This window comes from Streptomyces sp. AC555_RSS877, assembly GCF_019049245.1.
GTDB lineage: Bacteria > Actinomycetota > Actinomycetes > Streptomycetales > Streptomycetaceae > Streptomyces.
Window position 1 is genome coordinate 34,037 of record NZ_JAGMUK010000080.1, and the last position, 47,378, is coordinate 81,414.

38 protein-coding genes and 4 pseudogenes are annotated in these 47,378 nt (G+C 69.2%); 24 read left to right on the plus strand and 18 right to left on the minus strand.

Features of this window, described 5'->3' with window-relative positions; translation table 11 throughout:
* Positions 1–182: 182 nt before the first annotated feature.
* The 3 genes from KUM49_RS48865 to KUM49_RS33455 all read right to left on the minus strand — a co-directional run bounded on the left by KUM49_RS48865 (position 183) and on the right by KUM49_RS33455 (position 2,135).
* A complete protein-coding gene (locus KUM49_RS48865; protein ID WP_308406861.1) occupies positions 183–833 on the minus strand; it encodes a hypothetical protein in 651 nt (216 codons plus the stop codon).
* A 170-nt stretch (positions 834–1,003) separates the two neighbouring features.
* Positions 1,004–1,375: a DoxX family protein gene (locus KUM49_RS33450; protein WP_217240718.1), complete on the minus strand. Its 372-nt coding sequence runs from the start codon at positions 1,373–1,375 to the stop codon at positions 1,004–1,006.
* Positions 1,376–1,460: 85 nt separating this feature from the next.
* Positions 1,461–2,135, minus strand: coding sequence for an SDR family oxidoreductase (locus tag KUM49_RS33455; protein WP_217240719.1), 675 nt, complete (start codon positions 2,133–2,135; stop codon positions 1,461–1,463).
* A 101-nt stretch (positions 2,136–2,236) separates the two neighbouring features.
* Between KUM49_RS33455 and KUM49_RS33460 the strand changes: the two genes are divergently transcribed.
* The gene (locus tag KUM49_RS33460) at positions 2,237–2,929 is read left to right on the plus strand and encodes a TetR/AcrR family transcriptional regulator (protein ID WP_217240720.1); all 693 of its coding nucleotides are present in this window, start codon (positions 2,237–2,239) and stop codon (positions 2,927–2,929) included.
* A gap of 52 nt (positions 2,930–2,981) precedes the next feature.
* Positions 2,982–4,215: pseudogene (locus tag KUM49_RS33465) on the plus strand (IS701 family transposase).
* 204 nt (positions 4,216–4,419) lie between these two features.
* On the opposite strand, the gene KUM49_RS33470 reads toward KUM49_RS33465, so the two are convergent.
* Positions 4,420–5,067, minus strand: a complete 648-nt coding sequence (locus tag KUM49_RS33470; RefSeq protein WP_217240721.1) for a response regulator transcription factor — start codon at positions 5,065–5,067, stop codon at positions 4,420–4,422.
* The gene (locus tag KUM49_RS33475) at positions 5,064–6,287 is read right to left on the minus strand and encodes a sensor histidine kinase (RefSeq protein WP_217240722.1); all 1,224 of its coding nucleotides are present in this window, start codon (positions 6,285–6,287) and stop codon (positions 5,064–5,066) included. The genes KUM49_RS33470 and KUM49_RS33475 overlap by 4 nt, the downstream gene beginning before the upstream one ends.
* A 179-nt stretch (positions 6,288–6,466) precedes the next feature.
* On the opposite strand from KUM49_RS33475, the gene lgt reads away from it, so the two are divergent.
* Both lgt and KUM49_RS33485 read left to right on the plus strand, forming a co-directional pair.
* A complete protein-coding gene (gene lgt, locus KUM49_RS33480) occupies positions 6,467–7,333 on the plus strand; it encodes a prolipoprotein diacylglyceryl transferase (RefSeq protein WP_217240723.1) in 867 nt (288 codons plus the stop codon).
* A gap of 30 nt (positions 7,334–7,363) precedes the next feature.
* The gene (locus KUM49_RS33485; protein WP_217240724.1) at positions 7,364–7,786 is read left to right on the plus strand and encodes a DUF6069 family protein; all 423 of its coding nucleotides are present in this window, start codon (positions 7,364–7,366) and stop codon (positions 7,784–7,786) included.
* 95 nt (positions 7,787–7,881) lie between these two features.
* On the opposite strand, the pseudogene KUM49_RS33490 reads toward KUM49_RS33485, so the two are convergent.
* A pseudogene (locus tag KUM49_RS33490) lies at positions 7,882–8,085 on the minus strand (hypothetical protein).
* Here KUM49_RS33490 and KUM49_RS48870 point away from each other — a divergent pair.
* Together KUM49_RS48870 and KUM49_RS33495 are read left to right on the plus strand one after the other, a co-directional pair.
* Complete coding sequence (locus tag KUM49_RS48870; RefSeq protein ID WP_254402180.1) at positions 8,084–8,371, plus strand: DUF6207 family protein; 288 nt, start codon at positions 8,084–8,086, stop codon at positions 8,369–8,371. The pseudogene KUM49_RS33490 and the gene KUM49_RS48870 sit on opposite strands and share 2 nt — an antisense overlap.
* Before the next feature lie 376 nt (positions 8,372–8,747).
* Complete coding sequence (locus tag KUM49_RS33495) at positions 8,748–9,173, plus strand: hypothetical protein (protein WP_217240725.1); 426 nt, start codon at positions 8,748–8,750, stop codon at positions 9,171–9,173.
* Between the two features lie 15 nt (positions 9,174–9,188).
* On the opposite strand, the gene KUM49_RS33500 is transcribed toward KUM49_RS33495, so the two are convergent.
* From KUM49_RS33500 to nhaA, 3 genes and pseudogenes are all read right to left on the minus strand, one after another.
* Entirely contained in the window at positions 9,189–9,563 is a 375-nt protein-coding gene (locus KUM49_RS33500) for a hypothetical protein (RefSeq protein WP_254402181.1), read from the minus strand.
* Between the two features lie 663 nt (positions 9,564–10,226).
* The gene (locus KUM49_RS33505; RefSeq protein WP_217240726.1) at positions 10,227–10,403 is read right to left on the minus strand and encodes a hypothetical protein; all 177 of its coding nucleotides are present in this window, start codon (positions 10,401–10,403) and stop codon (positions 10,227–10,229) included.
* Positions 10,400–11,697, minus strand: a pseudogene (nhaA, locus tag KUM49_RS33510) (Na+/H+ antiporter NhaA). The gene KUM49_RS33505 and the pseudogene nhaA overlap by 4 nt, the downstream one beginning before the upstream one ends.
* Positions 11,698–12,183: 486 nt before the next feature.
* Between nhaA and KUM49_RS33515 the strand changes: the two are divergent.
* From KUM49_RS33515 to KUM49_RS48880, 3 genes are all read left to right on the plus strand, one after another.
* Positions 12,184–12,483: a hypothetical protein gene (locus KUM49_RS33515; RefSeq protein WP_254402182.1), complete on the plus strand. Its 300-nt coding sequence runs from the start codon at positions 12,184–12,186 to the stop codon at positions 12,481–12,483.
* A gap of 375 nt (positions 12,484–12,858) precedes the next feature.
* On the plus strand, positions 12,859–12,951 hold the full coding sequence (locus KUM49_RS48875; RefSeq protein ID WP_254402183.1) for a hypothetical protein: 93 nt from the start codon (positions 12,859–12,861) through the stop codon (positions 12,949–12,951).
* Positions 12,952–12,981: 30 nt separating this feature from the next.
* The gene (locus KUM49_RS48880; RefSeq protein WP_308406864.1) at positions 12,982–13,230 is read left to right on the plus strand and encodes an alpha-L-rhamnosidase C-terminal domain-containing protein; all 249 of its coding nucleotides are present in this window, start codon (positions 12,982–12,984) and stop codon (positions 13,228–13,230) included.
* A 117-nt stretch (positions 13,231–13,347) separates the two neighbouring features.
* Here KUM49_RS48880 and KUM49_RS33525 read toward each other — a convergent pair whose 3' ends face one another.
* From KUM49_RS33525 to KUM49_RS33550, 6 genes are all read right to left on the minus strand, one after another.
* Positions 13,348–15,453, minus strand: coding sequence for a beta-galactosidase (locus KUM49_RS33525; RefSeq protein WP_217240727.1), 2,106 nt, complete (start codon positions 15,451–15,453; stop codon positions 13,348–13,350).
* Entirely contained in the window at positions 15,450–18,383 is a 2,934-nt protein-coding gene (locus KUM49_RS33530) for an MFS transporter (protein ID WP_217240728.1), read from the minus strand. The genes KUM49_RS33525 and KUM49_RS33530 overlap by 4 nt, the downstream gene beginning before the upstream one ends.
* Before the next feature lie 58 nt (positions 18,384–18,441).
* Positions 18,442–19,521 carry a family 43 glycosylhydrolase gene (locus KUM49_RS33535; RefSeq protein ID WP_254402184.1) on the minus strand — a complete coding sequence of 360 codons (1,080 nt, stop codon included), beginning with the start codon at positions 19,519–19,521 and terminating at the stop codon, positions 18,442–18,444.
* Positions 19,518–21,038 carry a glycoside hydrolase family 43 protein gene (locus KUM49_RS33540; protein WP_217240729.1) on the minus strand — a complete coding sequence of 507 codons (1,521 nt, stop codon included), beginning with the start codon at positions 21,036–21,038 and terminating at the stop codon, positions 19,518–19,520. Before KUM49_RS33540 ends, KUM49_RS33535 begins: the two co-directional genes overlap by 4 nt.
* Positions 21,031–23,436 carry a glycoside hydrolase family 3 N-terminal domain-containing protein gene (locus KUM49_RS33545; RefSeq protein ID WP_254402185.1) on the minus strand — a complete coding sequence of 802 codons (2,406 nt, stop codon included), beginning with the start codon at positions 23,434–23,436 and terminating at the stop codon, positions 21,031–21,033. The genes KUM49_RS33540 and KUM49_RS33545 overlap by 8 nt, the downstream gene beginning before the upstream one ends.
* A 172-nt stretch (positions 23,437–23,608) precedes the next feature.
* Complete coding sequence (locus KUM49_RS33550) at positions 23,609–26,440, minus strand: glycoside hydrolase family 78 protein (protein WP_254402186.1); 2,832 nt, start codon at positions 26,438–26,440, stop codon at positions 23,609–23,611.
* Between the two features lie 211 nt (positions 26,441–26,651).
* Between KUM49_RS33550 and KUM49_RS33555 the strand changes: the two genes are divergently transcribed.
* The 14 genes from KUM49_RS33555 to KUM49_RS50380 all read left to right on the plus strand — a co-directional run bounded on the left by KUM49_RS33555 (position 26,652) and on the right by KUM49_RS50380 (position 42,971).
* Positions 26,652–27,800, plus strand: coding sequence for a LacI family DNA-binding transcriptional regulator (locus KUM49_RS33555; RefSeq protein WP_254402187.1), 1,149 nt, complete (start codon positions 26,652–26,654; stop codon positions 27,798–27,800).
* Between the two features lie 392 nt (positions 27,801–28,192).
* A complete protein-coding gene (locus KUM49_RS33560) occupies positions 28,193–29,719 on the plus strand; it encodes an ABC transporter substrate-binding protein (protein WP_254402188.1) in 1,527 nt (508 codons plus the stop codon).
* A 43-nt stretch (positions 29,720–29,762) separates the two neighbouring features.
* A complete protein-coding gene (locus KUM49_RS33565) occupies positions 29,763–30,689 on the plus strand; it encodes an ABC transporter permease (protein ID WP_308406866.1) in 927 nt (308 codons plus the stop codon).
* The gene (locus tag KUM49_RS33570; protein WP_217240730.1) at positions 30,686–32,458 is read left to right on the plus strand and encodes a dipeptide/oligopeptide/nickel ABC transporter permease/ATP-binding protein; all 1,773 of its coding nucleotides are present in this window, start codon (positions 30,686–30,688) and stop codon (positions 32,456–32,458) included. Before KUM49_RS33565 ends, KUM49_RS33570 begins: the two co-directional genes overlap by 4 nt.
* Position 32,459: 1 nt before the next feature.
* A complete protein-coding gene (locus KUM49_RS33575; RefSeq protein WP_217240731.1) occupies positions 32,460–33,302 on the plus strand; it encodes an ABC transporter ATP-binding protein in 843 nt (280 codons plus the stop codon).
* Positions 33,299–35,392: a PKD domain-containing protein gene (locus tag KUM49_RS33580; RefSeq protein WP_217240732.1), complete on the plus strand. Its 2,094-nt coding sequence runs from the start codon at positions 33,299–33,301 to the stop codon at positions 35,390–35,392. The genes KUM49_RS33575 and KUM49_RS33580 overlap by 4 nt, the downstream gene beginning before the upstream one ends.
* Before the next feature lie 297 nt (positions 35,393–35,689).
* Complete coding sequence (locus KUM49_RS33585) at positions 35,690–36,079, plus strand: N-acetyltransferase family protein (protein WP_308406867.1); 390 nt, start codon at positions 35,690–35,692, stop codon at positions 36,077–36,079.
* 273 nt (positions 36,080–36,352) lie between these two features.
* Positions 36,353–37,384: a sugar phosphate isomerase/epimerase family protein gene (locus KUM49_RS33590; RefSeq protein WP_217240733.1), complete on the plus strand. Its 1,032-nt coding sequence runs from the start codon at positions 36,353–36,355 to the stop codon at positions 37,382–37,384.
* A complete protein-coding gene (locus KUM49_RS33595) occupies positions 37,381–38,289 on the plus strand; it encodes a transketolase (RefSeq protein ID WP_308406868.1) in 909 nt (302 codons plus the stop codon). The genes KUM49_RS33590 and KUM49_RS33595 overlap by 4 nt, the downstream gene beginning before the upstream one ends.
* A complete protein-coding gene (locus KUM49_RS33600) occupies positions 38,286–39,239 on the plus strand; it encodes a transketolase family protein (protein ID WP_217240734.1) in 954 nt (317 codons plus the stop codon). Before KUM49_RS33595 ends, KUM49_RS33600 begins: the two co-directional genes overlap by 4 nt.
* Entirely contained in the window at positions 39,239–40,708 is a 1,470-nt protein-coding gene (locus KUM49_RS33605; protein WP_217240735.1) for an FGGY family carbohydrate kinase, read from the plus strand. Before KUM49_RS33600 ends, KUM49_RS33605 begins: the two co-directional genes overlap by 1 nt.
* A 172-nt stretch (positions 40,709–40,880) precedes the next feature.
* The gene (locus KUM49_RS33610) at positions 40,881–41,813 is read left to right on the plus strand and encodes a sugar-binding transcriptional regulator (RefSeq protein WP_254402189.1); all 933 of its coding nucleotides are present in this window, start codon (positions 40,881–40,883) and stop codon (positions 41,811–41,813) included.
* A gap of 244 nt (positions 41,814–42,057) precedes the next feature.
* Entirely contained in the window at positions 42,058–42,204 is a 147-nt protein-coding gene (locus KUM49_RS33615) for a hypothetical protein (protein ID WP_217240737.1), read from the plus strand.
* Between the two features lie 464 nt (positions 42,205–42,668).
* Positions 42,669–42,971, plus strand: coding sequence for a hypothetical protein (locus tag KUM49_RS50380; RefSeq protein WP_308406869.1), 303 nt, complete (start codon positions 42,669–42,671; stop codon positions 42,969–42,971).
* Positions 42,972–43,059: 88 nt separating this feature from the next.
* Here KUM49_RS50380 and KUM49_RS33625 read toward each other — a convergent pair whose 3' ends face one another.
* The gene (locus KUM49_RS33625) at positions 43,060–43,509 is read right to left on the minus strand and encodes a hypothetical protein (RefSeq protein ID WP_217240738.1); all 450 of its coding nucleotides are present in this window, start codon (positions 43,507–43,509) and stop codon (positions 43,060–43,062) included.
* A gap of 119 nt (positions 43,510–43,628) precedes the next feature.
* Positions 43,629–46,265 (minus strand): aminotransferase class I/II-fold pyridoxal phosphate-dependent enzyme, encoded by a 2,637-nt coding sequence (locus tag KUM49_RS33630; RefSeq protein WP_217240739.1) that lies wholly within the window; start codon positions 46,263–46,265, stop codon positions 43,629–43,631.
* A gap of 73 nt (positions 46,266–46,338) precedes the next feature.
* Between KUM49_RS33630 and KUM49_RS49955 the strand changes: the two are divergent.
* A pseudogene (locus KUM49_RS49955) lies at positions 46,339–46,545 on the plus strand (IS5/IS1182 family transposase); the annotation flags it as partial.
* A 136-nt stretch (positions 46,546–46,681) separates the two neighbouring features.
* Here KUM49_RS49955 and KUM49_RS33640 read toward each other — a convergent pair.
* Positions 46,682–47,378 (minus strand): SDR family NAD(P)-dependent oxidoreductase (locus KUM49_RS33640; RefSeq protein ID WP_217240740.1); only part of this gene is annotated, 697 nt, incomplete at its 5' end.

Genomic DNA, 47,378 nt, shown 5'->3' on the forward strand with positions numbered 1-47,378 from the left:
GGAGACTTCGAGAAGGCTCTCGCTGCCTGGCCAGCCGGTGGGCCGCTGGCCTACGTGGAAGCTGAGTACTTCGGCGGCGTGGGCGAGCAGCGGGCTGCCGTGTGGGGTGGCGGCACTGTCGTGCTGGGACCGCTTCACGTGGAGGAGGGCCAGCCCTTTCCGCCTGCTGGCAGTCCGATCTCTCAAGCGCTGCGGCGGTTGGGCGTAGTGGCAGGCGCCGGCGAGGACGAGTTCTCAGCTGTGGGGTTGGACCGGCATCGACACGGTGAGGCGTGGATTGCCTGACGCGCGACTTCCGAATTCCCGCACTCACGGGCAAGTTCCCGAACCCTCTCGCGGAATCTGCCTGTGAGTGCGAGAACCTCGTGCGCTCGCTGATTCGTCCGGCGCAGGGTGCTCACCTGCGTACTTGCGCCGATGCGACCGCCGTACGTCTCAGGGAACCCCCGTGAACTCCAGTGAAGTGGGCCGGCCACTCCTCCGCCGCCCGGCCGCCCGGCACCACGCCGGGCAGGCCGGTTCTGCAGCCGCTCGAACGCGAGGCGGCCCGCGGCACCCCATACGACCAGCTCGCCATCCAGTGCGGTCGCGTTCGGCAGCTGCACGGCCTCGGCCACGACCTCCGGAAACGACGGCCCCATCTCGGTGCCGCGCCTGGAGCGCACCACCACCCGCCCTGCGTCGACGGAGACGAGAGCCCGAAATCCGTCCCACTTCGGATATGCGCTGTTGAGCTGTCCACGGCTATCGGCCAGCGTCATGTCGATCACAGAGTGGCGGGTGCACTTCACCCGGCGAGACCTCGCGTGGCCGAGGGAAGTGAGCCCATTCATACGGGAGTTCAATGCGCTGTTCGACGGTCTGGATCAGCGGCTGGATGACCTGGGCGTGCCCGAAGGTCAGCCGTTCCTGATCAGTCCGGCGGCCGAGTACGACCTCACCTTACGGCCCGGCCGGCGTGGTCGCGGGCCGGGCCGCTGTGAAGGGGCGGGGGACTGGGGGTTCAGAAGGAGTAGGGCCCGAACCGGCCCCACATGATGATCGCGGCGACGATGAGCAGGATCGCGTTGAACCCGATGGCCTGCGGCTCCTTGCGGCGGGCGTGGAGGCCCATGGCCAGGACCATGATCACAGCCAGGCCGGTGGCGGCCAGCGGGGTGAGCACGGTGGCGATGTCGAAAGTGCCCGGCAGGATCAGCCCGAGGCCGCCGGCGAGTTCGGCGACGCCGATCAGACGCACCACGGGTGTCGAGACGTCACTGACCCACGGCAGCTGGGATATGAGCTTTTCGCGGGGCTGGGTGGACTTGGTGACGCCGGCGGCCACGAACAGCGCGGCGAGGACGCCCTGCAGGATCCACAGGAACACGTTCATCGGAGCGGAGACCTTCTTCTTCGGATCCGCCGCGGCGGATGAGGGCTGAGCGGATCAGGATTCAACGGGGGAGAGCTGGGAGGCGTCAGACGGTGAAGACGCGCTCGGCTTCGTCGCGCTGAGTGTGCAGGTCCCAGTAGAGAGGGGCGATGTCCTCGGCCTCGGCGGTCGGGATTTCGGGAGGGCCGCCCGCGCCGACCCACACACCGATGGCGACATGCGCGGCCTGGATACCGGTGCCGGCCAGCTCCTTGTGCAGGTTGAGCACCCAGTTGCGCAGCGCCGCCTGAGCGGGGTTGACGTTGCCGAGCATCGGGATGGGATCGACCGAGCCGGCGCCGTTGGTGAAGAGCAGGGTGCCCGCGCCGGCCTCACGCATCGCGGGCAGGACGGCCTGGGTGGCGGTGATGGCGCTGTAGAGCAGGAAGTCGATCCATCCCTGCACATCGGAGGGGCTGGTCTGGGACGGAGAGGTGAGGTTCACGGAGGCGATGCTGGGAGCGGGGGAGTGCTCCAGGACGTCGATGGCGCCGAAGCGGGTCGCGGCGTCCTTGAGGGCCTGGGTCAGCGCGTCGTCGTCGCGCACGTCCGCCGGGAACGCGGCGGCGGTGATGCCCTCGGCGGTGAGCCGGCCGACGAGGTCGTCGAGCTTGGCGCGGTTGCGGGCGATGAGAGCGACGTCGTAGCCGCGCGAGCCGAAGGTGCGGGCGATGGCGAGGCCCATGCCGGGGCCGGCTCCGACGATGGCGATGCTGGGCATGGTGAAGTCCTTTCAGGTAAGTGGGCCAGGCGTCCCACTTTCACTGTCGCACACCGTACAGCAGAAGCGGGCCGACCGTTCCACTTGGGTAGAGTGGGGGTATGACCTCGCCACCTTCGGACCAGACGCCAGGCCAGCAGCCCGGCCCGGGACTGCGCGCCGACGCCGAACGCAACCGCTGCCGCATCCTGGCCGCCGCCCGCCGCCTCTACGCCACCGAAGGACTCGGCGTCTCCATGGCCTCGGTCGCCCGCGAGGCAGGCGTCGGCAAAGCCACGCTCGGCCGGCGCTTCGCCACCCGGGAGGAACTCGTCAACGCGGTCTTCGCCGATCGCATGGATGCCTACGCCGACGCCGTCGCCGAGGCACTGGCCGACCCCGATCCCTGGCACGGCTTCATCAGCTACCTCCACGCCGTCTGCGCCATGCAGGCCGCCGACCGCGGCTTCGCCGACGTCCTGACCATGACCTTTCCCGCCGCCAAGGCGCTGGAGGCACGCCGCGCCGAGGCGTACGAGCGGCTGCTCGAGCTCATCACCCGTGCCAAGGACACCGGGCACCTGCGCGAGGACTTCACTCACCAGGACGTCGTCATCCTGCTCATCGCCAACGCCGGAGTCGTCACCGCCACCGGCGACGCCGCCCCCGACACCTGGCGCCGCCTCGTCGGCCACATGCTCCGCTCCTACGCCGCGCCCGGCGCGCCGATCCCCCCGCTGCCCGACGCCCCGAGGCCCACCGCCCTCTACCGCGCCATGGTCCGCCTCTCACAAACCGGCCCGGGCACCGCCTAGTAGTGCTTCGTTACGTCGGGTGATCTCGCCTGGTGTTGGGCATCTTCTTGGCATGAGGCTGGGGGAAGTGGAACGACTCCGGGGTGAGTTATCGGAGTTCGTTGCCGATGTGTTTGCCTCGGTGCCGCGGCGGGATCAGCGGCGGTGGGGTGAGTGTTATCTGCGGGGGCTGATACTGGATGGCCGGCGCAAGTCGGTCCAGCCGATGGCCGCGCGTCTGCCGGACGGGAACATGCAGTTCCCTGCAGTAGTTCGTGAACCAGTCGCCGTGGGATCCGCTGCCGGTCAGACGACGGATCGCCGAGCGGCTGTCCGAGGTGATCACTCCTGAGGTGTGGGTGATCGACGACGTGTCGTTTCCCAAGTGCGGCAAGGCGTCGGTGGGGGTGGCCCGCCAGTACTGCGGAGCGGTCGGGAAACGGGCGAACTGCCAGGTCGCGGTCAGTGTCCATGCCGCCACCGACACCGCCTGCCCCTTGGAGTGGCAGTTGTATCTGCCACGCGAGTGGATGGACGAGCCGGACCGATGCCGCAGGGCAGGGGTCCCCGACGACGTGGTGCACCAGGAGAAGTAGCGTCTGGCGCTCGGCCTGCTGGACACACTCGTCCAGTGGCAGTTGAAGGCGCCGGTTGTGGTTGCCGACGCCGGCTACGGCGTCAGCACCTCCTTCCGGCTCGGTCTCCAGGAACGAGGCCTGTCTTATGTCCTGGCCCTGAACGGGAAGGAAGTCGCCCACCCCGAGGACGTCGAGCCGCACCAGCCGGCTTACGGCGGGCTCGGACCGCCCACCCTTCCCCGCTACCGCACCCCGCCGCGAGCCGTCGGCGTCCTCGCAGCGCAGGCGGGTGCGGAGCGGTTCACCGAGGTGACCTGGAGGCAGGGCAGCAAAGGCGCGATGACCTCACGGTTCGCGGTGCTGACAGTGCGGCCCGCGGGCAAGCAGTCCCTGGCCGCAGCACAGGAGGCGGGCGGCGGCCGCAACGGTTGGGACGGCGTCCTGCCCGTCCAGACACTCCTCGTCGAATGGCCGGACGGCCAGGACACTCCGACGGACTACTGGATATCGAATCTGCCCGCCACCACCCCGGTCGCTGACCTGGTGCGGTGCGCGAAGATGCGCTGGCGGATCGAGCACGACTACCGCGAGCTCAAGGATGGCCTGGGGCTGGACCACTTCGAGGGCCGCAGCTGGCGCGGCTGGCACCACCACGTCACGCTCGTCACCGCCGCCCAGGTATTCCTCACTCTCCGGCGGCTCGACCCAAAAGTCCGCACACGGGCCTGACTCTCTACCAGGTCCTCGACGTTCTTCAGGACCTCCTGAGGTGCTGGACCGGTACCTGCACCACCTGCGGACGCCCCCGGCCCCGCCCTCGGAGCAGCCGCAGACAGCCCACAACCTAACGACGCACTACTACTCGGTGGAGGACCGACTGACGGAACTCCTCGGCCTCTCGCCGTACCGCCGAGCAACTCTCCCGCAAGGCCTTCAGTCCATGCGGATGATTCCTCGGCCAAGTGCGGCGGTGACAGCGGCGGTCCGGTCGCCGACGTCGAGCTTGGTGTAGATGTGCAGCAGATGGGTCTTGACCGTGGCCTCGGACAGGCGCAGGGCGCGGGCGATCTGTTTGTTGCTCTGCCCCCGGGCCACGGCGGACAGGACTTCGAGTTCCCGGCCGGACAAGCCGGTGCCCCGGTCGCCGCGCATATGGGCGAGGACCTTGGCGGCCACCGTGGGCGACAGTGCCGCGCCTCCCCGAGCCGCGGTCCGAACGGCCTCGCAGAGCTCGTGTCGTCCGGTGTCCTTGAGCAGGTAGCCGACTGCGCCGGCGTCGACGGCGGCAGTGATGTCGGCGTCCGTGTCGTAGGTGGTCAGGACGAGTACCCGCACCTCGGGGTGGGCGGCACGGATGGCGGCGGTCGCTTTCGTGCCGTCCATGCCGGGCATCTGCAGGTCCATCAGAACGACGTCGGGTGCGAGTGAGGCGGTCTGGCGCAGTGCCTCGGCGCCGGTGGCGGCTTCGCCGACGACCGTGAGGTCGGGCTGGGTGGAGAGCATGGCGGCAAGCCCCTCACGGACCACGGGGTGGTCGTCGGCGAGGAGGACCCGGATCGTGGGACCGGTCGAAGTCCTCATGACGCCGGGGCCATCCGCTCGGTGCCCGACACGGCTGAGGGGCCGGAGGCGGAAGGCTCGACCGGGAGTGGCACCGTGACGGCGACGGTCGTACCCTCGCCGGGGGAGCTTTCGACCGCGAACGTGCCGCGCAAAGCGGCAATGCGCTCCCGCATGGTGATCAGGCCAACGCCCGTATGCCGGGCAAAGGGTGCGAACCCGGTGCCGTCGTCCTGGATGTCGATCGCCAGGACGTCGCCGAGGTACGACAGCGTGACCGAGACACTGATCGCGCGGGCGTGCCGCCGGGCGTTGGTCAGTGCCTCCTGCACGACCCGCAGCAACTCGCCCTCGGTACTGGGAGGCAGGGCGGCCGGGCGGCCGGTCACAACCGTGTAGACCTCGGTGCCGGTCTCCTCCGCGAGCCGGGCGGTGAGTTCACGGACCGCCTCTGCCAGGTGCGTGCGGTCCAGCGGCGCCGGGCGAAGAGCGTGCACGAGGCGGCGGCTCTCTGCGAGGTTGTCCCGGGCCGTGCGCATGGCCTGCTCGACGCGGCGGGCCGCAGGGGAGTCGGGTGGCAGGTCGTCGCGTGCGGCGTCCAGCAGCATGGCGATGGACGCGAACCCCTGGGTGAGCGTGTCGTGGACCTCGCGGGCCAGGCGCTGACGTTCGGCCAGGGTACCCGCCTGACGTTCCGCTGCCGCTCGTTCCGCCTGGGTGGCGGTGAGCTCGTCGAGGAGCCGCTGCCGCTTGTGACTCTCATGGTCGAGGGTGGCGACGTAGCAGGTGATGGTGACTGCCACCGCGGTAGCGAGCACGCATCCCGTGAGCGCCCGTACGTCGACGGAGCCGTCCGTGGTGAGGCTCTGCCATGACCAGCCGGCGCCCAGCACCAGCACCCCGCCGGCCGACCACCAGGCCCGCCTCAGCCAGTAAGGGCTCAGCACCGCCACGGCGACCGGGAGGAACGCGGGGTCCACCACGGCCATGAACGCCCATCCGGCCAAGGCGCCAACAAGGTAGGGCAGCGGCGGGCGGTCGGCGCCACCGCGCAGCGCGATCCAGTACGCGTACCAAAGGGCGAGCCCCACCGCCAGGCCGATCCGCGACAGCGCCGCGCCGGTCGTCATACCCGCCCCGGCCAGCGCACCTGGCATGGACAAGGCGAGCACGGTGGCGAAGAAGGCGTGCTGACCCATGGCCTTCCACCGCTCCCACTCCCACGCCTGTCGCAGTGCCATGGCCCTCAGAGTAGGCGCAGCCGCTTAGCGGCAGAATCAGCCGGCCAGTGGGGGCGGGTCCACCGATCGGTGGATGCAGGGCGCGTCGATCGGTCGATGTGCGTGAGGGGCGCGGGCGGCGACGATCGGCCCCGCAGCCGACGGCCTGCTCCACCACCGCCCCTTGTGAGGAACCACCAGTGCTCCTGGCCTTCATTCCCAGCCCGTCCATCGGCGAGGTCCACCTGGGCCCGCTCCCACTGCGCGGCTACTCACTGATGCTGATCCTCGGAATCGCCGCCGCGGTGTGGCTGGGCGGCCGCCGCTGGGCCGCTCGCGGCGGAGAGAAGACCGTCGTGGCGGACATCGCCCTGTGGGCGGTTCCCTTCGGTGTCGTCGGTGCCCGCCTCTACCACGTGATCACGTCCGGCGAGCTGTACTTCGGCAAGGGCGGCGATCCGGTCAAGGCCCTTTTCATCTGGGACGGAGGCATCGGTATCTGGGGCGCCATCGCCGGTGGGGCCGTCGGAGCCTGGATCGGCTGCCGCCGCAAGGGCGTTGCCCTGTCCGCGTTCGCCGACGCAGTCGCTCCCGGCATCGCGCTGGGCCAGGCCATCGGCCGCTGGGGCAACTGGTTCAACCAGGAGCTCTACGGGCGGGCCACCACTCTCCCCTGGGCCCTGGAGATCGACCCCGCACACCGGCCTGAGGACACCCCGAACCTGGCCACGTATCACCCGGCGTTCCTGTACGAGTCGTTGTGGTGTCTCGGCGTGGTCGCCCTGGTCCGTTGGGCGGATCGCCGTTTCCGTCTCGACCGGGGGCGGGCGTTCGCGCTGTACGCCGCCGCGTACACCGTCGGCCGCTTCTGGATCGAGTACCTGCGGGTGGACGAGGCCCACCACATCCTGGGCCTGCGCCTGAACGACTGGACCGCGCTGCTGGTCTTCGCGGCTGCCGTCGCCTACCTCGTGGCTGCGACACGGCGCGCGGCCGACAGGCGTGACGGCGTCGACGTCGGCCGTCTCCTTCAGCAAGTGGATGCCACCAGTAGCCCCAAGAACTAACCAATGTCCCTCTATCCGTTTGGAGTTGCCATGTCCCGTGTCTCTGAGACGCTCCCCACCCGTCGGGGTCCGATCATGGTGGCGGGAGGTGTGTTCGTCGCCTTCCTGCTGTCCTCGCTGGTGAACGCGTTGATCGCCGTACTGGCGCACGCGCTCGGTGCACCGGACGACTTCAGCCAGTTGGAGCCATCGAGGTACGTCTCTCTGACCGCGCTGGGAGTGCTGGGAGGATCCGTCGGGTGGTCCCTCGTCCGCAGGTTCTCCTCCGATCCCGAACGGCTGCTCCGCCGACTCGTCCCGTCGGTCGTCGTGTTGTCCTTCGTGCCGGACTTTTTCCTGTTCGGCGAGGGTGAAGTGACCGGTGTGGTGGCGCTGCTCGTGATGCACGTCGCGGTCGCGGCGATCGCAGTGCCGACGTACCGCAGAGTCATGCCACTGAGCTCGGCGCGCTGACCCACGCGCCGGCCGGGCCATAGAGCGTTGAGGAGGCACGATCCGCCCGGCACCCCCCAAAGAACCCCCCGAAGACCGACCGGGACGGATAGTGATCAGCCCGCCCACCCGATGTCACGGACCTCGATCGCTCCGGCGTGCGGCATGTACTGGATCCAGCACCGCCGCCCGAAGGCCTACCGGATCTCCTCAACCGAGCCCGGATCACGCACATCGGGCCAGGCCCGCGGATCCATCCGCGCTACCTCCACGAGCGCCATCACCTCCTGCCGCGCCCGGTCGTCCGGCAGCTGCGCCATGACCTCCACCGCCAGTTCCTCCACCACCACGCCGTACCGCCTGGTCGTCGACGTCGCGGCCGCTGACGAAGCCACCGCGCTCGCCTTCCAGCAGCTGCTCGCCGGACGGGAGAAATGGCGAACGCGGAGCGGACGACGCTGGATGCGAGGTCGGCCGCGCCAAGGACAGCGGGCAGCTGCGCGAGGACTTCACCAGCCGCGATCTCGTGCTGCTGATGGCCAACGCCGGAGTCCTCGGCGCCACGGCCGATGCCCCCCGGACGCCTGGCGCCGACTGATCGCCTGAATGATCCAGTCCTTCCAGGCCCCGCCCCCGAGCCCGGAAAGCGGCGCTTAACCAGCGACCGGTGAGATAGGGCGACCGCGGTGAGGCCGCCGTCGATTTCAGGACTATCAAGCAGGACCTGAGTCTGGACAACGGACAACATAAAACCCTGTCGATAACGTCGGCTACGCAGCACAGCCAGGCCGCAGATCGGGCACGGACACGGGGGTGGTCAGCATCGGCTCCGGCAGCGTCCATGTCACCTCCCATCCCTTCCACCCGCACTGTCCGCCACCCGAGTGACTGCGCATAGCCCGGCGAGCGGCGTACAACTCCGCTCGCCAACGACACGAGGGCCCCGGCCGCGCTCCCCAGGGGCGTGGGCATACTGCTGGCCATGACGACCCCGCTCCGTACCCGCGTATACGTGATGACCGTCGCGGTGCTGGTGTCCGTGGTGGGCAGCGGAGCCTGCTTCGGCTTCGTCCTGGACGGCCGGGTGGGCGCCGTGGTGGGCGCGACTACCACCAGCCTGGGCGCGGGATTCGGCATGCTTGTCCGCCCCCGGCCCGCGGTGGCTTCCGTCCAGGCCGTCAGCGGCGACGGCTATGCGGAAGGGATCGCCGACACGGTCCTGTTGGGCATCGCGATGTACGAGGCAGCGGTCTTCCCCCTCACCTCTGACGGGGCGAACGACGAGGAACAGGATGCCCGCCGCACCGTCGCGTACCGGCTCACCGCCTACGACGGCCTGCCCCGTTCCGTTCGCTGTCGGCGGCCGCCGCGTTGGAGGCTCTTGATGATGGAGCCCGCGCTGCCGTGATCCTCTGGACAGAAGTCAGGTGTCGACGGGGCCCGGATCGGGATCGGAGCGGGCGCGGCCGCTCAGGAGCAGAATCAGACCTGAGACCCCGCCGGCCAGCCAAAAGGCCAGCATTGCGGTGCGGTGTCCGAGCGAGAACATGGTGAGGAAGCCGACAAGCGCCACTGTGATCACGGCGACGGCGGCGCGCTGGAGGCCAGTGCCATCGGCCCACTCGCGCCGGAGCAGGCCAGAACGGCGCCACATCATCCAGATCCCAACGGCACATATGAGGGTTGCGGCCACGACGAACGGAACAGGCAGCTGAGGCAGCCGATCCGGTGCCGGCTGTCCCCGGCCCGGTTCGAGCAGTCCGCTGACGAGGACGACGGGCCCGATCAGGGCGAACACACCGGCCAAGAGCCGGAGAAAGCCGACACCGACAAGTGGCGTCCGGCACCTCCGAACGGTACAGAACGCTGGGACAGCGAATGGAAGCGATGAGCCGCTCCCCGAAAGTCGGTCGCGACGATCCATCCGAAGCCGGTCGCCCACACCCCCCACGCCACCGAAAACAGCCCGCTGCCCCCGCCACTCCCCGCCATCCCAACTCCCCGCCTTCCCCTGGCCTTTGTCCTTTGGGGCACGGTAAGCGGCGATGCTGGTGGCCACCATGCCAGATTCCGGCAGTATCGGAGCCTGTCGATTGCAGGCCAAGGAAGGGCCTGTCCGGGGAACCGGCACGCCGCCATCCCGGGGCGCCCCGTGGTCGTGATCGCCCGGACAAGTCCTAACCTCTCCAGCGTCTGGTTCCCACAGGAATTGGCACAGGCGGACCTCGTCATCGCGGTGACGGTGGTGACCCGGACCGTTTGTGGTGGCGGCGGGCACTCCAGCGACGTCGCAGCCAGTCGCCGGTTTCCCCGATCGCGACCAGCAGAGCGGCTGACGCGGCGCACGGGGCGAGCTGCGAAGGCTGGCCGAGGGGCTCGCTCAGCAGCCATAACGTGAGGGTGACGACCGCCCACCATGCGAGGACCGACAGGGCTGCGCGCCACCAGCTCGGCATCGTTTTCACCGCGCGCGCCACGCGTACTGCACAGCGGTGCGCAGGACGGCGGCGGCAGCGATCAGCCAGAGCAGCTTGCCCCAGGCTGGTGCGATGAGGATGAGGGCCACGGTGGCCAGTACGCAGATCAAGAGCCATGCCGCTGCGGTCGCCAGTGGACGGTGCGTGCGTGGTCGTGTCATGCGCCGCTGCCTGGGGTGCGCTGGTAGATGTCGGGGATGCCGTCGGCGTCCTCGTCGATGTTCTCCTCCTCATACAGGCGGCGGTAGACGGTGTTCCGGCGGCGCAGGAGCAGCGCGGCCAGCAGGGCCGCGGCCAGGGAGGCGATGAGGACGGCGGCCTTGACGTGCTCGCCGGTGGCGGTGCCGGGGAAGGCGAGTTCACCGATGAGCAGAGCGACGGTGAACCCGATGCCTGCCAGCGTCGCGAGGCCGAAGACGTCGGCCCAGGCGAGTTCGGGGTTGAGCTGGGCGCGGGTGAAGCGGGCGGCCAGGTAGGTCCCGGCGAAGATACCGAGGATCTTGCCCGCGACCAGGCCGATGACCACGCCGAGGGGCTCGGGGCTGGTGAACACCTTGCCCAGCGCGTCGCCGGAGACGCTTACCCCGGCGGCGAACAGTGCGAACAGCGGCACACAGACCCCGGCGGACAGCGGATGCAGCAGGTGCCCGGTGCGTTCGCCGGGCGAGGCCTGTCCGTGCTCGTCGCGGGTGGTGCGCAGGATCAGTCCCATGGCGACGCCGGCGACGGTGGCGTGGATGCCGCCGTTGTACATCAGCGCCCAGGTCACTAGGCCGAGCGGCAGGTACCACCACCAGCCGCGCACCCGCAGCCGCTGCAGAAGGTAGAAGACGACCAGTCCGGCCAGCGCCCCGGCCAGTGCCCAGTAGTTGAGGTCGGAGGTGAAGAAGAGGGCGATGATCAGGATCGCGCCGAGGTCGTCGACGACCGCGAGGGTGAGCAGGAAGGCGCGCAGGGCGGTCGGCAGGTGGGTGGAGATGACCGCCAGGACCGCCAGGGCGAAGGCGATGTCGGTGGCCATCGGCACCGCCCAGCCGTCCATGCTGCCCCCGCCTGTAGCGGCGGTGGCGGCGTAGAAGGCGGCGGGCACCGCCATGCCGCACGCGGCGGCGATGACCGGCAGCGCGGCGGTGGCCGGGGTGCGCAGCGAGCCGACTACCAGTTCCCGTTTCAGCTCGATCCCCGCGACCAGGAAGACGATCGTCAGCAGCCCGTCGGAGGTTCAGTGGCCGACCGACAGATCCAGACCCAGTGCGGGTATTCCGAAGTGGACGTCGCGAAGTGTGCTGTAGGAGGAGGCGAGTGGGCTGTTCGCCCACACCAGGGCCACCACCGCGGGGCCAGCAGGACCAGTCCGCCGACGGTCTCCGTGCGCAGGGCTCGGGCAACGGCCTGACGTTCCGGCCAGGGCAGAAGGCCGAGGAAGGGGGAGCGTGAGCGCGGGGCGGCGGCCAAGACGGCGAACCTCCGGGGTGTCGGCAAAAGGGCACACGGCCCTACGGACGCCGACCAGACTTCCCGGCACACCCCGCGCTTTCTTGACGCGTTCTTTGGACCCTATCCGCAACAGGCTGTGGTGCCCAGTCCGCCCCACAGTCAGCGAGAACGCATACCGACAGCCGCAGCCCACGATCCGGCTGAAACGAGGAACGCCGAGGTCAATATGACGGTTCGTTGCAGCGCCGCCGATCTGGGCGATCTTGGTCAATCGCCCAGCCGGAGACGCTGTGGGCGCGGCTGGGTGGCGGGCCTTTGGCCGGCGCCGGCCGGGCTGAGCTCTTGGCTCAGCCCGCTTGGCTGATATCGGTGCCGAAACCTGGCGTTCCCGAGGGCTCCGGCACCGCTTGTTTCTGCAGCCTGGTGCTGATCTTGCTCAGCGTGGATGATCAGCGGGTGAGTTCGCGAGGTCCGGGCGGGCTCAGGCGACGGGGGAGGGGCCCCATGGAATGGGTCGTTGGTAGTGGCATGTTCCTGGGCCTGCTGGCGGTCGCCGTGGGCGTGGCGTCGATGCGCACCGGTTGGGCGCTGCCCTGGGTGCGTCGTAGTGTCTCCCGTCCTCGGGTCTACGGGCTCGGAGCGCTGCTGATGGGCGCAACCTGCGTGATACAGGGGCTGTTCTACTTCCACGTCGTGCCAAAACCGTCCTGGGAGTTCCAGTTTTTTGGCACGAATGCCCTCATGTTCTCCGGACTCATCCTCCTGGGAGTCAGCCAGATGCGGCCGTCGCGCCGTAGGAGCTGAAATTCTGGCGCACGACCAGGTAGCAGCGCAGCCGGACCCCGCGCCGTCAAGGACGCCGTCGGCGTACCCGAACGGCACAAGCCGTTCCCCCGCACCACCCAGCATTCCGTGCCCCGCCCCAGATCGACACCCCCTGGACGACGGGAGGCTGCCTTGTACCGAGGGATGGTACAAGGCAGCCCATATGCCGAAACGGCCGGTGTTGGGGTCAGACGACCTTGGTGGGCTCCCGCTCGTCCTCAGGGTCCCCGCCGCCCACGGCGGCCTGCGCGTCGTGGCTCCGGATGAAGTCCAGGAAGGAGTTGAGTTCGCGCTTGACCACGGGAGCCAGCAGGTAGAGACCGATGATGTTGCACCGAGCCGTCGTGGCTCGTCATGATCGACCGCGGTGCGACCACCGTGTGGGAGCACTGGGGCGGAGTCTCTGCCGACGGCAAGGCCACCGCGTCCCTGAATCACTACTCCTAGGGCGCGGTCATCTCCTTCCTGCACCGCTACGTGGCCGGTCTCCAGCTGGTCGAGCCCGGCTATCGGCGCTTCCTCGTACAACCTCGCCCCGGCGGCGGGCTAACCTGGGCGGAGGCCGCCCACGAGTCCCCGTACGGCCGGATCGAGGCGGCCTGGCGGCCTGACGGCGGCCGCCTGCACCTGCGGCTGGTCGTACCGCCGGGCACTGAAGCCACCGTCGTCCTGCCCAGTGGCCGCAGGGTGACCGAGGGTCCTAGCACCCACGTCTACGTCGACTGAGCCTCTGCCGGAGGCGTCGAAGAAGCCTGTGATTCTGCCCGATGAGGCCGATCACAGGCTTCTTCGACACGGCCGCATCCTCGCTGCTGGGGCGGGGAGAGCGAGCGGACTTCGTGATCACGTCTCCCGTAGTACCCGGACATCCCAGGGGCCGAGTGGCACCGGGGTAGCCGGTTCGTAACTGGCTCCGTCCAGAACGTCGCTGACCGGGACGGGGACGGTAACCGCCGTCTCCTGCCAGGACCAGTTGTGCAGGAAACGGACCCGACGGCCGTCCTGCGCGGTCGCGCCGGTGGCGGTGACACTGGCGGGGAGCGACCTCCACGGTCCGGTGTCCGGCAGCAGCCACCGGAACAGGCTCGCGCCGAGTGCAGCGTTGGGGACGGTGCCCACGTAGGTGATCCGGCCCTTGCCGTGCGCCTTCGTGGTGATGGCGGCGAACTGCCCGAAGTGCGGGTGGTCGTAGCGGGCGAGTACGGTGGCGGTGTCCGCGTGGAGTCCGTCTGCCCAATGGGTGCCGGCCGCGCCCTCGGGCAGCGGCAAGGGCGAATCGTCCCCCGCCCGGACCGCCAAGTCGGCGTCGAGCGTGGAGAATTCGTCGTACCAGGCTCCGGCCGCATCCGCGAGACGGGCGGGTTGGATGTCGCGCCTGGCACGAGCCTCGTGGTCGGCGTAGCACGAGCGCGGACCGAGGACCAGATGGCCGCCCGCATCGGCGTACGAGTGCAGCCAGTCCAGTGTGGCGTCGTCGGCGATGTAGAGCCCGGCGGCCACCAGCACCGGATGCTTCCCGGCCAGCTCAGCCGGATTCTCGTCGGTGGCCTGCCCGGCGTGCAGCACCCGGGTTTGCAGGCCCGCGTCGAACGCGCTCCGGTAGAAGGCGCCGAAGATGGTCTCGTACGAGCGTGGATCCGGATCGCCGTCCGGCGCGGTCACCGCCGGTTGGGCGGTCATGGCCCACTTGCTGGGGTGGGAGTACAGCATCGCGACGTCGGCGTCCGGGACGAGATCGGCCACCAGACTCCCTGCGCGCTCCAGCTCGGCGCCGAGGCGGGCGACCTCTCGATAGGTGCGGCCGGGACGGCCGCTGTGCGGCAGCACACCCGCCCAGTACGTCTCGACGCCGAAGGTCAGCGTCCGCCAGTGCCAGTATTCGATCATCGATGCGCCGCGGGCCACGAGCGCCCAGGCGGCCTGGCGCCACTGACCGTCGTAGGCGGGCTGGTTGAACCAGGACGGGCCGACGGCCTGGGCGTTGGTCTCGGTGACGAGGAACGGCTCCTGGCGGGAGGAGTACATCCGGTCCGCGGTTCGGTAGAACTCCCAGACATCCTGCGCCGTCCAGGTCTGCCCCTCGCCGCGCCGGGGCCGCGCCGGCAGGGACAGACCGTCCTGCATCACGTAGTACGCGTTGCCGGCGGTGACGTCGAGACGCCGGGTCAGGTCGTCGTCGGCGACGGCAGGCCGGCTGTAGTCGATGCAGGTGGTGACGAACTGGTCGGGGCGGGTGTACTCGCGGACGATGTCGGCCTGCCAGCCGATGAACTCGCCGACCTGGTCGGCCTGGAACCGCCGCCAGGCCTGCTCGTACTGTGGCTGGGCATTGTTGTCCGGGGTCCACAGATCGGCCCAGTCCGTGAGCCGGTGCGACCAGTAGACCAGGCCCCACTCCTCGTTGAGCTTCTCGATGTCGCCGTACTGTGCGCGTAGCCGGTTCACGAAGCGCTGGAAGACACCGTGGTTGTGCAGCAGGTGCAGGCCCGGCTCGTTGTCGACCTGGAATCCGATCACGGCCGGGTGGTCGGCGTAGCGCGCGACGACCTTGCGGATGACGCGCTCGGCGTGGAAGCGGAACGCCGCGTGGGTGAAGTCCATCTCCTGGCGGGCGCCCCAGCCCATGCGCCGGCCGCTCTCCAACTCACCGGCGATCTCCGGATAGAGGCGGACGAGCCACGGCGGTGCCGCGTACGTGGGGGTGCCGAGGATGACGCCGATTCCGCGCTCGTGGGCACCGTCGAGCGTCGACTGCAGCCAGTCCAGATCGAAGTGGCCGTCGTCGGGCTCCCAGGTGGACCAGACGGATTCGCCGACCCGGATGACGGAGAAGCGTGCCTCGGCCATCAGGTCGAGATCCGTCTTCCTCAGCTCGGCGGGATGGTATTCGGGGTAGTAGGCCGCGCCGAACAGCACGCGTGCCGAAGCGATTCCCTGCCCGGGTGTCATCGGCCCTCCACTGCGCGCAGGCGGACAGCGAGGTACGGCCGACCGGGCAGGGACACGGTGCATGTGCCCTCGTAGAGGTCGGGGAGTTCGACGATGGTCATGTTCCAGGTGTCGATGATGTCGGCCCGGAAGCGGGTTCCCTGGGGAAGATGGAAGGTGCGCAGGCGCGGCTGCATGATGCCGCAGTAGGCCAGGTAGTAGCGTCCCTCGACACCGCCCACCGGGACGTCGAAGTCGGACGGCAGCGGATCGATGCCCGCCGCGTCCGACGGGATGTCCTCCATGATGGTCCGCAGGAACTCCAGCCGGGGCGTGCTCTCGCCCTTGAGGACTCCGCCCTTCGCCCACCACAGCACGTCGTCGTCCGCCAGGAAGCACTCGCCGTGGGTGACGTATCCGCCGCGGACGACGCCCTCCCAGCAGCGGCGCACCATCTCCTGAGGGTTGAGGTTGCCCCAGCCCCACTCGATGTCCCCCTCGTAGCCCAGCTCGTCGACGGCGACGGGCTTGCCCCAGCGCTCGCGCCATTCGCGGGTGCCCTCGGGCGTGCGCTGGATGCTGGCGTGCGTGACCCAGTCGACGTCGTTGTCCCACAACTCCACCCAGTTGTGCACGCTCATCAGGTGGCCGTACGGGTCGTGGTCGCCGATCACCGCGGCGATCCGGTGCCAGTCGTCGGTCGACTTGGACCACAGCAGGTCGTATTCGTTGGCCAGGGACCACCACACGTTGGGGTAGGCGGCGAGCCGGGCGACCACGTAGCGCAGGTAGCGGTCGTCCTCGGCCGGGGACATGGTGGAGAAGCCCCAGCGGTCGTACGGGTGCAAGAGGATGAGGTCGGCCTGGATGCCGAGGGCGCCGAGCTGGGCGATCTGCTGCTCCAGGTGCTGGAAGTACGCGGGGTTGGGCCGCTGGAAGTCCCAGCCCTCCTCGACGGAACCCGCGAAGGGGTAGCGGGGCGGCTCGGTCTCGTTGTGGACGAACCACTTCGGGAAGACGCACATCCGGACCTTGCTGAACGGGCTGCCCGCGAGCGTGGCGAGGGTCTGCTTCTCCAGCTCCGCACTCTGGTGGGTCCAGGCGTACAGGGTGGTGCCCAGCGGGAGGAAGCGGGTGCCGTCGGCGTGCTGGAAGTGGGCGCCCGCGTGGACGCGGACCGGGCCGTGGTCACCGGGGTCGGCCGGGCCGCAGTGGAAGGTGCCGGTGACCGAGTCCAGGGAACGGGCGTTGCTGGTCGTCCGGAACGACCACTCACCCTCCGCGTCCGGCAGGAACCGGACGCGGTACATGCCCTCGCCGTCGTAGAAGCCGTGCGCCGTCACCGAGCGGTCGCCGTTGCGGAACTCGGCCCGCAGCGTGACGTCGGTGAAGGGGTTGCCGTGCGCTGGGCCGTGCAGTTCCAGCTCGAAGGTCCGCCACAGGGTGCCGTGCGAGGCGGCGACCAGCCGGGCGCTGCCGGAGGGCACGTGTTCTGACTCGTAGTCCGCGGCCGGGATGATCTCCTCATCGCGGGGCGACGCCGCCTCATCGTCCGGCTCTTCGAGGGTGGCCAGCTCGGCGTAGAGGGCGTCGCGGGCCGCGGGATCGGTCCGTACCCCCTGCAGCATCGTGGTCACCTGCGCGAGCGTGCCGTACCGCATCTGGGCGCTCTCGATCTCCTTGTCGAGATGGGGCGCGTACTTGCGGACCACCGCCTCGGCCTGTTTGTTGCGCAGTACCTCACCTAGAACGGACGAGGGGCCGTAAGGCATGACAGACTCCATTGATCGATCGGACATTGGGGTACGAGCGGGCCACGGCTCGCAGACGAGCGCGGCGAGAAGAGCGGCCGCACATGCCACCGCCAGCGAGGCACGGGCGCCGAACTCGGTGATCAGGAAACCGCTGAGCGCGGTCCCGAGACCATTGCCGGCGGCGACCGCACTGTTCATCCAGCCGAACGCCTCCGTCGCGGACTCGCGTGGGGTGAGCGTCGACAGCCGGTCGAACAGCCCGGACATCGCCGGAGCGAGGGGCAGCCCCCAGCAGAACACCAGCACAGACAGCAGCCCTTGGCCGGGCGCCAGGGGAAGCAGGGCCAGACCGGCCGCCACGTACAGCATCAGACGCCGCAGCCCGGCCCGGTGACGCGGTAGTGAACCGTAGACCAGGCCGCCGCACAGTGACCCGAGGCTTCCGCACGCCACGACCAGTCCGGCGTCCGCGGACACCCGGGAGCCGCTCACCATGGCGATGACGCCGAGCGCCTGGCACCCCAGCGCGGCGAAGAGCAGGGTGCCGGCCAGGATGACTCGGGGCACGCCCGTCACACGCAGGACACGGCGATCCTTCTTACGAAGGCCAGGCTCGCGGCCGGCGTCGACATTGCGGTCGCGTGCGTAGGCGAGGGTTCCGACGAGTACGAGCGCCCCGCACACGCCCAGGGCGAGGCGAGGACCGCCAAACGCGGCCAGCAGTGCGGCGATCGGCGGGCCGAGGACGAAGATGACTTCCTGAAGCGCGGCTTCCAGGGCGAACACGCTGCGACGTCGGTCCGAACCGACCAGGGCAGGCAGCGTCGCCCGGACCGACGCCGTCATCGGAGGTGTGCACAGCCCACACAGGAACGAGAGACCGGTCAGCAGGGCCGGTTGCGGCGGTGCCAGGACCAGCGCGCCCATGGTGAACGCGTTGCAAACCGCGGTGACGGTGAGCACTCGGCGGCGGCCACGGGCATCGGCCCACCGGCTGAGGACCGGCCCGGCGATGAAGCCTCCCACCACACCGGCCGTCGACACCACGCCGGCCACGGCGTAGGTCGCATGCTCGGTCGTGAGCATCAGCAGAGCCAGACCGGTCATGCCCTGGTTGAGGCGGCCGATGACCGAGGTCGCGAGCAGCCAGGGCACCGACGGCGTGCGCAGCAGGTCCCGGTAGGCGGATGTCGGCATCGTCAACCACCCGTGACTTCGAGCAAGCCCCTGGGGGCCAAGTCCATCCAGTTGACCGTCACTTGGCGTCCCCGATACGCCACTCGTCGTGCCATTCGATCACTGGCATCTCACCGTCGAACCGGATGGGAAGCCACACATGGTCCGCGACCGATGTATCGGCCTCGGGCAGTACGAGCGAAGGAGCCTCGCGCCCCTCCGCCTTCGCCGAGTAGTGCCGTCGGAAGGCTTCGCCCCAGTTCGACTCCTCCTCCGACAGTTGGAGCAGCCACCGGTCCGCGATCGCGATGTAGAGGTCGTCGTGGTTTGGGTGCTGGAAGACGGAGCTGATCTGAGACCGGAACGAGGTGCCGCTCGGGTCCGTGGGGTGCGGGTCGCCGAGCACGGTGAACGGGCCGTGGTACGTGTCGGCCACAGCCGCTTCCGACGGGTTCGGGAAGTACCACGTCGTACCCGAAGTGATCAGGTAGTGCTTGTCCCCGCGCCGAAAGTGGGCGGGCGCTTCACGTACCAGCGGGGGGTGCGGGCGGGGGAAGTGAGTCGAGTGCACCCCCGTCAGATCCGTGTAGTCATCGTTGAGTTCGGCACAGATCAGCTCGCTGTGCACCCGCTCGAAGTAGTAGTACGCCTTGCCGTCGGCCGGATCGACGACCAGGTCGAAATCGCCTGCGGACATGCCGAGCGGGCTGAGCCCCGTACGGACGATGTCGTAAGGACCGAGGAGCGAGTCCGCCGTCAGAACCGTGCAGAGCTGTTCGCCGCCGGCACCCATGATCTTGAGCCAGCAGACGTACGTTCCCGTGTGCGGGTTGTGGATGATGTGCGGGCGGTCGATCATCTGGGACGGGTGCAGGGGCGACGTGCGGTCGTCGAGGACCGGCGGGATGATCAACCCGCGGTCCTGCCAGTTGTAGAGGTCGGTCGACGTGTAGCAGCGGATGCCCCAGGTCCAGATGCCGCTCCCCGGCTTCGAGTGCTCCTTGTTCTCGCCGTACCAGTAGTAGACGCCGCCCTCGAACAGCACGGACCCGCCGTGTGCGTGGATGCGGTGGCTGTTCGTGTCCAGCCACGTCTGGCCGGGCCGGAAGGAGTCGTACATGGTGGTTCCCTTGGGTGTGCCCGTGGACCCGGTGGTCATGAGCCGCCCTCGCCGCGATAGCGGAAGTCGGCGAAGTGGACGGTGCCTTCCTCTGCGAATATGCCGGTGACACGACCGGTGAACGTCGCGGAGGTCTCGACCGACCAGAACCGCCCGTCCACTTCGGCCAGTTGGGTCTCGGCGCCGGTGTCGTCCACGACGATCAGCTGGATGCGGTCGCCGGGGGGAAACCATGGCGCTCGGCATCGCGAAGGTACCTGCGTGACCAGGCGAAGCGTGACCTGGTCGCCTGCGACCTCCGTGCTCCAGGACTGGCAGAGGGTCGGGATGCTCGCCCGCGCCGTGATCCTCGTGCCGGTTCCCGACGGGGCCCGCTCTGCGACGAGGCAGAGGGTGAAGTCCTCGGTGAAGCGCAGTCCGAGGCCGCCGCGGCCGTTCGCCGGGTCGATCCTGGTCTCGAAGAGGCTGTCCAGGTGGCGTTGGCGGCGGCCGACGAAGGCGGGGCGGAAGGCGTCGAGACCGCCGTCGGCGGCGCGGATCGTGAGCCGACCGGGCTGCTCGCCGACAGAGGCGAGTTCGGCGGGTGGCCGACCGACGGCGAGCCAGCCGGGGTCGGTCAGGCCGGAGCCGTCCGCGAAGTCGAAGTACTCCTCCACCGGTTCCGGACGCAGGTTGAGGTCAACGTGCGCGGGCTGCGGCCAGCCGTCGCTCCACTCCACGGCGGTGACATAGGTCTCCCTGCCGAGTGGCGAGCCGTGGCCGGCGCGGCGTGTGCCCAGCAGGACGAGGACGTCGTCGCCGTCCGGGCCGCGGACCAGGTCCGCGTGGCCCGTGCATTCGACCGGGTGGTTCCAACCCGCCTCGCGCAGCACGGGATTGTTGGGCGCACCCTCATACGGTCCTTCGATGGAGCGACTGCGCGCGACGCTCACGGCGTGGCCCTGGCCGGTGCCGCCTTCCGCGATGATCAGGTACCAGTAGCCGTCGCGCCGGTACAGGTGAGGGGCCTCGGGCGCGACCAGCCCGGTGCCGGACCACATCGGCCGCGGCTCCTCAAGGATCTTGCCCGCGTCGAGGTCGACCCGTGCTTGCTGGATGCCGTGGAAGCCGACGGGCTCGACCCCGTCCAGCTCCAGGGCACTGTAGGTGACGTAGGCGGCGCCGGACTCGTCCCAGGCGAGGTCGGGGTCGATTCCGGCGATCCCGGCGAGGGTGATGCCGTCGCTCCAGGGCCCGGCCGGGTCGTCGGCGGTGAACACGACGCAGCCCCGAGGGCTGTCGGTCACCGAGACGATGACGTGGAACCGTCCGTCGTGGTGACGGATGGTCGGAGCCCACACGCCGGCCGCCGAGGTGGCCTGGGCCAGGCCGACCTGCTCCTCCCTGGTCGCGACGTTGCCGATGTGCTCCCAGGCGACGAAGTCCGTGCTCCGGTAGACGGGGAGGGCCGGCAGGTACTCGAATGTGGACGTGACCAGGTAGTACGTCCCGGCGACAAGGATGCAGCTCGGGTCGGGGTTGAAGCCCGGGATCAGCGGATTGGGCAGCTCAGACATTCTCTATCTCCACGTCGGACAGGAAGGCGCGGTCGGCGCTCGTGAGGACACGGGGCTTGCCCGCCAGCTCGAAGGCTCCTTCGACCCGCCGGTCGTCGGAGTCGAAGCCGAGGAAGAAGTCGACGCCCGCGGGCTCGACAGCGAAGTCACGGGCGAGGTTGGTGTAGCCGAGCTGGGCTGCGGCGAGGCGGAAGGTGACCCGGCGGGATGCGCCTCTGGGCAGTTCGATGCGGCTGAAGCCGGCCAGCTGCTGGGCGGGCCGGGTGAGGCCCTTGGTGTTGACCCGGACGTAGAGCTGGACGACGGTCGCGCCCGTCACCGGGCCGGTGTTGGTGACAGTGACGGTGATCCGTGCGGTCCCGTCGGTGTCGATCCGGGTGTCGTGGGACAGGCCGCCGAGGTCGAAGTCGGTGTAGCTCAGACCGTGCGCGAACGGGAGGAACGGTGTGGCCTCCAGGTCGAGATAGTGCCGGGCGACGTTCGGGGGCAGCGGGTTGCGGTAGCCGGAGCCGGCCTTCTGGTGGTGGTAGACGGGGACCTGCCCGGAGTGGCGGGGGATGCTGTAGGGCAGCTTGCCGCTGGGGTTGGTGACGCCGAAGAGGACCTCTGCGATCGCCTTCGGACCGAACGGTCCGCCGTAGGGCGCCATCACGATCGCCGAGGCGTTCTGTACCACCTCGGGCAGTGCGTACGGACGTCCCTGCACGAGCACGACGACCAGGCGCTTGCCGGTGGCGGCCACCGCCTCGGCGATACGGGTCTGTGCGGCCGGCAGGGAGATGTCGGCGGTGTCGCTGGCCTCGCCCTCGGTGCGTTCTCCGGTGAACCACAGACTTCCGCCGCCGAGGGCGAGCACTACCACGTCGGCTTCGCGTGCGATGTCAACAGCCCGGTCGATGGCTTGTTGCTCCAGCGGGCGGGTCAGCGTGGATCCCTGTTCGCTGCGCACCTGCTGGGCGAATCCGGCGATCTCCTCCGAGATCGAGCGGGCCCCGAACCGTTCGTGGACAAACGCCTCCGGGCCGACGGGTTCGAACATCGCCTTGTACCAGGAGGTCGTGACGTCTTCCGCGCCGAGCATGTTGCCGAGTTCGCCGCGTGTGACGGCGTCGGTCGCTTCCCGCCATGAGGCATAGGTGTATGTGGGGAACTGGAGTCTGGCCGCATTGGCGTGCGGCCCGATCACGGCGACGTTCAGCGTCCCGGAGGTCAGGGGGAGGATTCCGTCGTTCTTGGCGAGCACCACGGAGCGCCGGGCCAGCTCATGCGAGAGGTCCGTGCCCTCCGCCGCGACCGCGGACACGTCGATGTGCTCGGCCGGATAGGGATTCTCGAACAGGCCTAGCTCGAACTTGGCCTTCAGAACGCGCAGGACGCTCGTGTCGACGTTGCGGACGTCCGCCTTGCCCTGCTCGACCTGTTGCGCGAGCACCTGGCCGTAGGCGTACGGCTTGGGCATCTCCACATCGAGGCCGGCGGAGATCGCGAGGCACGCCGCCTCTCCTGCGTCGGCCGCAACGCGCTGGCGGTCGACCACCTGTTCCAGGGTCGTGTAGTCCGACGAGATGAACCCGTCGAACCCGAGGACCCCGCGCAGCAGGTCGGTGAGCACCTCCCGCGAGACACCCACGGGGACGCCGTCCACGTCCGCGTACGAGTTCATCACCGAGCGCAGGCCGGCGAGCTGGATCGCGGCCTCGAACGGGTAGGCGAACAGGTCCCGGGTCCAGCGCGCGCCTCCCTCGTACGCCGACGTGTTGGAACCGCCGATCGGCAGGGCGTACCCGAGGAAGTGCTTGCCGGTCGCGATGACGCCCCGGGCGAGGTCGTCGCCCTGCAGGCCGCGGGTGAACGCGACGCTGAGGGCGGCGGACAGGTAGGGGTCCTCTCCGTAGGTCTCGTGTACCCGGCCCCACCTCGGGTCGAGCGCGACGTCCATGACGGGCGACAGCGCGTGGCGGACACCCGTGCGGATCATCTGGGCGCGAATCAGCTCGGTCATGTCCTGGACGAGGTCAGGACTCCAGGTGGCCGCGAGCCCGGTACCGGTGGGGAAGGCCATGTGGCCGCCGGCCAGGAAGCCGCTGAGGGCCTCCTGGTGGAACAGCACGGGGATGCCGAGCCGGGTGCGTTCGACTGCCTGCCGTTGGATGCTGCCGACCAGGTGCGCCAGCTTGGCCGGGGTGTCGACGATCAGTCCGGCCACATGGCCCGGCGGGTGCCCGAGCCATTCCTCGAGCTCGCCGGAGTCCGACCCGTCGGCGCGGACCAGGGTCCAGGGCATGACGGAGACGAGCTGGTGGCACTTCTCCTCAAGGGTCATCTCCCGCATCAGCAGCTCGGCGCGCGTGGCGGCGGGCAGGCGGGGGTCACGGTGGTTGTCGGTCGGCTTGCTCAACGTTCGTTCCTCGCGGTGGGGTGCCCGGAAGCTGCCGGGAGTCCGGCCGGGATGTCGCGGCGCACCTGGCCGGGCCTGAACGAACTGCTGCCCTGCTGGGTGCCGTGTTTCATGACCGGCTGCTTTCCTGGTCGTCGGGTGATGCGGGGGCGGGGCTCGCGCAGGAGCGCCGTCAGGCAGGGCGCAGACCGAGGATCGCCTCCAGCCGTCGCTCCAGGGAGGCCAAGCCCGCCAGCGACTCCTGCGGTGTCAGCGCCAGGACCAGTTCGGCGGCGGGTGCGTCGAGATACGCGGCGAGCCGGCCGGCGACCTGCGCCTCCCCTCCGGGAACGACGCCTGTCTCGACGGCGGCTGCAACGACGGCGGCCCAGGTGTCCGGGTCGTCGAGCACGTCCCGGACGGTGGCCGTCGCGTGCTGGGTGGCACCGTCTGCCATCGGATCGGGTATCTCCCAGTGGTGCTCGCCGTGGCCGACGGACTTTGGCTCGGCCGTCCTGGGCAGGTGCACCAGCGCGGTGGCCCCCACCGGAACGCGGACATCGAGCCGGAACGTCCCGCCGGCCCGCTCCCAGGCGACACCGGCCTCGCCGTAGGGGGTGAGGTGGCGCGCCGAGGCGGACGTGAGGTCGGCGGACGGTCGCGGGTGGACGAGGATCTCGCGGTAGCCGGGGGCGGCGGGTGCGAGGCCGGCGACGGTGCGGTGCAGCCAGTCCGCGACGGCGCCGAGCGCGTAGTGGTTGAACGACGTCATGTCACCGGGGTTGATACTGCCGTCGGGGAGCATGCTGTCCCAGCGCTCCCAGATGGTGGTCGCCCCCATGGTGACCGGGTACAGCCAGGACGGGCAGCCGGTCTGCAGCAGCAGCCGGTAGGCGACCTGGGCGTGTCCGGTCGAGGTCAGCGCGTCGGTCACCAGGGGCGTACCGACGAACCCGGTGCTGATGCGGAAGCCGCTCGCGCGTACGAGGTCCGCCAGGCGCCGGCCGGCCCGCTCGCGCTGTTCGGCGCCCGGCAGCAGCGCCCACTCGATGGCCAGGGCGTAGACCGTCTGCGCGTCGGAGAGGACCCGGCCGGCCGGCGTGACGTAGGCACGGGCGAACGCCGCGCGCACCTCGGCCGCCAGGGCGCCGTACCGCTCGGCCTCGTTCTCGCGCCCCAGCACTCGCGCGGCCTCGGCCACGATTTCCGCGGAGCGTGCGAAGTGCGCGGTGGCCACCACGTCGGGGTCGGCCTTGGCCCGGGAGGGGGCCTCCGGTGGAGCCGTGGGGTCGAGCCAGTCGCCGAACTGGAAGCCGCCCGACCACAGCCGGTCCGGGCCGGCGAGGTCCGCGAGCCGGTCGACCCAGGCGCGCATGCTCGGCCACTGCCGCTCCAGGACTTGACGGTCGCCTGTGCGCTGATACAGCGCCCAGGGCACGATCGTCGCGGCGTCGCCCCAGGCTGCCGCGGTCGGCGCGCGGTCGCGCAGCACGTCCGGTACGACGTAGGGCACTGATCCGTCGGGTTGCTGTTCGGCCGCCAGGTCCGCCAGCCACGACCTGAGGAACCCCGCGCTGTCGAAGAGAAAGGTCGCCGTCGGGGCGAACACCTGGATGTCGCCGGTCCAGCCGAGGCGTTCGTCACGCTGCGGGCAGTCGGTGGGTACGTCGACGAAGTTGCCGCGCATGCCCCACACCACGTTCTCGTGGAAGCGGTTGAGCAGTGTGTGGGAGGAGGCGAACCAGCCGGTGCGGCGCAGGTCCGACCCGATCACCACGGTCTCGACGTCCTCGGCACGCAGGCCTGGCACGCCCGAGATCTCCGCGTAGCGGAAGCCGTGGAAGGTGAGGGACGGTTCGAGGATCTCCTCGCCCGTGCCCGCGACGAGGTACGTGTCGGTGGCTTCGGCCGCGCGCAGCGGACGAGTGCCGAGCTCGCCGTCCTCCAGGACCTCAGCATGGCGGACGACGACCTCGGCGCCGGATGCCAGGCCGCGCACCCGCAGCCGTACCCATCCCACGGCGTTCTGTCCGAAGTCGACCAGAGTCCGGCCCGACGGTGACATCCACACCTTCTCGGCCGGAAGGACGCAGCTGACCCGGACGGGCGGTCCTTCCGGGGCAACGAGGCGGGTGAGGTCGCCCGCCACCACCTCGACCGCGCCGGCTGCCGGGCGCCAGCCGGGGCCGCGGCGACGCAGGTCGGTGCGCTGGCCGTCGTAGAGGTCGTCGGCGAGGACCTCGCTCTCCCGAGCCGTCCATGTGCCGTCCGTGGCGAGCACATGGACCTGTCCGTCGGTGGTGGTGACCTCCAGCTGGGCCAGCAGGGCCAGCCGGTCGCCGTACAGGGCACGCTCGCCGTTGAAGCCCAGTCGGCCCCGGTACCAGCCGTTGCCGAGCAGGACCTCCAGCACGTTCTCCCCGCTGCGGACCAGTTCCGTCACGTCGTACGTCTGGTAGCGCAGCCGGTGCTCGTAGGCCGTCCAGCCCGGGGCGAGCACCAGGTCGCCGACGCGCCGGCCGTTGAGCGTGGCGACGTACAGGCCGTGCGCGGTGGCGTAGAGGCGGGCTGTGCGCACCTCGCCCGGCACCTCGAGCGATCCGCTCAGCACCGGAGCGGGCATACGCGTGCCGGCGATGCCGACCGGACTGATGAAGTCCGCCGTCCAGTCGGCCGCGTCAAGGAGGCCGGCCTCCACGACAGCTCGTTCGCTCCATTCGCTCCACCGGTCCCGGCAGGCGACGCGGACCCGCACGGCGGCGTACTCCCGGGAGGCCAGCGGCCGCGCCGGCCAGGGCACCAGGATCTGCTCGGAGCTGTCGGCCCGGAACGTCTCGGTGGTGCCGCCCCGCAGGACCTCGATCTCGTAGGCGGTCTGGCGGTAGTCCGCGTCCGCCTGCGGGACCGACCACGACAGACGGGGAGAGCCCGTGCCGACACCGCGGACCGGTGAGGGATCGGTGAGGTGCTCGAACCGGGGGGCGCAGGGAGCGGCAGCCACGACCATGTAAGTCTCCAGACTCATCGAGCATTGGGTGACCGGGCCCGAGGCGGGCATTGTGTGGCTCCGCTCAGGAACGCCCTCACACACAGGGGAAGGAACCACCTGAGGGGGCCGGCGTTGTGTAACGTTCTACGTCAGGGAGCGTAGGGAGCTGCCTGAATTCATGTCAAGGCAACGGAAGGGACCGATCCATGGGGTACCGATCGGAACGGGCGCTTGTAGCATGGCGCGAATGGACAACAGCGCTGCTGACGCCGATCTGCGGGGCGGCATGACGGCTTCACGCAACGGAGACAAGCGGCCTGTCCGCTCGCGCGGCGATGGCACCGCGCAGTCCTCCGGAGTGCGCCGCGTGACGATCCAGGACGTGGCCCGGGAAGCGCAGGTGTCGGTGTCGGCCGTGTCCAAGGTGCTGCGCGACGCCTACGGCGTCAGCCCGGAGATGCGGATCAAGGTCACCGCGGCGATCGAGAAGCTGGGCTACCGGCCGCAGGCCGGCGCGCGCGCCATGCGGGGCCGCTCCTACACCGTCGGAGTCATGCTCGTGGCGCTGTCCCATCCCTTCCAGCCCGAGATCGTCGAGGGTGTCACGGACGAACTGGAGCCGACGCCCTACCAGGAGATACTCATCACCGGCGGCCTCGCGGCCGAGCGCCAGCAACGCAGCATCGAGGCCCTCGTCGACCGCCAGGTCGACGGCCTCGTCATCATCGCGCCGGAGATGAGCACGGCCTGGCTCGAACGGCTCGGGGCGAGTCTGCCCACGGTGGTGGTCGCGCGCCATGGTGGCGCCACCTCCTTCGACACCGTTGTCGACGACGACCAGGGGGGTGCGCGCCTCATGGTCGACCACCTGGTGAGTCTCGGCCACCGGCGCATCGCACACACCACCCATCCGACGGGGGTCCTGGAACGCCCGCATGTCCTCGCGCACACCGCACGGTGCGACGGGTACATCAGGGCCATGCAGCGCCACGGCCTCGAGCCTGACGTCATCGAGACGAGCTACACGGAGGAGGGCGGCTACCGGGCCGCCACCGAGGCACTGTCCAGGCCGACACCGCCGACCGCGATCTTCGCGGGCGCCGACATCGCTGCGCTGGGCGCCCTGCGGGCAGCGGAGGAACGCGGTCTGCGGGTACCGGAAGATTTGACGGTGACCGGCTACGACAACGTCAACGCCTCCTCGATCGGCCGGGTCTCGCTCACGACGGTGGACCAGTCGGGCCACCTCACGGGCCAAATGAGCACACGGCTTCTCCTGGAGCGGCTCAATGGCCGCACCCAGCCGGTCCACTACGTCGTGGCGCCCCGGCTCGTGCCCCGCGGGACGAGCGCGGCTCCGGCGCGCGACCGTGCCGCACGAGCGGCGCGCTCCTAGCGCGTCCCGTGTTCCTGTCTGCACATCTCCCCTCGCCTTGTGCATCGGTGCACTCTTCTCGCTGACCCGGTGGACTGCCGCGACCCGCGACACATCGCCCCGCGCCCGCTGTCGCAGGCGCCGGAAAAGTCGATCAGGGCGAGACTTGGCTGGTAGTAAGTGGTGTGGCACCGGAGAGTGAAGATCGCGCTACCGGCGCGTTGCCGAACTGTTACACGGCGGGGTTGGCGCGATCTCTTGACTCGTTCTGGCCGTCTCCGTACCTTGCCGCGTAGAACGTTGTACACATCACGTCGTCCAGTTCGCACTGTCTCTCACCGAGCGCTGGACAGATCTGCGTCGGCCCGCATGTAAACAGGCCGCAACTTCATTCGCGTCCGAAGGAGTCCATAATGCGGCGCACCACCCGACCTGCCGCCACGGCAGTCACGATGACCACAGCCCTGGCCGCACTCGTCGCCCTGAGCGGCTGTACCGACGCGAGTTCCACCTCGGGGAACGCCGGCGGCAAGGGCACACTCACGCTCGGCATGACCCAGGACATCCAGGGCTGGGACCCGGTCAACCAGCCCAGCTACCAGGGTTGGGGCGCCTCGGCGGTGTACGACAAGCCCTTCCGGTGTGACGCTCAGGGCAAGCCCCAGCCTGCCGCCGCGAAGACCTGGAAATTCAAGTCGGACAACACCGGCGTGACGATGCACCTACGTCCGGGCATGAAGTTCTCCGACGGAACCCCGGTCAATTCGGCGGCGGTCAAGGCGTCGGTCGAGTACGCGGCGACACACGGCGCCAGCACAGCCCGCTTCGCCGGCATGAAGGTCTCCACGCCGGACAAGCTGACCGCCGTGATCTCCACGAAGCCGAACCCGCTGCTCACCGCACGTCTGTGCGACCTCGCGATAGCCAGTCCGAAGTACCTGGCCTCGGGCAACCGGAACAAGGCTCCGGTCGGCTCGGGCCCGTACACCCTCGACGCATCGGCGACGACCGGTGGCTCGGTCTACACCTTCGTCAAGAACGACGCGTACTGGGACGCCAAGTCGTTCCCGTACAAGAAGCTCGTGCTGAAGGTCATCACCAGCGAGACAGCGACGATCAACGCGCTCAAGACCGGGCAGATCGACGGCTCCCTCATCACGCAGGCGACGTACAGCCAGGCCAAGTCATCCGGACTGAAGATCCAGATGCAGCCGAGCGAGGTGGCCCGGCTCCTGCTGACCGACCACCTGGGCAAGAAGATCCCCGCTCTGGGCAACGTGGACGTCCGCCGCGCGATGAACATGGTGTTCGACAAGGACGCCATGGCGAAGAACCTCTTCCGAGGGCTGGCCACCCCGACCCCGCAGATCTTCCGTCCCGGCTCCGCGGCGTACATCAAGGACCTCAAGGACCCCTACCCCTACGACGTCGAGGCCGCGAAGGCCCTGATGAAGAAGGCGGGATATGCGAACGGCTTCAGCATCGAGATCCCGTACCTGCAGGGGCAGAACCTGGACGCGTTGATGCCGGTCGTCAAGCAGCAGCTGGGCCTGCTGAACATCAAGGTCAAGCAGGTCACCCTGTCCGGCCCGAACGCCATCAGTGAACTGCTCAGCGGCAAGTACCCCATCCCCATGTGGGTGCTCGGGAACTACGGCGAGTCGCGGCTGGACATCGCCGACTACATCCTGCCCGACGGCATCTGGAACGTCATGCACCAGACCGATCCGACAGTGGCCGGGCTCTGGGAAAAGATCCTGACCGACAACCCGCAGCAGTCGGCCAAGGATCAGCAGGCCATCAACCGCTACGTCGTCGACCAGGCCTGGTTCGTCCCGATGGTGTCCACGGGCACCATCTACGCCTACAACTCCAAGCTCAAGGTCCGGAAGTCCACCGACCCGTCCGGCCTGCACCCGCTCCTGTGGGACTTCCAGTAGCCCCACGCATGAACGATTGGAGTGACAGGTGTTGGGTTCTGTGGTGAAGAAGCTGGTCCGCTCACTGACGGTGCTGCTCGTGGTCAGCTTCGCGACGTTCGTCCTGATGTACGGCAACGGGCCGGGGATCGCGCGGGGTGTCCTGGGCACGAGGGCCAGCGAGGCCGACGTCCGGGCGGAGGTGGTCAGACTCGGTCTGGACAAGCCGCTCCTGGTGCAGTACGGCGATTGGCTCAAGGGCGTCGTCACGGGCAACCTCGGCGACTCGTTCTTCACGGGCCAGTCCGTGACCTCGGCCCTCTCCTCCCGGGTACCGGTGACCCTCACCCTGATCGTCCTGTCGCTCCTGCTGACAGCGGTGGCGAGCGTCCTCCTGGGCGTCGCCGCCGCCGTCCGCGGCGGGTGGTTGGACCGGATGGTGCAGTTCCTGTCCGTGCTGGGAGCGGCCGTGCCGGCCTTCATCATCGCGATCGGGCTCGTCTTCGCCTTCGCCGTCTCGGTCCGGCTGCTCCCGGCGACGGGGTACGTCTCACCGGACCAGAGCCTCAGTGGATGGCTCAAGTCGGTCACCCTCCCGGTCATCGCCCTCCTTGTGGGATCCATCGCCAACGCCGCCGCGCAGTTCCGCGGAGCGGTCCTGGACACGCTCTCCCAGGACTTCGTACGGACGCTGCGAGCGCGGGGGATCCCGGAATCGCAGGTCGTCTTCCGGCATGTGCTGCGCAATGCCGCCGGTCCCGGTCTCACCGCCCTGAGCCTGCAGACCCTCGGCCTCATCGGCGGGGCGGTGGTCATCGAGCAGGTGTTCGCTCTGCCTGGCCTGGGCGACCTGAGCAACACCTCGGCGCAGAAGGGAGACGTGCCGCTGGTGATGGGGTGCGTGCTGGTGACGATCGTGGTCGTGCTCGTCGTCAACCTGCTGGGCGACCTCGTCACGGCAGCGGTCAACCCGAAAGCGAGGACGCGATGACCACGACACCCCCGCTGGAGACGGCCGTTCTTGTGCAGGCGGCCGCGAAGAGGCGGTCTCTCTTCCGGCGACTGCTCACCAATCCGCAGGGCGCGGTCTGCCTGGTCTTCCTGCTCTTTGTGGTGTTCCTGGGCCTGTCCTGCTCCTGGCTGGCCCCGCACGGCCCGAACGTGACAGACCTCAGCGCCGTGGACGCGTCCCCGTTCAGTTCCGGGCACCTCCTCGGGGCGGACTCGACGGGGCGGGACATCCTGTCCCGGCTGATGTGGGGAGCCCGCCAGACGCTGCTCGCCTGTGTGGTGGTACTCGTCGTCTCCGTCGTACTCGGAGTGACCAGCGGCCTCGCTGCCGGCTTCTACCGCGGCAGGGTCGACGCGGTGTTGAACTGGGTTTCCGACGTCGTCATGTCGACGCCCGGCGTCATCCTGCTCATCGCGCTGTATGCCCGGACCGGGTCGAACATCGTCGCGGCCATGGCCGTCTACGGCCTCATCGTGGCACCGTCGTACTTCCGGCTGGTCCGGTCCGTCGTCCTCGGAGTCCGCAGCGAGCTGTATGTGGACGCGGCCAAGGTGGTCGGGCTCTCCGATCGGAGGATCGTCGGCCGCCACGTACTGTGGGCCGTTCGCGCGCCCGTCGTCATCCAGAGTTCGTTCGTCCTCGCGGCCGGGATCGCGATGGAAGCCGGCCTGGGCTTCCTCGGTCTGAGCAACCCCGCCAAGGCATCCTGGGGCGGCGTCCTGCAGGAGGCGTTCGGCAACATCTACAACAACAAGGCCGGTGTCCTGTGGCCGGCCCTCCTCATCAGTCTGACCGTCCTGGCGCTCGTCCTGCTCGGCAACGCCCTGCGCGATGTGCTCCAGTCGTCGGCCCACAGCAGGACGCTGTCCCCGCGCCGGCGCCGCGAACTGACCCGGCAGGCACAGGAGCAACGCCAGTCGACCACCACAGACCCCGCAGCCGCACCGGCCGAAGCGGTCCTGTCGATCCGCGGCCTGCGCATCGGCTACCCGGACGGCGAGAACAGCGTCCGCGAGGTCGTGCACGGCGTCGACCTGGACGTACGGCGGGGCGAGATCCACGGCCTGGTGGGCGAGTCAGGCTCCGGCAAGTCCCAGATCGCCTTCTCGACCCTGGGCATCCTGCCCCGCGAGGCGGTCGTCCTCGGCGGCAGCATCGTGCTGGACGGCAAGGACCTGCTGGCCGACGACCAGCAGCTGCGCGCGGCACGCGGCCGGCGCATCGCCTACGTGCCGCAGGAACCCATGTCGAACCTCGACCCCTGCTTCACGGTCGGCGCGCAACTCACCCACGGCCTGCGCGCGGTGAAGAAGATGTCCAAGCAGGAAGCGGAAAGGGAGCTGCTGAGACTGCTCGCACGGGTCGGCATCAAGGATCCCGAACGGGTCTTCCGCCAGTATCCGCACGAGATCTCCGGCGGCATGGCACAGCGCGTGCTCATCTGCGGCGCGGTGGCCTCGAACCCCGACCTGATCGTGGCCGACGAGCCCACCACGGCCCTGGATGTGACCGTGCAGGCCGAGGTACTGGAGCTGCTGCGCGAACTGCGCGACGAACGCGGTCTCGCCGTGATCCTCGTGACCCACAACCTCGGTGTCGTCGCGGACATCTGCGACACGGTCAGCGTCATGCGGGACGGCCGCATCGTGGAACGCAGCGACGTGGCCGCGCTCTTCGAGTCCCCTGCCGAGGACTACACCCGGGAACTGCTCTCGTCGGCACGCCGTGTCGAGATCGCGGAGGTATGAGGTGCCAGAGCCGGTACTGAAGGTCGACAACCTCGTCGTCCGCTACGGCAGCCGGAAGAGTGCCGGGACTACGGTGATCGACGACGTCTCCTTCGATCTGCGCGCCGGGGAGACACTGAGCCTGGTCGGCGAGTCCGGTTCGGGCAAGACGACCATCGGCCGTGCGGTCCTCGGACTCGCGCCGGTCACGGCAGGCTCGATCACCTTCCGCGGCGAGACCATCAGCAACATCTCCCGGGCCCGCCGACGCAAGGTCGCCCGCGACATCCAGGTCATCTTCCAGGACCCCTACTCGTCACTCAACCCGTCCATGCAGGTCGAGGACATCCTCGTCGAACCCCTCGTCGCAGCCGGGGCCGAGGCCGGCCGAACCCGCGTACGGGAACTGCTGGACGCCGTCGGTCTTCCGGCCGACTCCGGCGGGAGGTATCCGCGGGAGTTCTCCGGCGGGCAGCGGCAACGGATCGCGATCGCTCGCGCGCTCGCCCTCGATCCCTCGGTCATCATCTGCGACGAACCCACCAGCGCTCTGGACGTGACCACTCAGGCCCGCGTCCTCACGCTCCTGCAGGACATCCAGCGCCGGACGGGCGTGGCCTACCTGTTCATCAGCCACGACCTGGGCGTCGTGAACGAGGTGAGCGACCGGATCGCCGTCCTCCACCAGGGGCGCATCGCGGAGATCGGCAAGGCACACGACGTCGCGACGAACCCACAGCACCCCTACACCCGCAGGTTGCAGATGGCGGCTCCCGTCGCGGATCCGAAGAAACAACGCATCCGGCGCGCCAAGCGGCTGCAACTCGACACCGCAGAGCTTTCCGACCTCAAGGGGAACTCATGAAGACACACGGAACGGCCGGTGACGACAGGTCGCACGGTTCCCCGGCAGGGGCATGGTCAAGACGCCATTTCGTCCGCAACGCGACAGCCGGCGCCGTGGTGGTGCTGGGCGCGTCGTCGATCCAGGTCCCCAGCGCCGCGGCCGCATCCCGGCCGCAGTGCACGGCGCGCGTCACCGGCGGGCCGATATGGGTCACACCCGACTGCGACGACCCCCTGTACAACCAACCTGTGATCGACAGCGAGGCGAACCTCACCACACCGGTGCCGCACCGCAAGGTCTCGGGCCACTTCGCGGGCACTGACAAGAAGTTCACCCTCTGCCTCCCCTTGAAGCGGCAGTGGCAGGGCCGCTTCTTCCACAAGGTGTATCCGCTGCAGGACGAGAACCCAGCCGCCGAGGACATCGCCTTCGGAGTGGACAGCGGCGCCTACGTCGTGCAGACGAACGGCGGCATCGGCTACCGCGTGGACGCGGCCACGGCCAAGTTCTCCCGGACGTACGCGGCGCGGTACTACGGCTCGAAGCGACGTATCCACGGCTACGTCTACGGCGGCAGCGGAGGCTCCTACCAGACCATCGGCGCCATCGAGAACACCTCGGGCGTGTGGGACGGCGCGGTGCCCTTCATCCCCGGCACGCCGGCCGCCGTCCCCAATAGCTTCACCGTCCGCGCCCTGGCCCGGCTCGTCCTGCGCGACAAGGCACCTCTGATCGCCGACTCGGTGGCACCCGGGGGCAGCGGCGACCCGTACGCACACCTCAACCAGGTGGAGCGGGCCATGCTGCGAGAAGCCACGCGAATGGGTGTTCCGCTCCGGGCCTGGGAGGACTATCGCTACGTGCTGGGGCTGACCGCCCCCGACGGCCTCCTCGGGTTCACGGCCCTCGTGCGCAGTATGGATCCCACCTACGCGGACGATTTCTGGGGCACGCCGGGCTACCTCGGCACCGAGCAGTCGCCCCTCGGCGATCTGATCCGTGCCGCGCGAATCGACCATCAGACCACGGTCAAGCAGATCAACCGGGACACCCAGAACAAGCCGACGAGCCTTGTCCTCGACACCGCGCCGTCCCAGCCGGACACAACGGGACTGGATTTCAGCGCCTACGAAAGCGACGGCACGACGGTCATCGGAACGCTGTCGGGTTCATTCGACCCGACCACGCGGGTCCTCACCCTCGACAGCGGGAACAACGCCGGGGTGCTGGCCGCCCTCGGTACCGGCGACAAGCTGCACATGGGCAACCGATGGTCCCTCGCCTTCCGCGCCTACCACCGCTACCAGGTTCCGACCCGTCCCGGCTTCTACGCCTGGGACCAGTACCGGGGATCCGACGGGCAGCCCCTCTACCCGCAGCGCAAGGTCCAAGTCGGCCCCGCCATCTCCGCGTCCACCAGCGGCGGCGGCACGCACACGGGCAGGATCAACGGCAAGGTCATCGTCGTCGCCAACCTCCTCGACACCGACGCCTACCCCTGGCCCGCCGACTGGTACCGCGCGCGGGTCAAGGAAGCCCTCGGCGAGGGATACGACGACAGCTTCCGCCTCTGGTTCAACGACAACGCCGACCACCTCGAAGGCCCCGTCACCGGCGCCCGCGCGGCCCGGCTCGTCGAGTTCACCGGCATCCTGCAGCAAGCGCTACGCGACCTGAGCAGCTGGGTGGAGAAGGGTGTGGCACCGGCGCGCTCGACTCCCTATGCCGTGGAGGACAGCCAGGTCGAGGTGCCAGGAAATGCCACGGCTCGCCGGGGAATCCAGCCCGTCGTCGATCTGACCGTCGACGGCACCGACAGGATCGATGTGGCCGTCGGCCGGTCCGTCACCTTCAAGGCCAGGATCGAGGTCCCGCCCGCCGCCGGCCGCATTGTGACGACGGAATGGGACTTCGCCGGCACCGGCACCTTCACGCCCAAGTCCTTCGGGCTGTCTCGCCGAACCGTCGAGGTGAGCCAGACGTTCACCTACTCCAAGCCGGGCACGTACTTCCCGGTGCTGAGGGTGGCGGCGCAACGGCAAGGCGACACCGCAACCCCCTTCGCCCAGGTGGCGAACCTCGGCCGGGTGCGCGTCGTCGTCCACTAGAGATCCCCTTTCGCCTCCACCAGGTCCTGCGCACAAGATGCGTCCGGTTGCGGCACGTCAGTCTGAGGCCAGCTGGGACAGATCTCGGCGAGTTTGTCCGCGAGGGCCGGCTCCGCCGCGGACGTGCAGGCCAACGCCGGCGCGGGACGTCCTCTACGTCGCGTCGGGAGCTGTTGAGGGGGCGGCTTCCGACCGGCTTTGCCTGCGGAGCCGACGCTGAACAGACGAGAGGAGAGTTCCGCGTGGCAGATCGTGAAGTCATCCTCCGGCCAGAACGTGCCGGAGGACTTGGCCGGGGTGGCGGACATCTATGTCCACTACGTCCTGAACACGGTGGCTACATTCGAAGTCGAGCCCCCCTCGGCCGAGCGTTGGCTGCAACGGTTCGAGGACCTCGGCGCTCGGGGGCTGCCTTTCCTGGTGGTGGTCGCGGCGGATGAGGTGGCGGGTTACTCCTATGCCGCGCCGTGGCGCCCCAAGCCCAGCAACCGGCACGTGGCAGAGGACGCCGTCTACCTCTCGCCGAAGTACGTCGGCCGCGGCCTGGGCACGAAACTGCTGGAAGCACTGGTGAAAGCCTCCGCCGGGTGCGGCCTGCGCCAGATGATCGCGGTGATCGCCGACACCGGGGACGATGCCTCACCGCCCTGCATCGCCGCTTCGGCTTCCAGCACGTGGGCCGACTGACTGCCGTCGGTCACAAGGACGGCCGTTGGCTGGACACCATCCTCATGCAGCGCGACCTCATCACCGACGCGACCCCATGACCGCGGCGGCGAGGCCGCGGGGCAATGACGCACAGACAGATGATGAGTACCCGGTCCTGGCCTCCAGTGTCGGCGTAGCTCAGGTTCGGCATTCCGGCAGCCTGCGGCCGTACGCCGCCCCCCTTACAGCCTCCTGCGACTGCGCCGACGCAAGCCCTTGACACATCGCTGGCTCATTCCTAGCGTGATGTGCATGCCTACTCATAGTCGAATAGACATTCAAAATCGGCGTGAGCCGATCTACGGCGCAGGCGTCTGGCACTTCGCCACCTACGTCGACCGCTACGCCACGGACGGATACGGCGGCCCGCGCACCGTCCTCGAAGCCATCAAGCTGGCCGGAGCGGTCGATGGCCTGTCCGTCCTCGACCTGAACTGGCCCTTCCCTCCCGGCGACATCAGCACGGCCGAAGTACGCGCCGCGCTGGCCGAGCAGCAACTGCGCGCCATCGCGGTGACGCCGGAGTTCTACACCGGCAAGTTCGCCAAGGGCGGTTTCACCAACCCCGATCCCGCCGTCCGCCGGAAGGCCATCGACCTGGTCGCAGCGTCCGCCGAGGTCGGTCGCGAACTCGGCGTGGACTACGTCAAGATCTGGCCGGGACAGGACGGCTACGACTATCCCTTCCAGGCCGACTACACCGACCTGTGGGCCAAGTCGGTGGACGCGCTGCGCGAGCTCGCCCAGTCGTTCCCGGACCTGAAGTTCGCGATCGAGTACAAGCCGCGTGAGCCGCGCAACCGGATGGTCTTCTCCTCCGTGGCACGCACCCTGCTCGCGATCCAGGACATGGGCGTGGACAACGTCGGTGTCCTGCTGGACTTCGGCCACTCCCTGTACGGCGGCGAGACCCCGGCCGAGGCAGCACGGATGGCGATCGCTCGCAACAAGCTGTTCGCCATCGACGTCAACGACAACTTCCGCGGCTGGGACGACGACATGGTCGTCGGCTCGGTGCACCTGCTGGAGACCTTCGAGTTCTTCTTCGCGCTGCACGACGCCGGCTGGCAGGGCGTCTGGCAGCTGGATCAGTTCCCCTTCCGCGAGGACCCGGTCGAGGCCGCACGCACCGGCATCCGGACCATGCGCGCCTTCCACCAGGCGCTGGGCTACCTCGACCGGGACGAACTGGCCGCCGCCCAGTCGGCGCAGGACGCCCTGGGCGCGCAGCGCATCGCGAAGCGGGCGCTGTTTCGTGCGCTCGCGGAAAGTGAATCCGAGTGACCACCACCCTGGAAACCATGGCTCCGCTGCGGCCCGACGAGGACGCTGCCCGGATGTACCACCAGCGCAGCGCCCAGTTGCGGGCGGCATCGCCGACCGAGGCCGCCCGGGCCCTCGCCGAGATCTCGACCTCCGTCCGCCGTGACATCCTCACCACGATCCAGTCGGCGGGCATGGGCCACGTCGGCGGTGACCTGTCCGTGACCGATCTGCTGGTCACGGCTCTGTGGGGGACCTTGCGGATGCATCCGTCCGAGCCCGAGCATCCCCAGCGCGACCGCTTCGTCCTGAGCAAGGGGCACTGTGCCGCGGCGCTGTACTCGACGTTGGCCTCCTGTGGGTTCTTCCCGCGGGCCCGCCTCAGCGAGTTCATGGCCCCGCTGTCGCCGCTCAACGGTCATCCCGCCCGGCTGAAGGTCCCCGGTGTGGAGACCAACACCGGTCCGCTCGGACACGGCTTCCCGGTCGCCACTGGTATCGCACTCGGAGCGCGACTGCGCGGCCAGACGTGGCGGACCATCGTCGTGCTGGGCGACGGAGAGATCCAGGAAGGCAGCAACTGGGAGGCCGCGATGACAGCCGCCCACTACGAACTGGCCGACCTGACGGCTGTGGTGGACCGCAACCGGCTGCAGCAGGGCGCCCGTACCGAGGACACCAAGTCCCTGGAGCCGCTGGACGCGAAGTGGGCCAGCTTCGGGTGGGAGGTCCGTGTCATCGACGGCCACGACCACGAGGCGATCAAACAGGCGTACGCGCCGTCGACCACGGGTCGCCCGGTCGCGGTGATCGCCAACACCGTCAAGGGCAAGGGTGTCTCGTTCATGGAAGACCGCGTCGAGTGGCACCACAAGGTGCCCACCGATGAACAGGTCCGACTCGCGCTCGAGGAGCTGAACCGATGACCGCCGTGGCCGCGCAGACCCCCACGTTCGACTGCCGGGCGGACTTCGCCGACGAGCTTGCCGTACTGGCCCGCGCCGATGAGCGGATCGTGGCGGTGTGCAATGACTCGGTGGGCTCCAGCAACCTCGTCCAGTTCCGTGAGGAGTTCCCCATCCGGCTGGTCAACGTGGGCATCGCGGAGCAGGACATGGTCGGTGTGGCGGCCGGCCTCGCCAACGCCGGGTTCGTTCCGTTCGTGTCCGCCGCGACGCCCTTTCTGACGGGGCGTGCGCTGGAACAGATCAAGGCTGACATCGCCTACACCTACCGGCATGTCGTGCTGTGCGGGCAGAGCCCCGGCATGGCCTACGGCGAGCTCGGCCCCACCCATCACGGCATCGAGGACCTCTCCTGGATGCGTGCGATACCCGGTCTGGAGATCATCGTTCCCGCGGATCCTGCGGAGACCCGCAGCGCGGTGCGCTGGGCCGCCGCATCGGGCAAGCCGACCTACATCCGCGTTCCCCGGTTCAAGGTCCCCGCTGTCACTCCCGAGGGCACGCCGTTCGAAGCCGGCCGGGCCGCCTGTCTCGCCGACGGCACCGATGTCACCCTGATCGCCGTGGGCACGATGGTCTCGCGTGCGCTGCAGGCAGCCGAAATCCTCGGGCGGCAGGGGGTCTCGGCCCGCGTGCTCAACATGACGTTCGTCGAGCCACTCGACGTGGCTTCCGTGGTGGCCGCCGCCCGGGAGACCACTGCCATCGTCACCGCGGAGGAAGGGCTCCTCTCCGGTGGTCTGGGAGCCGCGGTCGCCAAGGTCGTGGCCGAGCACGACCCTGTCCCGGTGCGCATGTTGGGCGTGCCCACCTTCGCCCCGACCGGCAGCGCGTCCTTCCTTCTCGACCATTTCGGCCTGAACGCCGAAGGCATCGCCGCCGCCGCGCGCGAGGCCCTTGGACGGGCCTGATGAAGCCGCACGTTCTCGCCATCGATCAGGGCACCAGCTCGACCAAGGTGCTGCTCCTGGACGCCGCCGGCGAGGTCGTCTCCCGGGCGAGCGCGCCCCTGTCGCAGTCCCACCCGGGCCCCGGCCTGGTGGAGCAGGACGCTCTGGCGCTCCTGGGCAGTGTGCGCACTGCGGTCGCCGACTGCATGAAGGCCGCTGACCCGCGCTCCGTGGCCGGCGTGGCGCTGAGCACCCAGCGTGAGTCGGTTGTCCTGTGGGACGCGGTGACCGGCCGGCCCGTCGCTCCTTTGGTCAGCTGGCAGGACCAGCGTGGATCCGAACGCGCCGACCGCCTCGCCCGCGCAGGGATGGGCGAGGCGGTCAGGCGACGCACTGGTCTTCCGCTCGACCCGATGTTCTCGGCCCTGAAAATGGGAGCACTCCTCGACCAGCACGATCCTTCCCGCGCACTCAGCGGCGCCGGCCGCCTACGGCTGGGCACCGTGGACGCGTATCTCCTGCACGCGCTGACCGGGGAGCTGGTCACCGAGGTCGGCAACGCTTCCCGAACCCAACTGGTCAACCTCACGACAGGTGAGTGGGACGACGAACTGCTCGGCCTGTTCGACGTTCCGCGCCCGGCTCTGAGCCGGATCGTCGCGTCCAACGGGCCCTTCGGCGGACTGCGCGGACTCGCCCCGCTGCTCGACGGCACCCCGGTGCTCGCGGTCATGGGTGACTCGCACGCCGCGTTGTTCGCCCACGCCGGCTGGCGGCCGGGCATCGTCAAGGTCACCTACGGCACCGGCTCGTCCGTCATGACGATTACGGACTCGACCGAACCGGTGGAGCAGGTGTGCAGCACGATCGCCTGGTCCACCGGCCGGCCGGCCTTCGCCCACGAGGCCAACATCCGCTCCGCCGGGCGTACCGTCACATGGCTGGCACAGCTGCTCAATACCTCCCCCGACGAGCTCATCCGGCTCGCGGCCGGCGCGGACGCGGGCGGTGTGACGCTGGTCCCGGCGTTCGGCGGCATCGGAGCGCCCTGGTGGGACGCCGACGCCATACCCGTACTCGCCGGATTCGGCCTGGGCAGTGGCCGTGCCCATCTGGCGCGCGCCGCGCTGGAATCGGTCGCCTACCAGGTGGCGGACGTCCTCGCCGTGCTGCCCGGCCTGCATCAGGTCGTCGCCGACGGAGGCCTGAGCCGCAGCGACGCGCTCATGCAACTGCAGGCCGACGTCGCAGACGTGGCTGTGGCACGCGCCCGGCACCACGAACTCTCCGCCGCGGGAGCCGCCCAGCTGGCTGGACTCGAGCTGGGCCTGTGGATGACAGGTGACTTGGAGGAGCGCGCGGACAGCGATATGAAGATCTTCACCTCCGGTTGGGACGACGCACAGCGCCGCAGCGCGGTCGCACGATGGCACCGGTGTCTTGAGACCGCGCGCGGCCTCGGGAAGGGCGGTGGCCACGGGCCGTCATGAATACAGCTGAGCTGCGAGGCCAGAGCTGGGGGGCTGAAGCACGTTCCGCCACGTGGTCCGACGATAGTGTGTTCGGCGGCGATGATGTGCGGCCCGGCGCCGGCCTGGCCGCCAGAGCGAGGAGGAGGGTGGCACGATGGCGGCAGCGTCATCCACTCCCAGCCCTGACCACATGCGGCTGCTGGTCAAGGTGGCTCGCATGTACCACGAGCGCGGCCTGCGGCAACCCGAGATCGCGGCGCGTCTCAGCATGTCCCAGCCCCGGGTCTCGCGTCTGCTGAAGGAGGCGGTCGATCGCGGTGTCGTGCGCACCGTGGTGATCTCCCCGGACGGCGTACACGCCGAACTCGAAGAAGCCCTCGCGGAACGGTACGGGTTGCGTGACGTGGTCGTGGTGGAGGTGGAAGGCGCGGGACTGGATGTGATCCCCGCTCTGGCCGCGGCAACCGCCACCTATCTCGACGCCACACTCAAAGGAGGAGACGTCATCGGCATCTCCTCCTGGAGCGCCACCCTCCTGGAATCCGTCAAGGTCATGCGTGCCCAGACGCCGTCCACGGCACAGGAAGTCGTGCAGATGGTCGGCGGGTCCGGCAGCCCGGAAGTACAGCTGCACGCCACCCGGCTGACCAGCCGTCTGGCGGAACTCACCGGAGCGCGCCCGGTGTTCGCTCCGTCCGCCGCGCTGGTCGGCAGCAGGGAACTGCGAGACCTGCTGTCGCGGGAACCGGCGATGGCGGAGGTCATGCAGGCGTGGTCCCGCGTCACCCTGGCCGTCCTCGGTATCGGCCCGATCGAGCCGTCGCCGTTGCTGCGCCTTTCAGGCAACGCCATTACCTCAGAGGACCAACAGCAACTCAAACGACTAGGTGCCGTCGGTGACGTCTGCGCCCGCTATTTCGACGCGGATGGAGTTGCCGTCGACGCGCCGTTCAACGACCGCATCATCGGCATCGAACCGGACCGGCTGCGTGCGGTGGAACGACGGATAGGCATCGCCGGCGGGACCCACAAGATCGCAGCGGTCCGGGGGGCAGCCCGTGGCGGGTGGATCAACATTCTGATCACCGATGCCGAGGTGGCGCGGGCCCTCCTGGCGGATTGACAACACGTGTGGGGGTCCGGTGACTCACGGGTTCACCTTGTGCGTGCGGTTGTGGCCGTTGCCGTGGAGACAGGGGGTCAGAGGCGGCCGAGCGGATGGTCCGAACCGCCATCGAGGAGAAGGCCCGGGGCCTGGGTTCCATCCGCGCTGAGCCAGCGGTCGCACTGGGTTGTGCCGAAGGCTCCGTAGGGGTAGTGCCGGGGACCGGGGCGACCCTCAGCCGCCGAGTCCGTCCACCGCCCAGGTGTACGCGGCGAGCGCCGCGCGGAGACTGAGACGTCCCGCGCCCGAGCTGCAGCTCCTCCAGCTCGTCGTCGGTGAGGTCGTCGACCCAGGCCTCCATCCGCTGCTGCTCGGCCTCTTCCTTGTTGCGCAACTGCTGCTCGTATAGTCGAGTTCGTCCTCGTCCCGGATCCAGTGGCGCACGGCTGCGTCCTGCTCGCGCCGCGCCTGGGCCTCCTCGACGACGCCGTAGGGTCCGGAGTCGGCGGCGTAGCCGCAGGGCTGGCCGCCTTGTTCTGGTTGAACGCCAACCCGTACTGCAGCAACCGACCAGAGACAGGCGCCCGCCGGGACGTCGCAGCCCCGGAACGCCGGTGACCCGCGCGCCGGTCGGCGGGGACAGGCCGTGGCTGGCCCGGGGTGGCGTCACCGGCCGCCGGTCTTGCGGAGGAGGACCTTGAGGGCTTCGCGTGCATCCCGGCGACGCTGGGATCGCGGGCCAGCGATGCGGTCAGCGCGACCGCGGCGATGGTGCCGGTGTACACCGCGGCGGCGACGCCGGCAGGCAGCAGGGCGCCGTTGAGAAGCTGAGGCAGGGCGGACATGGGCAGGCACCTTCCGAGATGGGCCCGCGTGGCGGGCTGGGTGGTGCTGCCCATGGCCACCCGCGCCAAGAACCAGGGCATGGCCGACGTCTCCATCGCCATCGCCGGCGCCACCGGGGGCTTCAGCTCCGGCCTCGTCGTCTCCGCCTCCGGCTACCCCGTCCTCGCCCTGACCGGCGGCATCCGCTCGCCGTCCTCCCCGCGATCGCCCCCAGTGCGAGCAGCCGGTGACCCGGCCGGCCCCGTCGGGGGAAGCCGGCCGCCCTCACCGTCGACGGCACCGGACACCGTCGTCCACGTCTTCGCCAGAACCTCATCCGCCCGATGCTGAACTCGACAGAGACCGCCAACCCGTCCTCGGCGGCCTCCAGCCAATGGAGGCGGTGCGGTGGATCAGCTGCGGTGCCACGCCGGTGCGGTCACTTCCAGCCGCTGTCCGATGGCGCCGTCGCTGTCGGCTCCGTTTCTTGGGCGGCCGCTTGCTTGTGCTCGATGAGGGCCGTGGTACCGGCTACCACCGCAGAAAGAGCCACGGCGGCGGACAGCATGGTCGACTTACGGCTGACGTCGCCCCGCAGGCCCGCGGCCAGGAAAGCGGCGGCATCGACCGAGTCCATGACGATGTTCACCGCAAGAAAATGCTGCTGCTGGGGCCGGGTGAAACTGTCCATCCGTTGCAGTCCAAGCCCGAGAGCAGCGTTGCGGATCGCGAACATCCGCGAATAAGGGATAGCGGGGGTACCGCTAGCCGTGAGCTGGAAAAACTGCGCGGCCAGCCGCGGGGTGAACAAGTGGGTGGCCGCGACGATGAAGCGCCCGGTCGTCAGCGCCCTGCGGGAAGGAACCAGGTGGAGGGGGAATTTGGACATGGAGAATCCTTTCAATCCGGAACGGGCGGGTCAGTTGTTCAGGAGGTGGCGGGTCAGGAATTCGACCTGGTCCGCAACGACGGCGTCGAACGCCGGCAGGCCGCTCATCCTGGGACGCTTCAGCGCGAGTGGGGGCGGGCGAGGCCCGAAGCGGCGTCGAGGCTGTCGATGGCGGTTCGGGCCTCGGACACCGCGGCGGCGATCGCGGCGGCGGCCTGCCCGGCTTGTTCGGGCGTGTGGGACGGCATGACCTGTAGGCGCAGTCTGGCGGAGCCGCTTGGCACCACGGGGTATTCGACGACCATGGCTGCCACTCCGCGCGGGCGCAGATTGCGGTGTGTGAGGCGTGCTACGCGTTCGTCGCCGATGACGGCGGGAACGATCGGACCCGGGCTGCCCAGGCAGGCCAGTCCGTGGTCGGCCAGAGCTTCACGCAGTGCCGACGCGGCGCCGAGTGTCTGCCGGCGCAGCCGTGCTCCTTCCGGGGACATCGCGATCCGCAATGCGGCGTTGGCTGCCGCGGCCTGGGCGGGCGACAAGGCGTTGGAGAAGACGTGCGAGGTGGCGTAGGTCTCGATGTAGCTTCGGACGGCGGGCGAGGCAGTGGCCACAAAGCCTCCGTTGGAGGCGAAGGTCTTGGAGAAGCTGCCCATCACCAGGTCGACTTGGCCGGCGAGCTGTTGGATCCCGATCTGGCCCTGCCCTCCGGGGCCGGTGGATCCGAGGTCGTGGGCGACGTCGACGAGGAGGGTCGCCTCGTACTCGTGGCAGATGTCCTGGAGCCGGGCGAGGTCGGGGCTGTCGGCGTCCATGGAGAAGAGGCCTTCGGTGACGACCAGAATGGCGTGGTGGGGATTCCGGTCGCGCAGTTCGCGGAGTACGGCGTGGACGGCTTCGTTGTCCAGGTGCGGCACCCGGTGGACGTTGCGCGAGGCGGCGTGGGCCCCCTGGGAGAGGCTGGCGTGGGCATAGTGGTCCATGACCACGTGGTCGTAGTGGCGGACCAGGGCGTTGATCGCTCCGTACGCGGCGGCCCAGCCGGTCGGGAAGAGGACGACATGGTCCGTTTCCACGAGTTCGGCGATGCTCTGTTCAAGGCGCCGGGAATGGACGGTGTTGCCGATGGCCGCTGCCGAACCGGCGCTGTGCACACCGAACTCAGCGATGGCGGCGGTCGCCGCCTCGACCACCTCGGGGTGGTTGCTCAGCCCCAGGTAATCCTGGGAGGCGAAGTTGATCCCCTCCAGAACCCGCCCACCGGCATCGAGGAGCTGGGTCGTGGACAGCGGCGCAGCGGCAAGGGTCCTGGAGTACAGCCACGTCTCCGATTCGACGCGGGCGCTGTACCAGCGGTGGAACGGCTCCACCCGCTCCAGTAGTCGGCTGCCGGCCGGGGAGGCGAAGCTGCGCACCGTGTGAGTGAGTGCCAGGTGCTCGTCCTCCGCCGTGTCCTGTGCGGCGAACGGGTTGCTGTCGGACGCCACGGTCGGTTCGTCCGCCGGAGGGGCGACGCTGGAGTTCGAGGACAGGATGCGCTGCATGCTGTCGACGGAGAAGACGGCGTCGGGGTCGACCGTGTCGCTGAACACTCCGAGGAGCGTGCTGGCGTGGCGCAGGTCGGCGCTCACCGCGCGGAACAGGTTGACCTCAGAGGCCTCCGCTGCCCGCATCTCGGCCTGGGAACAGACGAAGTCGTAGTACTTCCAGCTGTCGAGGTGACGGCGCTCGCGGTAGTCCGACAGCGACCTCGTGAGGTCGTCTCCGGCGGCGAGGGCGGGGCCAATGGTCTGGGCGAGCAGTTCGGCGTCCCTGAGGGCGTGCGTCATACCGCTGGCGGTGGCTTGGTCCTTGAACGATGCCGCATCGCCGACCAGAGCCCAGCCGTCGCCGGACACCTCGCGGATGAAGGGGGTCTGGTCGTTGGTCATGAAGAATCCGCAGACGCGTGTCGCGCCGTCGACCAGGGCCGCCATGTCTGGGCTGACGTAGTCCAACGCCTGGGCGAAATGGGCCGCGCTGTCCTGCCGGAAGGCCTGGTACCAGTCACTGGGGCCGTAGACCAACGCCATCGTCTGGCCGCCGCTGGTCGGGCTTAAAGCCATACCGAGACGCCCCCGGCGCCGGAGCGTGGGAACCTTCAGAAGGTGGCTGTCGAGGTATGTGTAGCAGGCGAAGGATCCGTTCCGCCGCACGTCCTTGCGCGCGGCGCCTGCCAGCCGTGCCACGTGCGAGCGGCGGCCGTCGGCGCCCACGACGATCCTGGCCCGCTCGGTCGTCTCGGGCCCGTCGGGGCTCGACCGCCACCGCACGCCCACCACCCGGCCGTCCTCCTCGACCAGTTCGGTCATCCGCGCGCCCTGCCGGACCTCGACGCCGCACTCAGCCGCGTACGCGAGCAGCAGGTCGTCAAGCATGTCGCGGCGGGCGGAGAATGAGGCGTTGACGACGTCCTTGTCGTCCCCGTGCAAGCTGCGGAATCGGTTACGCAGGTCCTCCTCCGCCACTCCGGAGCGGATGCTGACGCCTTCGATCACCAGGTCCACCTCCTCGAAGAAGGGGGCCACCGGGACGAGGCGGTCCAGGACGCCGAGTCGAGCCAGGTAGCTGGCGCCGCGGGGCCACATGAAGTGCGTCGAAAGCACGTCCTTGGGAAAAGTGTCCTTCTCCAGGAGGAGGACACTTCGCCCTTGTTTGCTGAGATGAGCTGCCGTGGCGGCGCCCGCCAGGCGCCCGCCCACCACTACGACGTCATACATGATGCTCCTTCAACATGCCTGGTTTATCTGCTTGCTCAAGTACGTTGATCAACAATGACGCCGGTACGCGGTCCGCGCCGGCATCGAAGCCACCCCCTCCCAGAACGTCCGCGCCTACGGCCGGCGCCGAACCCGCTACCGAGGCCCACCGAAAACGCACATCGGGCACCTCCTGACCGCACCGATCTGCAACGTCACCCGCATCGCCGACTGGATCGCCGAACCGACCCCCCGACGGGCACCAAGCCACTTCCACGCCCTCTGCACCGCCCACGGCTGACCCCGGCAAGATCACCAACAGAGTCACGGCATTGGCCCCAGGTCGAAACGGCTGCTTGCCTGCGGCTTCGCGGGAGACGGGAGCCCACTCGGCCCACTCGGTGAGGTGTTGCCGGGGGAAGGGTTTTCCCTGGGGTTCAGAGCTCGGCGACGGTGCGTCGCAGGAAGCCCGGCGCGATGCGCAGCATGGCGGGCATGACTTTCGTCTGACCGGGGAATGCCATGTTCCGCCTCCGCCGAAGAGCCTTCATCGTGACCGCCGCCACCTGCTCGGGAGTCAGTTTCTTCCCCGTGGCTTCGGCGTTCATGGGCGTGTCCGTGGACGGTGGGAGGACCTCGAGGACATGGGTGCCCTGCGGGGCGAGTTGACGGCGCAAGCCATCCGCAAAGCCGTGCAGGCCGGCCTTCACCGCGCCGTGGGTAGGCGCGCGAGTGGGCGAGACCAGAGCGAACCCCGAGGTGATGAGTACGATCGCGTCGGGCTCTGGCCACCGCTCGAGCACTTCACCCGTCAAGTGGATGGGGGCGGTGAGGTTCAACGCCACCTCGGCATCGAGCGTCGCATTCGGGTTCTTGCCGGCGGCATAGTCTCGTTCCTCGAACGTACCGGCATTGTTGACCAGCACGTCCAGACGCCCGAAGCGATCAGCGACTGCTTGCAGCAGCGCTGCCCGATCAGCCGCGTTCGTCACATCAGCCCGCACGGCCAGCGCCTGCGGGTGGGCCTGCGCGAATCGGTCAAGCGCAGCCTGCGAACGTCCGCAAACGACGACAGACGCCCCGAGCTCCACGAAGGATTGCGCGAGGCTCAAGCCGATGCCTGAGGTTCCGCCA

Coding starts and splice junctions, on each gene's coding strand:
- KUM49_RS48865 (WP_308406861.1), bottom strand. CDS start 833: ATGAATGGGCTCACTTCCCTCGGCCACGCGAGGTCTCGCCGGGTGAAG.
- KUM49_RS33450 (WP_217240718.1), bottom strand. CDS start 1,375: ATGAACGTGTTCCTGTGGATCCTGCAGGGCGTCCTCGCCGCGCTGTTC.
- KUM49_RS33455 (WP_217240719.1), bottom strand. CDS start 2,135: ATGCCCAGCATCGCCATCGTCGGAGCCGGCCCCGGCATGGGCCTCGCC.
- KUM49_RS33460 (WP_217240720.1), top strand. CDS start 2,237: ATGACCTCGCCACCTTCGGACCAGACGCCAGGCCAGCAGCCCGGCCCG.
- KUM49_RS33470 (WP_217240721.1), bottom strand. CDS start 5,067: ATGAGGACTTCGACCGGTCCCACGATCCGGGTCCTCCTCGCCGACGAC.
- KUM49_RS33475 (WP_217240722.1), bottom strand. CDS start 6,287: ATGGCACTGCGACAGGCGTGGGAGTGGGAGCGGTGGAAGGCCATGGGT.
- KUM49_RS33485 (WP_217240724.1), top strand. CDS start 7,364: ATGTCCCGTGTCTCTGAGACGCTCCCCACCCGTCGGGGTCCGATCATG.
- KUM49_RS48870 (WP_254402180.1), top strand. CDS start 8,084: ATGACCTCCACCGCCAGTTCCTCCACCACCACGCCGTACCGCCTGGTC.
- KUM49_RS33495 (WP_217240725.1), top strand. CDS start 8,748: ATGACGACCCCGCTCCGTACCCGCGTATACGTGATGACCGTCGCGGTG.
- KUM49_RS33505 (WP_217240726.1), bottom strand. CDS start 10,403: ATGACACGACCACGCACGCACCGTCCACTGGCGACCGCAGCGGCATGG.
- KUM49_RS33515 (WP_254402182.1), top strand. CDS start 12,184: ATGGAATGGGTCGTTGGTAGTGGCATGTTCCTGGGCCTGCTGGCGGTC.
- KUM49_RS48875 (WP_254402183.1), top strand. CDS start 12,859: ATGATCGACCGCGGTGCGACCACCGTGTGGGAGCACTGGGGCGGAGTC.
- KUM49_RS33525 (WP_217240727.1), bottom strand. CDS start 15,453: ATGACACCCGGGCAGGGAATCGCTTCGGCACGCGTGCTGTTCGGCGCG.
- KUM49_RS33530 (WP_217240728.1), bottom strand. CDS start 18,383: ATGCCGACATCCGCCTACCGGGACCTGCTGCGCACGCCGTCGGTGCCC.
- KUM49_RS33535 (WP_254402184.1), bottom strand. CDS start 19,521: ATGACCACCGGGTCCACGGGCACACCCAAGGGAACCACCATGTACGAC.
- KUM49_RS33540 (WP_217240729.1), bottom strand. CDS start 21,038: ATGTCTGAGCTGCCCAATCCGCTGATCCCGGGCTTCAACCCCGACCCG.
- KUM49_RS33550 (WP_254402186.1), bottom strand. CDS start 26,440: ATGAGTCTGGAGACTTACATGGTCGTGGCTGCCGCTCCCTGCGCCCCC.
- KUM49_RS33555 (WP_254402187.1), top strand. CDS start 26,652: ATGGACAACAGCGCTGCTGACGCCGATCTGCGGGGCGGCATGACGGCT.
- KUM49_RS33560 (WP_254402188.1), top strand. CDS start 28,193: ATGCGGCGCACCACCCGACCTGCCGCCACGGCAGTCACGATGACCACA.
- KUM49_RS33570 (WP_217240730.1), top strand. CDS start 30,686: ATGACCACGACACCCCCGCTGGAGACGGCCGTTCTTGTGCAGGCGGCC.
- KUM49_RS33580 (WP_217240732.1), top strand. CDS start 33,299: ATGAAGACACACGGAACGGCCGGTGACGACAGGTCGCACGGTTCCCCG.
- KUM49_RS33590 (WP_217240733.1), top strand. CDS start 36,353: ATGCCTACTCATAGTCGAATAGACATTCAAAATCGGCGTGAGCCGATC.
- KUM49_RS33600 (WP_217240734.1), top strand. CDS start 38,286: ATGACCGCCGTGGCCGCGCAGACCCCCACGTTCGACTGCCGGGCGGAC.
- KUM49_RS33605 (WP_217240735.1), top strand. CDS start 39,239: ATGAAGCCGCACGTTCTCGCCATCGATCAGGGCACCAGCTCGACCAAG.
- KUM49_RS33610 (WP_254402189.1), top strand. CDS start 40,881: ATGCGGCTGCTGGTCAAGGTGGCTCGCATGTACCACGAGCGCGGCCTG.
- KUM49_RS33625 (WP_217240738.1), bottom strand. CDS start 43,509: ATGTCCAAATTCCCCCTCCACCTGGTTCCTTCCCGCAGGGCGCTGACG.
- KUM49_RS33630 (WP_217240739.1), bottom strand. CDS start 46,265: ATGTATGACGTCGTAGTGGTGGGCGGGCGCCTGGCGGGCGCCGCCACG.